Here is a 49,344-nt window from a genome sequence, read left to right on the forward strand (position 1 = left end):
TGGTAGACTGCATAGTATCAGCTCTCCTTTGCTATGTAGCTCTGAAATGGTTTGGTTTATACTACACTATCCATTTTAACCTACGAGATGTAGCAATTTGGAGGGCTGTCTTTTGTTTACGTTCATCTTAGCTAGCCTGGGCCGCCAAGAACGCAGCGGGGATTACGGCCCGGACCTTATCAGATCTTATGCGTTTTGCGATATTCCCCGGGCGTCATCCCGGTGGCCTGTTTGAATTGCCGGTTGAAATAAATGATATTTTTATAGCCCATCCGCTCGGCGATTTCATAAATCTTCAATGTGGGATCGGTCAGCAGCTCGCAGATACGCTTCGTCTTAAGCTCGTTCAGGTAGTCGCTGAAATGCCGGCCCGTTTCTTCCTTAAACAAAAAGCCGAGGTAGTTTGGCGTAAAATCGAAGCGGGCGGCGACGTCTTTCAGCGTCATTTTTTGCTCAAGATTGCTCTCGACATAGGCCATAATATCTTGAATCAGCTTGCGTTTCTGCTTCTGCTTCTTGACGTACAACAGCTCGGACAACTCAAAGAACCGTTTTCGCAGCCAAGACGTGATATCGTGGATCGTTTCGAACTGGAACAGCAGCACCGGCTGGTGCGTATCCCACTTCAACAGCTCATACAGATTTTCGTTAATTTCGCGCAGATCGGCATGCAGCTGGGTGGTGATACGGATGATGAGATCGTACACATCGTTCTTCTGGGCCAGCGGGGAACCTTGATAAAACAGCTCCAGCAAGCAGTCGTCAATCGTTACGAGATCATAGCTTAGAATCGCCTTTAACATCCGCCGGAGAATCTCGTCCGTTCGTGCACTGGCAAATCGGCTTTCGCCCGGATACACCCGAGCTTCGTGGATCAACCGGTCCTTGCCGACCAGCCACTTGGCGCTAAGCGCCGCTTGCGCCTGGCGGTAAGACGCCCGCAACGCTTCTTCATCCCGTGCGAAGCTGCCTACCCCAACGGTCACGGAGAAGGGGGAAATTCCTCGGACCGCCCGGATCAGCTCCTCCAGCAGCTCCAGGAACGCCGTTTCCGGTACAGAAGCCAGCAGGAGAAACCGCGTCGGTTGGCTGACGATGAACGTGCCCAGCTTCATCTCCGTCGTAAAATGCTGGATAAACGCCATCACCTTCTGAATTTGCTTGCGTCGCTCCTCCTCCGGCAAATCCCCGGTCTTCCATTCCAGGTCGTCGATTTCAACAAGGGCTGCTGCAGTTCCTGTTCTAAACAGGGTTTGCAAATACCCGCGAATATGCCCCTCAACCTGCTCCGGAGAGATCTCGTTCAACCAACGCAACAGCAGCTCTTCATTAACGATCGTCAACGCTTCCGTAAACGTGCGATCCTGATCCCGTTCCCGTTCGATCGCGGCGCAGAGCTCGCTCAGCATCTTATAGAGTTCCTGATCTTCCACGGGCTTCAGCAAATAACCCGAGGCGCTGATCTTGATTGCCTCTTTGGCGTATTCAAAGTCTTCGTGCCCGCTGATGAACACGATTTTGACGCCGGGATGAATCTCTTTGGCTTTGCGAGCGAATTCGATTCCCGACATGATCGGCATGCGGATATCGGAGAGAATCAGGTCGATCCGCTCCTGCTCCATCGCCTTAAGCGCATTAAAGCCGTTATTGGCGGTTGCCGCCACCTGCAGGTTCATTCCGCTGCCCTGCACTCTGCGGCGCAGCCACTCGAGGTCTACTGCCTCGTCGTCGACAAGTAATACGTTAATCTCCATGGCCGTCATTCCTTCTCGTAAGTTTACTTCTTATCTCGAGCATACTTATCGCTCGTTCCGCTGAACATATCGGTTTGCAATGATAATCTATACAAATTCACCGATTTTACAGACTTTCCTCTGAGAGATCACCAAAAAATTATTCCAATGCCGGGAGCTCCCCAGGGTTCATCGGAAGCAGGATCTGAACCGTTGTCCCTCCGCCATAGATGCTAGCGATGCGAATACCGTATTTGCCTCCGTAGCGGAGCTTGATCCGCTCGTCGACGTTCTTCACCCCGTAGCCGCCGGATTGGCTTGGACCAATCAGCAAACGCTGCACCGTCTCCGGCCTCATCCCAATCCCGTTATCGATCACTTTCAACTCCAGGTCATCGCCCCGCCGCTTCCCTTTAATGACGATCGCAATCGATTCGCCAAACCAGGCATGCTTAAACGTATTCTCCACGAACGGCTGCAGGATCAGCTTCATCACTTGCACCTGCAGCAGTTCGGGATCCACGTCGACGTGGACAGAGAAAGCCCCGGCGTATTTGACCCTCTGAATACCCAGATATGTCTCCACCTGCTTCAACTCATGTTCCAGAGGTGTAAAGACGTTCCCTTGATTCAAGGTCAGCCGATAAAATCGCGACAGGCCCTGCACCATCTCGGTGACCTTGGCGGTCTCACCGAGATTGGCCAAACTGCTGATTGTCGACAGCGTGTTGTATAGAAAATGCGGGTTCATCTGCGCCTGCAACGCCTCCAGCTCCGCTTGCTTCTTCTGGATGCCCTGCACGTACACGCTGTTGATCAGCCCCTGAATATTGGCGGCCATCACGTTAAATGCATCGGCAATATGTACAAACTCATCGTTACCGGAGAAACGAATCCGCTTCTGGAAGTTCCCCTCCTGAAAGGAACGGACGAGCCAAACGATGCGTTTCATCTTTCGTCCGGACAGCCGAGCCACGATAAACCCAATGAAAGCCATGACGATAAAGCTGATGCCGCACACGGTAAAAATCACCCGCTGCAGCCTGCCTGCATCCTTCGTTAAGTACGCCTTCGGAACCAGCGCCTCAATCACAAAGTCGGTGCCGGGAATCGGTTCATGCAGACTCAGATATTTCCCCCGCTGGGCGTCCATTTCCGCATTCCCCCGCTGATAGAGCAAGACCCCGTCTGACGCAGAATCAATCAGGCGTACCGTAATCCCCTGCTCGACAGGAAACGTGGAGAAGTCGCCAAACAAATCGTCGAGGGAAGCGGTGATGCGGACATATCCGATCACGGTCATGTTCCCGCTATATGAGACCAGGCGGCGGATATGAGAGATGTTCCCCAACCGCTGATCGGTGTCGATCTGCAGCCAGATATTATCCCGTTCGGAATCTTTAAACTGTTGATACCAGGCGCTGTCCTGAATGTCCTCAAACGGCAGAATGTAATAGTCACTGCGGTGAATCGGCTCCTCCAAATTATCGCCCGAAACGATATACAGATCGCTGTTCAGCGTATACAGCATCAGCCGAATATGGTTGCCAAACAGCTTGAGCGGCGCCGTAATTTCCGGAACGATCTCATCCAGCATAACCAGATAAATGTCGTACGGCTCCCCTTTGGTTTGCATCGCTCGTTGAAAGGCGAGATTGCCAAACAGGGTATCCGACATCCGCTGGATCTCGTCCATTTGGTAACGAATGTTATTCCGGGCCTGCTCCATTCCGGTGCGGATATTCGTCTCGGCCATCTCCGTCCGGGATTCCGTCAGCATCGTGTACGACACGTAGCCGATGATCACGTCCGTTAACAGCACGAGCAGCAGGTAAGGAATCAGCATTTTGTAGGTGAAGGGGATATATTTTTTCATGGGATCGCCAAGCTTTCTCATCAATTTAATCGCTTACATTATCCTCCTATTCATCATATCGACCCTTGTCCAGAAAATAAATAATAAAAAACCGACCCAGGTCCATGGCTTTTACTTCGCCAACCCGAATCGGTTTAATAAGGTGCGGTATTATAAGGTTTCTGCGTTCTTTACGGCATGTTCCCAGCTAGGAAAATAAAACAAAGCGTTGCGCATCAACTCCGGATCGTTCTGCTTGACCTGCTTCTTGCTCAGCGAAACGCCTTCACTCTGCAATTGTTTAATACGGCGGACAACTTCATCCGCTCCAAGAGTGGCATCCATACAGCTTTGCTCCTTCCATCTCAGGTTGCCTATAGCTTTTCTGTTTCCAGCCCAATATATACCTTGGTTCCTATCTTTATCCATATCCCTGATTCGGAGCGATTACAGTGTGACGCCATCCCCGGAGCGAGGCAGCTTGCCGCCCTTCCCGGTCAGGAAGCTCCGAATCGCCTGCCGGTTGGTGAAACCCAGCACGATGAGGTTTACCAGCCAGACCCCCCAATAAGGCCGAGCATAGCCGGCAACCAGCAGAAAAATGGACAGCATCGCCATGCCCACAACAACTTGGAAGCCGTCGGCTTCCCTAGATGCATATTTTCCCTTCTTATAGAAAGAAAATACCGCAAGCAGCACCGCGAGAATCACCGCATAGGCCAAGGCCGCCTCAAATCGGGTTAAGGCGCTCCACACGCCAAAGGTGACAGCAATCGCCTTCCCCCCCTTAAATTTAAGGAAGGGCGAAAAGGCATGCCCCAGGATCGGGGCGACCGCAACCAGCGTCATCCCGTAATCGCGTCCCAGCATCCCCGATTCGACCAGGAAGACCAGCGGCACATATCCCTTCATAAAATCGAGCAGAATACCCGCCAATCCCCAATGGTAACCGGCAGACTGCCACAGATTAAACGCGCCGGGGTTGCCGTCGCCAACCTGCCGTAAATCTTTCCGGGCCGCCTTGCCCAGCCAATAGGAAAACATTAAAGCCCCGCACAGGAACTCCACCGCTGCCAGCCAGAGAATCATCGATCTCCCCTGCTTCCTACCTGCACGTTCCGGCCTTTCCAGGTGACCGATCCGCGAAACACCACTTGATAGGCCGAATAGATCAGGATCACGAGGAAAAAGAGGGTCGACAACACATGAAGCAAAGGCATCCCTATGCCAAACTTCCCTACATAGCGCACCAAGAAATATAGCTGCACCGCATACAGCACATATCCGATCAGCAGCGGGTAAGCCCAGGCTGTGTTCCAAAGGAACAAGGCGCCTTCAGAAGCGATAAGCCCCAGGAGCCACACCGCAACCAACAGCGTCGTCGCCGGACGAAGCTTGGCTGTGCTCAGCACCGCCCCTTTCCCGAACCCCTCGAGCTCGCTGCGAATCCCGTTCGGGTACATCCGGAAAGAGACGAGGCCGCTGCCGAGAAAATTGGTCACGCGAATGCCCGCCTCGCGGAACTTCGCGCCAAGGTTCAAATCGTCGAGCAGCTCCGCACGAATGCTGTCATGCCCCTGAATCGCCTCGTAATCGCGGCGTGTCGTCACGATGCAGGAGCCGTAGAGCCCTTTTTGCCGGCTGCGCAGTTCAAACGGCGAGGTGAACGCAAATACGCCCAGGACATTCGTAATGAGCGCCAGACGTTCATAAAACTTCTCCGTGACATGAAACGGTACGACGGAAATCACACCGCCCGCCTCGGCCCGCGCCTGCAGCAGTGACTCCAGCGCCCGGGGGGCCAATCGAATGTCGGCATCCAGGAAGACGATCACGTTGCCGGTGGATTGCCGGTAGCCGTTCCAGACCGCCCAGGTTTTCCCTGTCCATCCGGGAGGCAGCGCGTCGTTCCGAATTACGTTTACCCCATATTTAACGGCGACCTCATAGGTGCCATCGTCCGAAAAATCATCCACCACAATGATCTCATCGGGAGGATAGGTTTGATTTTGCAACGAACCCAGCAGATGCGGTAAATTCCCGGCTTCATTCCGCGCCGGAATGATCACCGACACCTTCTCTCCTCTGCGATAAGGTTCTTCCCGTTCGGGAACAACAACCGCTCGAAACAGGATCCATCCTGCAATCCATCCGATGGCTAATACGATCCAAATTCCCATCGCTGCCCCACCTCTTTCGCTGCCGAAATAAAGTGAAATCACGTATATGAGTATTCTATGTTCGTAATAGCAGAGATGTACAAAAAAGTAGAAGAGACTACCGCTAGTGTAGTCGACAATTCCTATTTTTTCAACGAAAAAACAAAACCCCTCTCGACAACCGAGAGAGGCTTAGATCCTATCTTATTGCTCCAATTTAATAAACGGATCGTCGATCACCAAGCTCTGCGCTTCCGCATCGCTGATTCCCGCATACAATGTCGCTTTGCCGTCGCCTTGACGGACAAGTCCGCCGCTGAATACGACGTCAGCCAAATCCGGCCGCTTCGCCGGGCCCGGCAGGAAATCGGCGCGTTCGGCGATGATCTCCATATCGGTGTATTGGCCGGTTGCCGGGTCAAACCCGAAGGCCATCGGATAATAATGGCGGTCGCCTTGCTCATCGAAGCGGGCAATATGGCCCAGCACCCCCAGCTTGCCGTTAGCCAGCAGATGGATTTCGTTGCTGCCGCCCCATTCCTCATCAAGGAATTGCTTAAGCAGCGGCGCTTCCTGCACCACCTCAAGCGAGAGATCCGTAAGCCGGTTCACTTTCGCGAAGCCGATTTTCCCTCTGCCGCCTTTCTCCCCCTGTGGACGGGTAAATACGCCAATGGTTCCGTCGGACAGCTCCACCAGGCGCAAATCCTTCATTTGGTCCGGGCCTTGGAAGAACAGCTCTAACTGATGAAGACAAGGTCCCTTGTAAAATACCGTCCGCCAACTGAGCGCTCCTTCCAGCTCCGGGTGCGGGAACGTCTGCACCCCGCCGAATATCAGCTCCCCGCCGATGCGAGTGAAGAACGGATCCTGCAGCCCAAACACCGGCGCCCCTTCACGGGGAACCCAATGCTCGCCGCGGCGAACAAAAAACCAAATCTCCGACTCCTCGCTGTCCCGGCGCTCCACGCGTCCGGCAATGACCAGCTCCCCTTCGTCCTCGAAGGGAGCCGAAATATTGTAAACGTCCCGTTCGCCTACCCCTTCAAATATCAGTTTGACGGCCTCTCCGGGCTTGTTCACCTTTGCCTTATGCCGGTAGGCCTCAACCAACTTCTCGCACGACAACACACCGCTGTTTTGAAAATTTGCCATCATCTGATTCCCTTTCCGTTAGCTTAGTGGTTGCAAAGCTTCCAGCAGCTGCGGGAGGCGGAAGCTCGCGCAGGCCATCGAATCGTCCGATGCCCCATAATACATAATCACTTGTTCTCCCTTGACGATTGCTCCGCAAGCAAAAATCACACTGTGGAAAAATCCGCTCGTCTCATATTCCGCTTCCGGCACCATCAGCGGTTCCTCCATGCGGGCGATTACCCGGCCTGGATCGTTGAGGTCCAGCAAGGCTGCGCCCATGCAGTAGCGATGCGTCTGATCCGCGCCATGGTACAGAATCAGCCAGCCTGCCTCGGTTTGGATCGGCACACAACCCGCGCCGATGCGGGCTCCGTCCCATTTTCCTTCGCGCAGTCCCATCAGGAAGCGATGATTTCCCCAGTGCTCCAGGTCCGGCGACTCGGCCACCCAGATTTCCGGCAATCCGAGGCCTTCCGGCACCGGGCGGTGAAGCATATAATATTTGCCATCGATTGCTGCGGGGAACAAGGTTACATCTTTATTGGTCGGGGCCAGGATTAATCCTTCCCGGCGGAACGAAACGAAGTCGGTGGTCGTCAACCGGCCAACGGCTACGCCTCGTTCAGAAACGGCACTGTAGGTGATATGATACTGATCTCCTAACTGGGTAATCCGCGGATCTTCAATCCCCCAGCGTTCCAGCGGGTCTTCCGGCCAGACGCTAGGCGTCTCGTCGATGGTAAAGTTCAAGCCGTCCCGGCTGCGGGCCACGCGAAAATGGGAGATGGACGTCAAGTACACCGTGGTCCCCTGCTGATCGCGAATCACCCGAGGGTCGGAGAAGTCGAAGTTCGGATCTTCCCGGTCGACTTTTACAATCTCCACCGCTGGCTCTGCCCCGCGGGGCTGGCGGTTTACGTCCACCACCGGTACAAGCACATACCGCGGGTCGGTCTGCCGAGGGCATTCCGCCACCCGCAGCAGCAGAATCACTTCTCCTTCATATTCAGCTACGCCAGCGTTAAATACGCCGAGTACTTCCCAATCCGGGAAGGTAGGCTTGACATCCTTCGGCGTAATCAGCGGATTGTTCACGGAGCGATTGATCTCTATCTTTTGCAACATCGTCATCTAGCAGTTCCTCCTATCCGAAATTCAGACTGATTAGTCTTTCATGCCCGTAAACGTAATGCCCTCGATAAAGTAACGCTGGGCCATAAAGAACAACAGGATGACCGGCAGCGCCACCAGCGTGGACATGGCCATCAGGTAATTCCATTGCGGGGCTTCGTTCACGCCGCCCATAAAGAAATACATCCCGACATTCAGCGTATACATCTTCATATCCGACAGGTAGATGAGCGGACCCAGAAAGTCGTTCCAATACCCCCGGAACGCAAAGATCGCGACAGCCAGCAACGCCGGCTTCACCTGCGGCAGCATGATATAAACGAAAGTCTGGAAGAAATTCGACCCGTCCATCTCAGCCGCATCGTCCAGCTCCCGCGGCAAGGTCATGAAAAACTGACGCAGCAGGAATATATAAAACGGTCCCCACGCCGTCCACGCCCGCAGGACAAGCGGGTCAAATTGGCCGACCAGGCCAAACTTCTGCCAGATCAGGAACGTCGGAATCAACGTGACGTGAAACGGCAGCATCATCGTAGCCAGCAGCACGAGGAAGATCAAGCCGCTTCCAGGAAAACGAAACCGCGCAAATCCATAAGCGACAATCGTGGCGCTGATCAACTCCGCGATGATCCCCAACACCACGATAAAGATCGTGTTAAACAAGTAGCGGTTAAACGGCATCGCCGTCCACGCTTCCACGAAGTTATGCCATTGCGGCGGATCTGGAATCCATTGCGGCGGCCAGGCGAAGATATCCCCGTCCGCTTGCAGGGCGGTCGACACCATCCAGAAGAACGGCACCAGGATAACGGCAGCTAAGAACGTGACGATGACGTATATGATCGTCTTGTTCACCCATTTCCACGTTCTGCCGGAGACGGCTTGAGTACGGGCTGTCGAAGTATTTTCCATGTGTTACACCTCCTATTAGCGCCGTTCCGATTCGTAGTGAACCCACGCCGGGCTGGAACGGAACACGAGCAGCGTCAACACCAGGATGATGATAAACAACACCCAAGCGATGGCCGATGCCTCGCCCATATGCAGCTGCGTGAATCCGCGTTCGTACACCAGCTGGTTCATAAATTTGCCGGCGGCCGAAGTTGGACGGACGAACATCGCAATCGTAAAGATCTGCAGCGCTCCGATCATCCCCATGATGACCTGCAGCAGGATCACCGGCGAAATTTGCGGAATCGTGATGTGCACAAACTTGGCAAATCGTCCGGCTCCATCAATTTCAGCCGCTTCGTACAGGTTTTTGGGAACACCTTGTAAGCCGGCTAGGAATACGACCGTATTGGTCCCAAAGATCCCCCATAAGCTCATGATGACAAACGCGCCAATCACGTAATGAGGATCGCCAAACCAATTGGGCTTATCGATGCCAAATAGAGATAACAGCGGCGATAGAACGTAGTTGATAATGCCGGATTCACTGTTAAACATCCATCTCCACAGCAGCGCCACGGCCACCTCGGGCATGACCGCCGGAAGGAAGTAGATGGTCCGGTACGTACCGATCCCCTTGATTTTATTGTTCAGCAGCATAGCGACCAGCAGCGCGCCAATCACGCCGATGGGCAGCGACAAGGCGGCGTACAATAGCGTAATCCGAATGGACGGCCAGAACTCGATATCATTCGTAAACAGCTTGATATAATTGCCGAATCCAACCCATTCTGTCTTGCCGAAGATCGAGGACTCGGTAAAGCTCAAATATAAGGAATCTATCAAAGGATATACGGTAAAAATCAGGAAACCTACAATCCACGGAGAAACGAGTGCTAAACCGATCGCCTGCTTCTTTTTCCAACCCAGCTTGGAAACAACGAAGTAGAGCACGCTCGCAATGACTAACAGGACAACAGGGACTAGCAACCATCGGATGAATGTTGCCAGATGGTTTTCCATGCGGTTTCCTCCTTTCTGCACAGGTTGACCCGTTCACTTGATGAAGAAAAGGGAGGAGGCTGATGCCTCCCCGTCCTTCTCGCTCGAACCTTCAATTATTTCATCACATTCTCCAATAGCGGCTTCACTTCCGGAATCAGCTTCTCCGGATCGGTCCCGGCATTGATGATCGGGTCCATCAGCTGCGTCCAGTAAATGTTCTCCCATTCCGGATATTTCTCAGAATAGCGATACGGTCTTGCGTATTCCATCGAGCTGATGATCGCTTCGAGGGAATGCGATTTCTTCGGATGAAGCTCCTGCAGCGTTGCCAGGTCCGCCAGAGATTTACGCGGCGGCATGATCTTCCAGTGGTGGATCGCATCGCTCAGGTCCACCAAAGCTTCGAAGGCTGCATCGGCGTTTTTCGTCTTGACGTTGATGCCCATGCCAAGAATATCGCCAAAGGTCGCGTGGATGCCGGTTGGTCCGGCTGGAACCATAAAGGCCTGCACGTTATCGACCGTGGAATCCAGATCATCGGCTGCCCCGCCCATGAACATTGCCACTTGACCGTCGCGGAACATTTTGTCGAAGCCGCGATCACGCACAATTTGCTGCGAAGGTGTCAATGGCCCCTTCACCAGTTCGGAGTAGAAGTTCAGCGCTTCCTTCGCTTCCGGCGAGTCGATTGGCGATTGACCGTCTTCGGTTAAGACGTCTCCGCCGTTTTGCCAGATGAACATTTGAGACGGCGGCCAGCCGTTTAACGTAAAGCCCCACTGTACAACCGACTTCTCATCAAACCCATCCTCACCGGGATGTTTGCCGTTCTTGTCTTTCGTCAGCTTCGTGGCTGCATCGGTAAATTGCTCCCAGGTCCAGGTTTCATCCGGATAAGCCACACCGGCTTCATCGAACAGACCCTTATTCACGTACAGCATCACCGGTTGCTGCAACCATGGCAGACCGTAAACCTTCCCATCGTGCGTAAATGGTTGAAGGGAAGACTCATAATAGTCATCTACGTTCGCTGCCGGTTTGTCAGAGGACTTCAAGCGATCTGTAATGTCCAGCATCGCGCCTTCCGACGAGAACTGGGCCGCACGCTGTGCACTGATCCAGAACAAATCCGGTCCCGAATCACCGGTTAATTGGGTGATTAATCGAGTATCGTACTCCGCTGGATTCGAATCTTGCACAATCGTATACGTTGTAGATTTCTCATTTAATTCGTCAAGAAGCTGCTGCAGCTCTTTCGCTTCGTCTGCCCCGGCCCAGGTCGTCAACTTCAGTTCGACCTTCTTGCCCGGCTCGGCGTTTTGTCCTCCCTTCCCCTTCTGTTCGCCTTGGCTGGTGCCTCCGTTATTGCCGGAGCAGGCCGACAACAGCAGGGAAACCGCAAGAACCGAGATGATGCCCAAGGAAAACTTCTTCTTCACACCAATGACCCCCTACTAGATAAATAATAGAATTACTAATTTCATGACTAACCCTCTTTTGTAACGTTACATTAAGATTACGCTTTTATTATCTATCCAAATGATAACGCTGTCAAGAGAGGATTTCGGAATCGAAAAATGCTAAAAAATAGGCTTTTCTCCGCCAATCGTTTACATTACAACATTTTTCGTGTATATTTATTTTTGTAACGTTACAAAAACGATAAGCTGTAGCATAGAGGGGATTCTAACATGCGAAAAAAAGTCGCCATGCAGGATATCGCGGATCGCTTAAATATATCTAAAAACTCTGTCTCCCAGGCGTTATCCGGCAAAGACGGAGTAAGCGAAGAAACGCGGCGCAAAATTATCGAAACAGCGGAAGCCATGGGCTACCGTTACAATAAGAAGACTGCGGCCGGCAATCCAAATCATGTGAAGACGATCGGACTTATTGCCTCAGATTTTGCTTTTTCCATGCAGTTTTTCGGGGAAATCTATCTTGCGGTCGAACGGGAAGCCAAGAACCATGGCATCAATCTCCTGATTCAATCGATTACTCCCGAGATGCGAGATCGGTTGCAACTGCCTTCTTTCATCGAAGAGAAGCAAGTAGACGGCCTCCTCATTCTGTCGCATATCAGTACAGCTTATATCCGCAACGTACTGGAGCAAGGCATCCCCACTGTGCTGATTGACCACCATCACCCGTTGCTCTCTACCGATGCAGTGCTGACCAATAACCGTTTCAGCGCTTATATCGCGGTCAAGCATCTGCTCGATTATGGCCATCAGGATATCGGCATCCTGGGCAATGTTGCAGTGTCGCCTAGTTATCAAGAGCGTTGGGAAGGTTATCTGCTTGCCCTGCGAGAGCACGGCCTGGAGCCGCGTAAAGAGCTGATGCTTGTGCATACGCAGGAAGAGGAGGAGACAATCACAGAAGCCATACGCCGTTTGGATAACCAGCCTAGCGCATGGTTCTGCTTAAATGATGGATTTGCGTTTTACGTCAGCTTGGCGTTGCGTCAACTGGGGTACCAAATCCCTGACGAGATCTCGATCTGCGGCTTCGACAACAGCCATTATTCCCAAATGGCCTCACCCAAAATCACAACGATGGAGGTCGACCTGTCCTTGTTCGCACACAAAGCGTTTGAACAGCTCATGTGGCGGATCAAGCATCCGGACGAAGCGTACCAGGAAATTCTGCTGCCTACCCGCTTAATCGTGCGCGAATCGACGACAGCGGTGAAAGCTTAAATTAAAAAGGTAGATCAGGGAGATAACCCTGATCTACCTTTTTGTGTATCCGTGGACGATGGGATCGCTACGACTCTCCGTCGGTGAAATCAAAACTAACTGGAATTTCTACCGTTAATCTTGACGAGAACGCAAGGTTTGGGCGATATAACAGCAAAATGTATAGTTAATTTGAGTGCTTTTCCACGAAATCAGCGATTTTGATGAAATTAACGGCAGGTTTTACTGTTCGTTGCGCGAAAGGACCATCTACGTCGAATTTAACGGTACTTTTTCCAGCTAATTATCATTGAGGATGTTTGTTGCTTCCGCCTCACCCGACTTGAGTCCTCAATAACCAAACCAGCCTTTAAGCAAAAACCAGATCACCGGCACCAATAAGGACGGCAGCATATTTAGCGTCTTCGCGTCGATGATCTTCAATATCGATAACCCTGAGCTGGCAATCAGCACGCCGCCGACAATGGAGATCTCCGTCAGCAATGGAGTCGTTAGAAATGTCGCTAAATAATCAGCGCTCATATAGATGGCCCCCTGCCATAAAAAGAGCACGACAGCAGTAAGGGCAATTCCGATGCCGTAACTGGAGGCCAGCACCATGGAGGTGACCAAATCCAGCGTGGCGTTCATGTACAGGTACGTATGATTCCCGTGCAGCGCGCTTTCGATCGGCCCAAGGATGGATAACGTGCCAATGCAGAAGAGCAGGATGGCCGTCGACAGTCCTTGTCCCAAATTCGAGGTGGAGAACCGCCCCACCAGCCGTTGGAATTTCCCGTCGATGTCCAGTGCAGTTCCGGCCAGACTCCCCGCCGCCAGGCTGATGATAAACAACACAGGGAATGTGCTGTCCTTCATATGGGTCACCGCAGCGTTAATGCCAAGCATGGTGGCAGCCAGACCGATGGCGGTAAATAGGGCGGTCTGATACGTCTCCTTCAGCCCTTTCTTAAAGATGCTGCCAAGCACACTCCCCGCCAATATGGCGACCGTGTTCACAATCGTTCCGATCATATTCCTGCTCCTATCCGTTCATAAGTTCTGTCCTCATTCATGATAACGTGTTGCCGAATAACCGTCTAGCGCCTCTCCTGGATGCCCCACCAGAATCTCCACATCGATGGTGATCTCAGTGGCCTCACGCTGTGTAAATGCCATAATCCGCTTCTGTTCCGCAGACCAGGCAAGCGGACTCATGCGCACAAGATCACGTAATTGTTCGGCCCTTAGTTGCTGGCGGTACTTCAACGGCGTAACTTCCATAACGGGAAAATGCCGGCGGAACAACGTGACCGTTTTCTCGTTGGAATAGATTCTTTTCTCATGGCCGTCATAGAGAGATGCCCGGAGTTCCCGCAAATAATCAGCGCCCGGGACGACCTTCACGACCACCCCTCCCGGTGCCACCATCCGCTGAAACTCGCCATAATTGGCTGGCGACATCAGGTTGAGCACCACTTGAACCGATTGATCCTGCAGCGGCGCATGGGCCAAATCCGAGACAATCCATAGGGCATTTGCCTCTTGCCGGGCAGCCAACCGGATAGCTTCTTTGGATAAATCGATGCCAACGCCTAACCCTTCCGGGCTATTCAACTGCCGTAATATCCCCTGCAAATGTGAGCCTTCTCCGCACCCCATGTCCGCCACGCGCGGAGCAGAAGCGGGGGCGCCTGCGTATGCGTGAATGACCCGAGCGATCGTTTCGTGCATGGGGGCATAGAGTTTGCTCTCCGCAATGATGCTCCTTCTAGCAGCAAACAGCTCTTTGTCATAATGGCTATGGACTGGATGAGACATCAGGTTGAGATAGCCTTGTTTTGCGAAATCAAAGGTATGTCTCTGAATGCATTCCAAGCTTCTTGGACCCGCTGCCTGAAAGCGTCCCCCGCATACCGGGCATTTTAAGATGGCGGCATATTGCATCGCACGTTCTGCGTCATTTCGTGATTGCGTCAATGTTTTCCCTTCCTTTTCCTCAATTGATCTCGGAAGCGGAGTAAACGGGAAAGACAAGCCCTGAACGTGAACCGAAGGCATAGTTATGCATGCTTATATACCCTGATGAACATAAAAAAAGAAAGGCAGAACTTTCCCGCCTTCCTTCATATCACGATTCGATCCCTAAATTTGAAGAGTTATGAAAAATGGGCAGACTGGTCCCGTTTACCCTGTTCCGGTGAACAGAGCCTTTGAACATATGAAATTACTTGTTCAAAGCGGTATGACGCAGTCTAATGAAATGCACCATTTAACCTAACCCACCTTTTTCATGAATTGCTGATCCATGTATATTATAAATGAATTCGATATGAATTCAACTTATCCCAAACGTTACTCCATCTATCTTCACTCTTTATAGGGCGGCGTAAATTTTGGTATACTGAGAACAAATCAACCAAGAACGGGGATCCAATGCGATGAAAGACCACGACATGCTGGCTGTACTGAAGGCCCTCTCAAACGAAACCCGGCTCAACATCCTTTGTTGGCTGCGGGAGCCGGAGAATTTAGAGCCCGATCTGCCGGAGGTCATTAAGCAGGAGTTTCCGGGCAGCGTATGTGTCGGCTCGATTCAAGAAAAATCGGGATTAGCGCAATCCGTCATTTCTTCGTATTTAGCAAGTTTGCTAAAGAGCGGCTTGTTAGAATCCCGCCGATATGGGCAATATACGTATTACCGGTTAAATGAAAAAGGAATTGATGCCTTCTTGGAACAATTCGCCGCTAAGTTGAAGGCCAAAAAATAATCCAGCAGAATCTTTTTCAGCTTGCATATTCATCCGTTGATCTATATATTTAGATATATCTATACACGAGAGGAGAGATCCCTATGTCCATTTCTCAAACCGCTGCCGCTCTGTTTAAACCTTTTGAAGGCGGTGGACTGAAGCTTGCCAATCGAATTGTCATGGCGCCAATGACTCGTTCCTTTTCTCCAGGAGGTATCCCGGGGGCTAATGTCGCCGGTTACTATCGGAGAAGAGCGGAGAACGGCGTTGGCTTGATTATTACGGAAGGTACGGTGATCAACCATCCGGCAGCTCCTGCCGATCGGGATGTACCTCATTTCTACGGAGAGGAAGCGTTGGCTGGTTGGCAGCGAGTCGTCAATGAAGTGCATGAAGCCGGCGGCAAAATTGCCCCCCAAATTTGGCATACCGGTACGGCCCGCAAGCGAGAGACGTTCCCTGAGTCGGATGCCGATCCGATCGGACCATCCGGTCTCAGCCTGACCGGTGAGCAAGTCTCGGAACCGCTGACGAAGGAGGAAATTCGCGAGCTGATTCAGGCTTATGCTCAAGCTGCTGCAGATGCGAAGCGCCTTGGCTTTGACGCCGTCGAAATCCACGGGGCGCATGGGTATCTGATTGACCAGTTCTTCTGGGAAGTCACCAATAAACGGACGGACGAATACGGCGGCGACCTCATTGAGCGTACTCGATTTGCCGTTGAGGTAATCGAAGCTGTCCGTGCTGCGGTTGGGCCGGATTTCCCGATTATTTTCCGTTTCTCGCAATGGAAGCCTGTTGATTATAGTGCCAAGTTGGCCAAGACCCCAGAAGAGCTGGAACGCTTCCTAGCTCCGCTGAGTGCGGCTGGTGTTGATATTTTCCATGCCTCCACTCGCCGTTTCTGGGAACCGGAGTTCGCGGGCTCAGAGCTGAACTTGGCCGGTTGGACGCGCAAGCTGACCGGCAAACCGACGATCACTGTAGGTTCCGTCGGGCTGAACTCCGAGTTCACCAGCTTGTTCGAGTCAGGCAAAGGCGGAGAAATAACCGGTATTGAGCAGCTGATCGAGCGCCTCGAACGCGGCGAGTTCGACCTCGTTGCCGTTGGCCGCGCATTGCTCACCGACCCGGCTTGGGCGGCGAAAATCCGCGACGGCCGCGTGGATGAGCTGAAGCCATTTACCAAGGAAGCCCTCTCCACATTGAGCTGATCCCTTGCTTACCAAATGGAATCAAGACCTCTTCGAGATCTTCGAAGAGGTCTTTTTTAGGTTATCGCAAAATCGCTTCGATTTCGCTCATTTGGGATGGAGTCAACGGGCCAAATGAGATGGCCTTTGCCGCCTCCTCCACCTGTTTGACGTTTTTGAGCCCCGGAATCGGGATGGTACACTCGCTCTTCCCCCAGATCCAGGCCAGCGCTCCCTGCACCAGGCTGCGTCCGCCGGAGGTTAAAATTTCACGAACCGCATCCAGCTTCGCCAAATACTCCGGAAGCGGCTTGCCGTCTTTGAAATACTGTACCCACTCATGCCCGCTCCCGCGAACGTCATCTGCCGGAAGGCTCGATGCAGCCGTAAACTTGCCGCTCAGCAGCCCCATCGCCAGCGGGGAGTTGTTAATGCTGCTCAACCCGTGCCGCTCGCACAATTCGACCATGCTGCTATCATCGGAAAGCACATTCAAAGTATGCTGGATCGCAGCACCGGAGGACTTGCGGGCGAATTGCTCGGCATTCGCTGTGCTCCAGGTGCTCCATCCGTAAGCGCGGATGAGCCCCTCCTGTTTTAACCGTTCCAGCCCATCGATCGCCTCATCGAGTTGTTCTGACGAGAAATCCCCCGGGTGGATTTGATACAAATCGATGTAATCCGTACCGAGCCGTCTTAAGGAGGCCAGGCAAGCCCAACGGATATAATTGCGGGACATATCCAGCTTCGTAAATACGTTCCGGGTTGCGGCATCATACGTAAAGCCAAACTTCGTAGCGATCACAGCGTCCTGCCGCCGCCCTTGCAGCGCCTGTCCCAGGATTTCCTCGCTGTGACCGGTGCCGTACACATCCGCTGTATCAAAGAAATTAATCCCCTGATCCAGCGCCGTTTGAACAGCCCGGATCGACTCCTTATCGTCGACCTCTCCCCAACCATCCGGTAAGCCGTCCAGCAGGAAAGGTCCCCCGATGGCCCATCCGCCGAATCCGAGCGGGCTCACCTGAAGCCCGGAGGAGCCGATCGTTTTCTTATTCATTGCTTGATCCCTCCATCTTCCATTTGATTTCCATCACAGTATAATAGAGATAATCGGTTCTTTTTAGAGCCACTTTTTGATTATTTTTAGGAACCAATTTCCCGAAGGGAGGGGGAGTAATCATGTACGGAATTCAACTGGATCCGGCTTCAGAACTAACGATGACGGCCCAGCTTTGCCGGCAAATCCGGCAAAATATTGAACGAGGTGAATGGGGGGAAGGAATGCGGCTCCCTCCCACCCGCAAGCTGGCCGCAGAATTTGGGATTGCCCGGAACGTGGTGATCGACGCGTATGAGCAGCTCATTGCCGAAGGCTATTTGATCGGCCAAACCGGTTCCGGCACCTATGTGGCAAGTGGAATTCGGACGAGCCTTGCCAGCGCTGGCGAAAGTGAGGGAGAGGAACTGGAGATGGAGCGGTTGGGATGGGAGGGAGAGGCATCTTCCGATTCCGAGGGTTTGATCGATTTCGAGATCGGCACGCCGGATTTGCGCCATTTTCCTCGGAAGCTATGGGCTAAATATTTAAAAGAAGCGGCGGAGGTAATCCCCTCCACCTCCCTCGATTACGGCGACATCCGCGGGGAAGAAGCGCTGCGAAAGGAGATTGCCGCCTACCTCTACCGAACGAGAGGCATGCGTTGCCAACCGGGGCAAATCATGATTGTATCCGGCTCCTCGGAAGGCTTTGCCCTCATTGCCCAGACGCTGCGGGACCGTTTTGACGCCGTGTACTTGGAGGATCCGACGATTGAGTTCACGCAGCATATTTTTCGCAAAGTTGGCTATCGGATCTCGCCGGTCGCTATCGACAGCGCCGGAATGAAGGTGCATGAGCTGCGCGAATGGGAGCCGGGACATCTCATGCTGCTCACGCCCTCGCACCAGTTTCCGGGCGGCGGTATTCTGCCGATTCAGCGGCGACAACATGCCGTCCGCCTCGCAGAGGAAGCGGCCTCCTATCTCATCGAGGACGATTATGATGGTGATTTTCGATTAAAGGGAGTTCCGATCCCGCCGCTTTATACCTTAAACCCGGGTCGCGTGATATACGTTGGAACGTTCAGCAAGACGCTGGCGCCCGGATTGCGTCTCGGCTTCCTGGTTCTCCCGGTTCATCTCGTTCGGCCCATGGCTGACCTGCGCGAAGCTCAGAATCTCCGTCCCCCGTCGATGCTGCAAATTGCGCTGGCGATGTTTATGCGGGATGGCTGCTTGGACCGGCATATTCACAAAATGAAAAAAAACTACCGACAGCGGCGCCAGCTATTGATCGAAGCAATACAACACCATTTCGGCGCGCGTGCGGTTATTCAAGGGGATGAAGCCGGCATGCACCTGATGGTTGAGTTTCGCGGGATTCCTGCAGGTCTCGATTGGTCCAAGTCCCAGGCCTACGGCGTACGCGTATATGGGGTCGAGGACTACTGCCTCATCCAAGGCAACTATACGCGGCATATTTTGCTTGGCTATGGCAATCTCCCTGAGGTGAAGATCGAACTGGGAATTGAACGGTTGCGAAGCTTTCTAGAGGAGTATGCTTATCGAGATTGACACCGGCCTGCGAAGTGAATTCATAAAGGATCGAAGGGACGCTCGCTATCCTTTCTTTTACCGTTCATTCTCAATATGTTAAGATAAGGGATAAAGGAGGATTTACTATGGCACGAAGCAAGGAATTTGATGAGAACGAGGTGCTCCTTAAAGCAATGCGTCTATTCTGGGAGCAAGGTTATGAGAAGACTTCGCTGCAAGACCTCGTCGAGCATATGGGGGTTCATCGCCGCAGCTTATACGACACGTTTGGCGACAAGCACACGCTGTACCTCAAAACGATGGAGAAGTATGCACGGATTACGAATGCTGCCATTAAGACGGAAGTCCAACGCGGCCGGACGGCGTTAGAATCCATCCGTTTGATTTTTGATTATTTGATTGAGACCAATGGCGATCAACCGATCGGCTGCTTCTTTGTCAACTCAGCGACGGAGCTGGCCTACCGAGACCCTGAGGTCAGCAAATTAACGAGCGAGCTGTTCGGCAATGAAGAGCAGTTGTTGACTGAGCTTATCCAACAGGGACAACAGGCGGGAGATATCTCACCCGGATTAGACCCTCGCCTGCTGGCGTCCAGTTTGCATGCGACGATGCTCGGAATCCGCGTTATGCGTCGCACTTCCACGGATAAACAGAAGCTCCATCAAATTGCCGAGGTTTCGATGGAGATGCTGAAGCCGTCGTGAGGATTCTTTGCCGTCTCCCCACGGATGAACTCTGCTGAAGCATGGAACATCCAGGTCTTCTGCTGGATCCGGGCTGGAACGCCCCCTCCGTTCCACCCTATCAGCTAGCAAGGTTCCACGCTTCTATTTCCCCTCTATCTTGGGCTTTCCCCTCCTTTGATGTTCAAGGTCATCACCTCATCTCCTTATTCTATCCGCAGATATACACAGAACCTGCGCAATTGTATCCGAGGATGGTCGCTGATCCAAACGAACTGAAGTAACATAGAGATCAGACCAAAGAACAATCGAAGGAGGCCACACCCCGCGATGAATACACAAATCATTATTTTCGCACTTCTCGCTTTTTTTATATTGCACCGCGTCTATCGCCGCCTACGGCGAAATTTTGGATGGCAACCGCTGAATTCGCGCAGGTTACAAGTGTCTACCGTGATCATGACGATCTTTGGATTCATCCTGTTCATCTCAGGCTCGTCGCATATAAGCAGTCTAATCTCTGACCTAGCAGGAACCGCCCTCGGCATCATTCTAGCAACCTGCAGTGCGGCGATGACCCGATTCGAACAACGCGAAGGACGATTGCATTACATGCCAAATTTGTGGATCGGAATGATTGTCACCCTATTGTTTTTGGTAAGATTCTTGTTCCGATTTTACGTTGCATTCACCCAAACCGGCGTTTCCTCTGCAGAGCAATGGCAAGGAATCACCGGCGGTTGGACCGCCGGGTTGATGTTCGTGATGATCTCTTACTACGCAACCTACAACCTCTTCCTGCTGCGCAAACAAAAGGCAAAGATGGCAGAACCCAGCGTGTAGGCGCCAATCATCCAGCCGGCAATGCCCGTATCCACACCAAATTGATCCTGCAGCGTAGGCAGCAGCGGCGAGATGAGAAAGGTGTCGGTCCCAATCATAAACATGATACTAAAGAATAGTATCGTAAATCTGAACATGACATTCGATCACTCCTTGTAGCGTCTGGTGAGATTCCTTGTTTATGATAAGGGATAATAGTGACAGATCCTGTCATAAATCAATGAACTCTCTTCGCAAGTTACAAGAAGTGGGATCGAACATCACAGAGCTCAACGAATGAAGTTATTTCTTATAATCAATTATCTGAATCAAATTGCCGCAAGTATCGTCGAAAATCGCGATGGTGTTCTCGCCCATTTGCGTCGGCTCCATCGTGAACTTCACCCCCAGCTTCAATAAGCGTTCGTACTCTTGGTGAGTGTCTGCAACTCCAAACATCGTGGCCGGGATGCCATCGGCGAACAATTTCTGTTGATATTCTCTCGCAGCAGGATGGTCATTGGGTTCGAGCAAAAGCTCGGTCCCGTCTTGCTCCTCGGGCGATACCAACGCGATCCATCTAAATTTTCCGGCAGGAACGTCGTGCTTTTTTACAAACCCTAGGGTTTGGGTATAAAACTCTAACGCCTTGTCCTGATCTTGAACGAATAGGCTTGTCACCACGATTTTCATTGGAATTCTGCCTCCTTATTTTTCCCTTAAGTAGTTAATGCACCACCTGTCTCAATCAAAGTCTTCATCCCGGACAATACGATCGGCAATCCCTCTTCCAATATACGCGAAGTCACGGGAGCTTCCTCGAACTCGTCGTGTACCACAGTCACTAACGTTACCCCGGCGAACTCGGCATGCGGCTCGATTTCCCAAGTTAATCGTGAAGGCTTCTCCTCCGTGGTCTCGGGTTGGATCAGCAGCTGCCAGGACATCACCAGCCGACGAGGCGGCTCTACGGCAAGAAATTCCCCTTTGGCCTGCACCTGCCCTTGAGGATTCCATATCTCATACGGGCAACCCGCTTTGAGTTCGCCGCGAAGTGACCCGTTATACCAATATTTTGAGGTTAGCGAAGGATTGGTCAGCGCGTTCCAGACCTGTTCCAGACTGGTCTTGATCGCAATGCGGCTGACATGTCTTGGCTTTGGCTCCATGGCTGGTTCACTCTCCAACTCTTTTTTTAGCAAACTTAATCCCGATACCCATGGCTCGGCGTACTTGCTTACCCACCTATCGTAGATTTGGCGTATGGATGCAGGGTTCAAGTAGTGATATTTCTCCCGGCCCACCTTCCGGGTCGTCAGCAAACCCGCTTCTTCCAGGATTCGTAGATGCTTCATGACACCGAAACGGGACATCTGCAGATGCGCACAGAGATCGTTTAACGTTCGGCCATCCTTCTCATATAGCAGATCGAGCAACGTGCGTCGGCTCGGATCCGCCAGCGCTTTAAATATATCGTCCATCAGGACATGCCTCCATGACGTCCACAAAATAGTGGGCAAAAAATGTCTTTATAACCATTGACATGTTACCATATAGTAACATATATTAAAAGTGACCATTGGGTCACATGTTTGTATTGCAGCGCATGATGTCCGCCGGCGGACATCCTAGAGATGGCATGACAACCTGGAGGTGATTTCTCAACTGAAGCTCGCTTATTTCGTTGCCATCCTGAATGCGACAGTGATTGGCATCACTTTTCTATTGGTCAAACTGACTTTGGCTTTCGCCAATCCCGTGGATACGTTGACTTATCGCTTTGCTGTAGCATTTATCGTTTTCCTTGTTCCTGCGTTGTTTGGATTCGTCAAATTGGGCTTTCGTGGAAAACCGATATTTTCCCTACTGTTGCTCGCTGCGTTGTACCCGATCGCTTACTTTATCTTGCTAACCTTTGGGCTTCAGCATGCGAGTTCCGCAGAAGGGGGCATCATCAGCGCCATGACGCCTGCGGTCACGATGCTATTTTCGCCTCCCTTTTCTTGAAAGAAAAAAACTCCTGGATGCAGAAGCTCTCTCTTCTTCTGTCTGCAGGCGGCATTGTGTTCATATATATGATGAATGGCAGCAGCAACTGGTCGCACACAGCCGGAATCGTCCTGCTCCTTCTCGCCTGCATTACGTTAGCCGGGTATAATGTGCTGGCCCGAGTGGTCACCCAGCATTTTAGCGCCATGGAGATCAGCTTCTTTATGATGGGGGGCACCTTCATTTCCTACTTAGCAGTATCGCTTGGCAATCACCAGCTTAACGAATAAAGTGAGGTCGTAACGATGCATATTACCCTGATCGCCGGAAGCAACCGGCACCATGCGATTAGCACAAGTATTCTTCGCTATATCGAAAACCTGCTGAAATCGAACAATATTCCCGTCTCATTTATTGATTTGGCGGCTGTGCAGCTACCGCTCTTTTCCCCTGATTCCGAGGTTGTTCCTAAGGAAGCGGAGCTTCTGATCACTTCGGTTGAACATGCCGACGGCATTATCCTGGGCACTCCTGAGTATCATGGTTCCATTTCCGGCACCTTAAAAAATGCACTGGATTACCTGGACAACCGCCACGTGGCAGGGAAGCCGTTCTTAACGGTGAGCTCGGCAGGTGGTCCTCTGGGGGTTAGTTCACTTCTCCATTTGCAGAGCATCATTCGGAATCTGCATGGCATCCATTGTCCGGAATGGATCTCCGTAGGGGAAGGCCAATCGATCTTTGATCCAAATGGGGTTCCGCAAGATAAGGAGATTCTCGGGCGCATTGATCAAGCTGTTGAGCAGTTTATCGCATTTGTAAAGAAACTGGGACATGACAGCAAGCATTCTGAGAAAGTGATGATGGAAACATGAGGATGACCCCCGCCGAAATCAAAGCTTACTTAAAAAGAATCGGGATCGCAGACGTCCAACCGCCAACCCTTGACTATCTCACCCAGCTTCACAGAGCCCATGTGTCGACCATTTCCTGGCAGACTATCGATATCGTTGCTGGCAGACCCACTCCAATCGATCTTCATGAGTGCGTCCGTCTGATGTTGAGCAACCGAAGCGGGTATTGTTTTCACTTAAACGGTGCGTTTGGCGTTCTGCTTCATTCCCTCGGTTACCGTGTGTTTTGGCATCGAGCCGGTGTCCAGCCGCCAGGGCAGGAACCGCGCATTAACTCCTTTCACCTCGGGCTCACTGTCAGCTTGACCAATGAACAGCAGCAAGAACAACGATACATCATCGACGTGGGGTTGGGTGATATGCCCTATGAACCGATTCCGCTGCAGATGGGCACTTACGAGCAAGGTCCGTTGGTGTATCAAGTCGAGAAGTCCGGCGTGGTGGAAGGCGGTTGGCGGCTTGTTCACGCCCCAAACACATCGTTTGCGGGTGTTGATTATGCCCCGGATGAATTAGAGAACCTGGAAGAGTTTAAACCCAAGCATGAATTTTACAGCCGATCGCCGGAGTCGCCCTGGATTCAGCTATTTCTTGTTCGGCATAGACACGCCACCGGCAGTAATGAACTGAGAGGATGTATATGGACCAAGCGAGACAGCAAGGGCATCGAAAAAACAGAACTTCGCACCAAATCCCAATGGCTGGAAATGCTGGGAGACGTGTTTCAGGAGCATCTGGTCAGCTATAGCCAGCTAGAGCGCGATGAACTATGGAAGCAAGTGTGGAAATATCATGAGGAGTGGAAGATGGTAAATATGAAATAAAGAGGGGCAACCCCCAAAAATGAAACAGCGGTGGACCAGGACTTGCAAAATAAAGTCTTAGCCTGCCGCTGTTCCTTTTGTGTCTAACCTGTCCAAAAGTTATGTTCGGTTAGATAGCTTTTTATGAAACATTTCATCTAATAACATGATTTCTGCTTTTTGGCTGACGGCATGGTTCCCAAGCTTTACATCAATGATAAAGTCATTGGTCAGCATCTGGCGGTAACGGGAGATCATCTCGTCGTCGGGCATTTCACCCATTGCCTTCGTTTCGGCTGGGATTACCGGAATTCCGGCTTGCTCTACCAGGCGAAGATTTTGCTTCATCTCTGCAGCGATCTTGCTTAGCGTACTCACACTTCTTGCCGACTCTACATCCATCATGCCGTCATTGGTATAGAAATGCTTGTTGACGATTGCTAATGCAGCATGGGAAATATGGAAGGCTTGAATGTCTGGTTGGATTTCATAGTGTAAATTTACCGATTCAAGGATTTGGGTAAGCTCTTTCACTCTTTCGGTAATCTGTCCATTGATTTCGCCAAAAATGGTGCCTTGATGTTTTTCAGAACCAAATTGGGCGTATAGAACATCTTCTTTAATGTCTCCGCCTGCACCCGGGAATCCGGGGAGCAACCGATCTCCCACGATATCAAGCCAGCGGTCATATCCAACGGTGTTCGTCAAGGTGACAATGGCTTTGCTCTGATTATGCTTGAGCGCAGTAAGGGCCGATTCGGCTTGGTCGAATCGTACGGGAACGAAAATAAAATCATAGATGTCGTCGTTTTCTAGCTTCTCAATCGTCTTGATAGGCAGTTGCTTAACGACCCCAGCTTCATTGTATAGCAATCCCTTTTGTTGCAGTAGTTCCAGTCTCTTTCCTCTCGCCAAGACGGTGACGTCTAATCCATATTGTGCAAAACGGAGGGCGTACACACTGCCAATCACACCAGCACCAAATATCAAAAGTCGAGGTTGTTTCGAGTTCATGATGTTCCTACCTTTCTGGAAGATACTCGACATAAATTGCTTAAGCAACATCTGTCTGATAAAATCGTAGTACACCAAGATCATGAGTTCAACAGACAGATTCACGAGGACGTTGCCTAAGCAACACATTTGGATATTTGATGTTTTAGAGGGGGACAGGTTTATGGTTAATCCGCAAGATCCAAGGGTCATGCGCACACGACAATTCATCCGAGAAGCATTCAGAGAATTATTGCGGAGTAAAGACTTTGATGCGATATCCATCAAAGATATCACCCAGCAAGCTGCTATTAACCGCGCCACCTTTTACGCCCATTATGAAGATAAATATGCGTTGCTTGAAGAATACACCGAACAGTTTTTCCATGACATGGTTCCCGAGGAAGTGATGAACGCGCAGGAGTTCACAGCTGAAATCTGTGATCAGTTGATCTTGCTGACATACCGCTACATTGTGGATTTTTATCAGATCTGCAGAATGGATTCTAAATCGATTGCGAAGCTTGTGGATGAAATGATAAAGAAAATGTTGCAGCAAACGATCGAAAGCATTCTTTCCAAAGGGCACTCTACAGACCACCGCCATACCAAGATCGTTTCGGCTATGACAGCCTCAGCAATCTATGGCGCAGCCCACCGTTGGTTAACGGTTGGGGAAAAGAATCGAACCGATTTATTAGTAGACATGGTTCGACCTTATATCATGGAAGGCTTGGGAGTTCTCACCAACGGCAGGCAAAAATAAAGCGGGGTTGCTATGGCAACCCCGCTTTATTTATATTTATTGTTGGGTGAAAATAAAGTATTAGACTGAGAAGCTCTTCACTAACTTCTCAATTTCTCCGTTCTCAAACATATCTTCTATATACTTCTTAGGCTTACCATGTTTAAAGAACGACATTAAACTTGCAGCACTTTTTACCTTTTTTTCTTTTTTTATTATTTTTTCAATGATTTCTAAAGTTAGTTCGTAGTAAGCCCAAATATTATCAATCTTATCCTCTGAAAACTCGAATTCAAGAATTTCATGTATTTTCTTAAACACATATAATATATAGTATGTGGCATATAATAAATATACTCTTGTGGGTTGGTAATTTGAATCAGCTGCGTTCTTTTCTCTCCAAATGTCTTTTTGCTCTTCTATTCTACCATAAAGTAAATATGGTAACAGAAGTTTGCTTGCGTTTATTTCATCATTAAATACTTCATCATATTTATCTGAAAATATTCTGCTCTTGTTATTTTTCGCCTCACTCGGCAACTCATTATAAAAAGCCATCAAGACCTGACCTGCTTTTTCCGCATCTATCCTCAAATTTTTGGCCTTATAGCTAAATTGGTTCTTCTTCCTTTCATAGAAGTATCCTTTTGAGTTAAGTTCTACTTCAAGTTTAATTTGCATATAATCAATAGCTCTAATATCCCTACTACTGACAGGGTTTTGACTATTGGTATATTCGGCTATTCGTGTTGTTAATTGGTCATTTTCAGTCTCATAAATTCGTACCAACAAATCGATGTCATCCAAACAAGACGTATCTTCTTTAAATGCCTCAAACAAAGCATGTAAGGTTTGACTACCATTAACAACCTGTATATTTTCTAATTCGACTATCGGAGCTCTCCTCTGATCGTATTTAAATTTATCGCAAGTAATCGTTATACCGTTGTTATAGTAAAAAAAGCGATGCCGCTCATCGGAAAGGGCTGTATCCTTAATATTTCTGTTAATCTTCGTTCTTTGCTTTAAATACACTCTAACATTGTCTTCAAAGGCATCCTCAAGAATATCAAATTGAGACATCGATGCATAATCCTCAAGATCTGCCCGATCTCTTAAAGCATCATTTTCAAGAATAATTCTAACTAAGTCTTTAGCATCAAAATTTGCTATGAGAGCTCGAATATCACCGTACGACTTTTCAAAATAATTCTTATCTATGGCTCGTATTTTAGCATTTACTTTTCTTTTTCCACGTCGAGTGATTAAATTTACCCATTCAGTAATTAGATGCTCTTTTATGTTGCAACTAGAAAATAAACGTAGTTCGTCTTCAAATCTCCGCTTTTCTTGAGATTCCAGCCCATGATAGAGATTAGAACATAGGTGAATTGTAAACTCTGGATTCTGGGTCCTGAAAATTTCCCATATCTCTTCAGTTTTTAATCTTAAAGAAGGATTAATATGATCAAGCATAGACGTATTTTGCTGCATCACTCCACTTAAATAACCAAGAATTTTGTCTACTTCCCCAGACGGGAAGTTACTTTTAGTTTTCTCAAATTTCTCTGTGAATTTGAAGTTGAACAGATGGATATGGGCCCTTGAACCCGAATCATCAATATAAACCACATCTATACCACGATCATGTCCCCCTTCTTTCTGATTTATTTTCAGAAAATGATTATCAGTAAGCGCATCCTTAATTTCATCATCTTGCAAATTGTAAAGTGTGTTCATGACAAAAAAATAAAAAGCCTGCGTTCTATCCGGAAGAGAGAAATCTTCTTTTATCTTGTCAACATAAGTATTTATCAGCGAGAAATCTTGTAGGGAATATCTTTCTGACACAGAACAAGCCTCCTCAAATAATCATTTATCTCAACCTACATCATAAATTCAATTCTGAGGTAAAATCGGGTACAGCATGTTTAGAAAGGGACGCAACAATCAATATATACGCTGCGTCCTGTTGACATTTAATATTTAAACTCTTCCGTTTCCGCCTGCGCCATCAATTCAGCTTGCTGAAGCACTAAATCAATTGCCATCTTTTCCAGATCCGGCGGGTATCCGTACTTCTTCAACAGCCGCTTGACCGTAATTCGCATCTGAGCCCGTACATTCTCACGAAGCGTCCAGTCGACTTTGATGTTGCTTTTGATCGCTTGGGTCAGTTCATGTGCGATCTGCTTCAGCATCAGATCGCCCATCAGTTCTTTGGCCGATTCGTTCGAAGCTAAAGCTTCGTAAAAAGCCAGTTCTTCCTTGACCAGACCGAGATCTTCGCCGCGCTTGACAGCTTCGTTCATTTCTTTGGCCATTTGAATCAGTTCTTCGATGACCTGAGTCGTCTCAATGGTACGGTTGTTGTATTTCCGGATCGCTTCCTCCAGCATCTCAGAAAATTTCTTCGATTGCACAATACTGGTCCGGGAAACGGCCTTCACTTTCCCCTGAAGCAGCCTGCGGAGAAGTTCCACAGCCAGATTTTTCTGCTTCAACCCGCGCACATGTTCGAGAAACTCATCCGAAAGTATCGCAATGTTCGGTTTCTGCAAACCTACAGCTTCCAGAATATCGACAACTTCATCGGATACGACCGATTTCGAAATGAGCTGATTCAACTCGGCGTCGAGCTCTTTCGTCGTTTTCTTCCTATTCTCATCAGTTATCAACTTAATAATACCAGATTTTACCGCCTTGAAGAAGCTAATTTCGAGATTAACTTCCTCAGCTGCGGGAGTCGTCGCGCAAAGCGAGAAGGCTCTTGCTAATTCCGTCGTCCAATTTAGGAAGTTCCGCTTGCTCTCTTCACCCAATCCAAGTACGTAATCGACCGTCTCAACAATGGCCTTCATCCGTTCGGATGCTTTCTCCGAAGCAAATTTGCTGTAGTCATACCCATGAAGCAATTCACGGATAAGTTGCAGTTTTTCCAGCATAAAGTCAGCGGCTTGGTCCGTGTCGATGCCGGCAGTTTTGCGGTCGTTTTCCGTATATTGTTGCAGCGCCGATTTCAGCAAATCCGCTATTCCGATGTAATCGACAATCAAACCACCCGGCTTGTCGCGGAATACCCGATTCACACGGGCGATCGCCTGCATCAGGTTATGGCCTTTCATCGGCTTGTCGATATACATCGTATTCATGCTCGGCACGTCAAACCCGGTCAGCCACATGTCACGGACAATGACGATCTGAAGCGGATCGTTCACATCTTTCATACGTTTCGCAAGATGTTCACGGCGCCGCTTGTTGCCGATAAACGGTTGCCACTCCTCCGGATCGCTGGAACTACCGGTCATGACGATCTTGATCTTGCCTTCATTGTCGTCATCACTATGCCAATCCGGTCGGAGAGCAACAATCGCTTTGTACATATCGATGGCAATCCGCCTCGACATCACAACGATCATCGCTTTGCCGAAGCCGGCTTTCTGCCGCTGCTCGAAATGTTCGACAACATCCTGAGCGACTTTCTTAACCCGCTTCTCCGTACCGGCCAACGCTTCTAGCCGAGCCCAACGCGACTTCAAACGCTCCCGCTGCGTATATTCCTGATACTCCGTAATTTCCTCATACTCGCTGTCGATGACTGGGCGCTCCGCCTCCGACAACTCCAGGCGGGCAATTCGACTTTCGTAATAGATTTTGACCGTCGTTCCGTCTTCTACAGCTCGGGTCATATCGTAAATATCGATGTAGTCACCAAAAACGGCAGGCGTATTTTTGTCTGTCAACTCTACCGGTGTTCCGGTGAAACCGATAAAGGAAGCGTTCGGCAACGCATCGCGCATATACTTGGCATAGCCATACTTGATTGTCGCCCCGTCTTCCCCGGCAACCATTTCCGCCTGAAACCCGTACTGGCTGCGATGGGCTTCATCTGCGATCACAATCACATTGCGTCGTTCCGTAAGCACAGGATACTTATCTTCATTTTCATCAGGGGTGAACTTGTGGACCGTTGTGAAAATGATCCCGCCCGACTCCACCGACAACAGTTCGCGCAGATGGGCCCGATTCTCCGCTTGCTGAGGCGTTTGCCTGAGCAAGTCCTTCGACTTGCTGAACGTGCTGAACAACTGATCGTCCAGGTCGTTCCGGTCCGTCACCACGACGATCGTCGGGTTGTTGAGCGTCAGCACGAGTTTGCCAGCGTAGAATACCATGGACAAGCTTTTACCGGAGCCTTGCGTATGCCAGATTACGCCGATTTTGCGATCCCCTTCGTCCATCGTCGCACGTTCCGTACTTGCAATTGCCTTGTTGGTGGCATGGTATTGGTGGTATCCCGCCAATATTTTGAACAGATGCTCCCCATCGGTCTGAAACAGCACGAAATGCTTGATAATGTCGAGCAACCGACTTTTCTCGAACATCCCTTTCACAAGCACTTCAAGCTGGGGCAGGGAGGAGGGCGCCACGTCATCGCCGTCGATCGTGCGCCACATCATAAACCGGTCTTCATTGGCGGTCAGCGTGCCGACCCGCGCATTCACACCGTCACTGATGACCAGAAACGAATTGTAGGTGAACAGGGACGGTATCGCGCCTTTATAGGTCTGCACCTGATTGTAGGCGTCGCTGATCCCGACTTCTTCGTTGGAGGCGCTTTTCAATTCAAATACGGCGATCGGCAATCCGTTCACGAACACGACGATATCCGGGCGCTTCTCTCCCTGATTTTCGACGACGGTAAACTGGTTGACAACCAGAAAGTCGTTGTTGTCGATCCGGTCCGGGTCGGTGTCGAACAGCCAAACTTTTTCTGTCGGATATTCGCCGTTGGCGGCTTGATACTGCACGTCGATCCCATCGGTAATCATCTTCTGGAACGCCTTGTTATTGATCAGCAGGCTGGGACTGCGCGGCACTTCAACGACCTTGATCGCTTCCTCTATCGCTTCCCGCGGCACATGTTTGTTGATACGAATGAGCGAATCGCGCAACCTGTCTTTCAGGATGACGTCATGGTAAAACTGTCGTTCGGGATACTCGCCTTCGGGGGAGATATCCGGGCCGTAAGCTTTCTCGTAGTTCAGTTCCTCGAACCATTCCAGCGCGGCCTGCTCCAGATCGCTTTCGGTGTAAGATGTGGTATAGTAGGCCATGTTGCACCTCCTTTGGATTAGGGTTGATAGATTGCGCTACTCTCCGCAACCATTGGCAGATCGGGAGCGTTATGATCCTGCTCGACAGGGACACGGATCTCGCCAGACATCAGTTTGGGGAGAAGGGTGTCGCGGATTTGGGTTAAATCTTCATTTTCTTCTTCACGCTTTTGTGTTAATCTCCCTATCGGTTCAACGATCTCATTAAACTTCGCAAGGACATTTTCTGTAGGGATAAGAACAGGCACTCGCTTCATTTCTGTCCCGGATATCTCCTTAAAGGTTGAGCCCGATGCACGACTTTCAATCGTCTCAACATTACTCTTCAAGAGATAATAGACGAATTCTGAACCAACATGTTTGAATGGAATAACGGACTTAAATCCCTGATTTGTTGTAACTTCATTTTTAGCTATTGCAATATAACCAATAGGAGCTCGCGAACTAAATAAAACTGTCCCTTTCGGTAAAAGCTTTACACTGGAGTTGCAAAACCCTTTCTGTGTAATATCTATTTCGCCGCGCGAGATATATTTGTTGTTAGTTTTCGATAGATCTTTAGGAGTGATCCAAGGAATGCCTCTAACGGTATAAAAGTCTTCGTTTTTCTTAGAAGGCGTTGCTCCTCCGGCAACCTCACCAAGTTCACTAATTGTCCCCTGCTTCCACCCCTTCGGAATGAGCCCCAATTCACTTTCCTCAAACTCGCCGCCGCTGGACTTATACGGTTCGCCGTTTTCATTCGGAAACTCAAAGTCCACAAACCATCGTTTAAAAAGGGCTTGGGCCATCTCTTCAAGGTTTTTGTTGATGGCGTTGTTAAGTTCGATTTTTAAATCAATAACAAATAGTAAATCTGCGATCCCAATCTGATCCTCATAGTCAGGAAGTTCTATCTCAATTTTTTCAATCATTGAAGCATTTAAACTAGACCTTGTTGTTAGTGTCGAGAAACTTGTAATTTGATTTCTAACTTTAGGTGAACGCAGATAATATCCAATGAATTTTTCATATATTTTAACGGCTACACTAGGTTTTAATCTTAATCTTTTTGTAAATCCATTGAATGTCGCCTCGGGGTAATCTTTTAAGGCGACAGAACTCATGCCAAGTTCATGTTGGGTTTCACTGGTTCTAGTTAAAAAAATATCTCCCTTTTTTATAGAATACTTATCCCTTTCCTTATCTGTTGTGTTTGCCAAGTTATCCAACTTGTTAGGGAGGAAATAGTTATTAAACACCTCTTTGAACGTAAGAAAAGGATAACCAAACCCAAACTCACTGCGACTTTTTGATAATCCCGACGAAATATTATAGATTTCTCCAAGTTTATACTTTCTAAATAAACAACAATCCTGCTCTGCATTAAAACTCAAACCCGATCCCCCCAAGCCGCTTGCGAATTTCGTCCTCCAACTGCCTAGACTTGGCAAACTGCTCCGCCAGTTCCGATGTCAATCGCGCCATTTTATCATCGAACGGTTCTCCGTCTTCTTCCACATCTTCAATGCCTACATAACGCCCCGGTGTCAGGATATACTCGTGCTCTTGTACCTCTGCAAGTTTCGCCGCTTTGCAGAAGCCTTTCACATCCTCATACGTCCCGGCTTCCGGTTGTCCCCACCATGCGTGGTACGTATCGGCGATCTTCCGGATATCCTCCGTACTCAACTCGCGATGTGTCCGATCCACCATATGTCCCATCTTGCGGGCATCGATGAACAGGATTTCACCGCGGCGGTCCCGAAGGCCCTTTGACGCTTTATTTTTGGCAATGAACCAAAGACAAACCGGAATTTGCGTGGAATAGAACAATTGACCCGGCAAGGTGACGATACAATCGACCAGATCGGCATTAACCAGCTTGCTGCGAATCTCAAACTCCGCCGTCGTACTTGTCGACATGGAGCCGTTCGCAAGTACAAAGCCTGCAACACCGCTGGGCGCAAGCTTGTTCACGATATGCTGAATCCACGCATAGTTTGCGTTACCAGCGGGAGGTACCCCATACGTCCAGCGAGTGTCATCTGTCAGCCGTTCACCGCCCCAATCGCTGATATTGAATGGCGGATTCGCCAGGATGTAATCGGCCTTCAGGTTTTTATGTAAATCATTGTGAAACGTGTCCGCATGATGCTCTCCAAGATTGCCGTCGATGCCGCGAATAGCGAGGTTCATTTTGCACAACTTCCACGTTGTTGGATTCGACTCTTGCCCATACACCGCGATATCGCCGATGCGTCCCTGATGTTCCTCTACAAACTTCTCACTCTGCACGAACATGCCGCCGGACCCGCAGCAGGGGTCGTATACGCGGCCCTTGAACGGCTGAATCATCTCAACGAGCAGGCGCACAACGCTGTTCGGGGTGTAGAATTCGCCACCATTCTTGCCTTCCGCGCTAGCAAATTTGCTAAGGAAGTACTCATATACCCGACCCAAAACATCCTTCGAGCGGCTCTCTTCATCGCCGACCTTGAACGAGAACAGGTCGATTACTTCGCCAAGGCGGGTTTTATCCAGCGCTGGCCTAGCATAATCTTTCGGCAGTACGCCTTTCAGCGACGGATTTTCCTTCTCGATGGCAATCATGGCATTGTCGATGATCTGCCCGATATCCGGCTTCTTCGCGTTATCCTTGATATGGCTCCAGCGCGCTTCCTTCGGTACCCAGAATATATTTTCTGCCACGTATTCGTCCCGGTCCTCCGGATCAGCATACGGTTCATTTTTCAATGCTTCATATTTTTCTTCAAACGCATCCGACACATATTTCAGAAATAGAAGGCCAAGCACTACATGCTTATACTCCGCTGCATCCATACTGCCGCGCAGTTTATCGGCCATGCTCCATAATTTTTCCTCGAATCCAATGTTCGCTGTTGCCATGATCCTAATTCCTCCTCAGTAGAGTTCCTCGTATAACTGGCTCTTCACTTGTTCCCAGCGATTCATCGCTTCCCGAACAACTTCTTTATATCGTTCTTTTTCCCGTATATATTGCTCTATTAACTCGTGCTGCTTATCTTCCGGTACCAGAGGCAATTCCAATTCTGCCACATCCGCCGGGTTCAGATTCATTACAGTCGTCCCCCGCTGGAAGCTTTGAATAAGGGCCGTCCCGACCGGACTTTCCAGAAACATTTTGGCAAAATGGCTCTTGATTGCCGACTTGAATCGAATCACGATCATATTCGAGGAGGCGATGACTACCCCTTGGGTCTCCGGAAACACAGCCAGCTTGTTCACGGTGCCGCGGCACGTCATAACCAAGTCGCCTGGGAGAATCTCGTAACGCTTCACTTTCCGCTCTTCCTCGTCAATCGTTTCAAGCTGATCCAAAAGCACTTCGCCGTCATCCAGATTGGATATATTCAGCACCTTAATGTTCCCGGGCTTTAGATCCTGCTTAAGAATCGATTTTCCCCGAAAAATTTCTGCCACATCGCGCAACTTCACTTTCGGGGTTGCCGCCTGCTGAAACGAACGAAGTATATCCTGATCTTCATCCAGCAGCAGTTCGATTCGCCAATGATCCAGCTCTCGGAACCGATCCGGATGGATGGTAATCTCCCGTTCCCCCACAAGCTTTGACTTCTCCATATGGAGTCGCCCGAGGATCACCTCTTCCACAGGCACTTTGCCGAAGTCAACCTGATAGGTCTTGATAGAAGTGTAGGGACGAAACAAGCCGTCCGGAAGCGAATAGATCGTTTGCACCGGCGCCTGATCATTCATTTTCTTCCGCCAGCTGGCGATCGCGCCGGATTGAAACAGCATCCGTGCAGGAAAGGTCACGCTCAATCTCCCGCCGTCTTGCAAGAGTGGAAGGAGGTAGCTGGCCGCTGCGCCTTCGGATTCCCGAACCGCGACATCGTCATCGTTCATCTTCATACCAAAATTCGGCATCGCCAGGATCGCGTCGAATTGATGTTCTGCGGGCAGCGGCTGATAAATGGACCCTTGAACGATGCGGATATTGGAATAGGGCTCGAAATACGTTTTGAACAATCTGCCTACGATGTAGTTTTCCGTTAACAATGTGATTGTCCATGGTCGATGGTAACATTTCGTTTCGATGAGTCCTTTGATATACTTTTCAGCTTCTGCAAACAGAATGTTCTTGCAACCATGTCGCTCACACTGATCGACAAACCGCTCGACGATTCCTGGATGGACGACAATGCTCCCTGTAACACGATCTTGTTGGATGGTGAGCATGGCGTATTCCAACAAGTCCATATCCTTGCCTGCATGGTATAATTTATAAAATAAATCCCGATCGCCGGGAAAATGGCCTAATTCTTTGTCTAAGGCTCGTTCCTTCATCCACTGAAACAGCTTCTCAGGTTCTGTCATTAGCTCCGTTTCGGCCAACTGTTGCTGTTCCAGAAGTTGTTGCGTCCGTTTCACTCGAATGGCTTCGCGAAGCAACTGATCACGTGTTGATATATCATGGAGCAGACAGATATTCCAGAACGATTCAATCAATCTATCACCTTCTTTCAAGATAAAAATTAGGGTCACTTCGTTTATTTTACAACCGAGAGATTTATAACAAAAAGATTCGGGATTAGTCCCTTTTGATCAACATAACTCCTACCCAAATACTACCACGAATAAATCAAGTATTTCAATACTAAATTCCGAATTGTAAATTATCGAGAATGCGATTGAATTTAATTTACTGTATCTGGACATTTTCATTTACCCATTAGGGGATTTCTTTTTTGTAAAGTTGCATCGTCAAAAACGACGAAAATCCGAGAGACCCTTTGCTCAATTTAGCTTTGCAGCTCCTCATCTTAAATTCCAGTTTCTACACGAGGTATATAAGAATTCTAGTGGAGTAACAATGCGAAAACCCGTGAAATGATGAATTCGGATAATGATGTTGATGTAAGACTGGAGAAAAATTAAAAAACAAAGGATTAGCTGGGGATCACACGCTCCAAAAATGAAAAAAGCCGAGGAAAACTCAGGAGTGACTCTGAGTTTTCTCGACTTTTTGATACGGCTTTACCTGCATTAGGTCGCTTTAGAAGAACTTTATTTCATGGTTACAGCAAACCAATCTTAAATCCCTCTTACTCCACTGTCACGCTCTTCGCCAAGTTCCGTGGCTTGTCGACGTCATTGCCGCGAGCCAGGGAAGCGTAGTAAGCGAGCAATTGGAGCGGTACAACGGACAGCGCTGGTGTCAGCAGCGGCAGCGTCTTCGGAATGGACAGCGCTTGGTCCACCGACTTCAACAGGTCAGGCACATGCTCCTCGTGGGTGATGGCCATAACTTCTGCGCCGCGCGCTTTGACTTCCTTGATATTGCTGACGGTTTTCTCCAGCACCGATTCCTGAGTTGCCAGCGCGATTACTGGAACGCCTTCTTCAATCAGTGCCAGGGTACCGTGCTTCAACTCGCCGGCAGCATACGCTTCAGAGTGAATATAGGAAATTTCCTTCAACTTCAGCGAACCTTCCTGCACGACGGAATAGTCGAGACCGCGACCGATGAAGAACAGATGCTCATTGCTCGCGATCTGCTCTGCATAAGCCTTCACCACATCGGCTTGAGCCAGCATGCTTTCCACTTGCTCTGGCAGCGACTGCATGGCCGCAATTACATGAGCTACTTGATCTTCGCTTTGCGTACCACGAACCTGAGCCATGTACAGAGCAAGCAGGTAGAAAGCAATCAACTGGGACGTATACGCCTTCGTCGAAGCGACGGCGATTTCTGGACCAGCCAGCGTAGCGATGACGTCGTCCGCATCGCGGGCAATCGAGCTGCCAACCACGTTGGTGATCGCCAGCACATGGGCACCATTCGCTTGTGCTTCACGCAGTGCAGCCAGCGTATCGGCCGTTTCGCCCGATTGGCTGACAACGATCACGAGCGTATCCGGTGTAATCAACGGCGAGCGATAACGATATTCCGAAGCGACATCGGTCATCACCGGAATGCGTACAAGTTGCTCAATCGCTGACCCGCCGACCAGACCGGCGTTATATGCCGTACCGCAAGCAACGATATGAATCGCTCTCAGGCTGCGGATCTTCTCGTCCGTCAGTTTCAAGCCAGGCAACACGACTTTGCGTCCACTTTCGTCGATCCGACCCAGCATCGTGTCCCGGTAAGCCTTCGGCTGCTCGTGGATCTCCTTCAGCATGAAATGATCGAACCCGCCTTTTTCTGCGGTGACAGCGTCCCAATCGACACGAATCATTTCCCGAGAAATAAAATTCCCTTCAATGGTCATCAGTTCGACAGAATCCTTGGTCAGTACCGCCATCTCGCCATCGTTCAAAATATAAACGTTCCGCGTATAATTCAACAACGCCGGGATGTCGGAGCCGATAAAGTTCTCGCCTTCGCCAAGACCAATGATCAACGGGCTAGCTTGACGCACAGCCACCAGTTTGTCAGGTTCGTACTCTGTCAGCACCCCAAGGGCAAAAGCGCCGCGCATGTAACTAATTGCCTTCTGAACCGCCTTCACGATATCGCCTTGATACTCGCGAGCGACCAGATGGGAAATGACCTCCGTATCCGTTTCAGACACAAAGACATACCCTTGGCTGATCAGTTCTTCCTTCAATTCCAGATAGTTTTCGACGATCCCGTTATGCACGACCGAAAATTTCTGGGTATGGTCGGTATGCGGATGAGAATTCACGTCAGACGGTTTGCCGTGCGTTGCCCAGCGGGTATGACCAATCCCGGCCGAACCCTTAAGTGGTGCATCCTCCAGCTTGGATTCCAGGTTCGCCAGACGGCCGAGTGATTTTGCAATCTTCAGACCATCCGACGTAAATACAGCAATACCTGCAGAGTCGTACCCGCGATACTCCAGCTTCTTTAAGCCTTCAAGCAACACCGACTGCGTATCCCGATTCCCAATATATCCAACAATACCACACATAATCATTTATCCTCCGTTTCATTCTTACAAGATGGTTTTTTGGCCGTAAGAAATGAAGCACGGAAGAAGCCTTTCGCGGTACACCGAGACAGAACTATTCAATTGTAAAAAAATATATCCAATCAATCCTCACCAGATTGATCATCCCTCTAACGTTACACAATTTTCATCCATTTTTTCACGAATGTCCAGATTGCTCCGTCTACCGCGGCTCTTTCCGCGTCACTTGCTTACGTACATTCATGAACGATCTATGAATGTGATTATCCATCTGCCCGCACGGTTTGTGGGAAAGGTCGCCCCTTCCTTTTGCCGATACGGTTACGGTGCGATGCAGCACCGGGAGGCCCCCGCCGAACATTCCGAACACCTCCACCTCGTCAACTTCGCTTTGCCGTTCGCTTGAACCGATATCACGCCTCAAGGCTTACCGTTGTCGCTGCAGGCCAGCCTTCCGCCCCTGCCTCTCAAACAACGTTCCCTTGATCACGCCGCTTTCCTCATCCGTCCAAACGAAACGCGCACAATGAAGTTCTGGCGCTTAAAAACCGGTAAACCTTACTACCCTCACTTTCTTTGCTCGAATATGCTTAATTATATGCACCTTCACACGATTTGGCAATGATCAACTTGTCCTGATTCGTCGAACCGTGCTTTTTACCCTTATGGCCTAGAAAAAAACGACACGTTCCTTTTTCCATCGGGTTATTCCCCATGTGACCTTCATCCCCCCCCTCCGCACACTTCTTTGCACCATTATCCCTCTCAGTCAGGTCAGGGCGATTTGATCTGGAAGAGTACGCACCCGAAGGAGGCAATGAATGCCCTTAATTTGCAGCTGCCTGTCACCTTCCCAATCTGATGCAAAGGGATAGTCATCAAAAAGAGAGCCCAACAGACACCCTCTCCCTAGCAAAAAACCGCCAGACAGGCATCCTCACCCGTCCGGCGGTTCTCAACGTCCTAGAGATCCATGAGTTAAATAATCCGATCGTTACACTAACTGTTTCTCTACAACCTCTACAATTTGCGCAACCAGCTTCTCCAGCTCCGCTTTCTCCGGCCCTTCCGCCATAACACGGATCAGAGATTCCGTTCCCGACGGCCGAACCAGTACACGACCATTATCGCCCAATTCTTGCTCTACTTCCGCAATCGCTTCAGCAATCACCGCGTTCCCTGCGAACTTGCTCTTGTCTTGTACGCGAACGTTCACCAACACCTGCGGATATTGCTTCATGACCTTCTTCAGCTCGCTAAGCGGCTTGCCGGAAGCCAGCATCGTATCGACCAGTTGAATCGCCGTCAGAATACCGTCCCCCGTTGTATTGTAGTCAAGGAAAATCACGTGACCGGACTGCTCCCCGCCTAGATTATAGCCGCCGCGCAACATTTCCGCCATAACATAGCGGTCGCCCACTGCGGTTTGCTGAGTAGCCAGTCCCAATTTCTTGGCGGCTTTGTAGAAGCCAAAGTTACTCATTACCGTCGAAACAACGGTGCTGTCCTTCAGCTTGCCCGCTCTGTTCATCGCATCGCCGCAGATGCACAGGATATAGTCGCCATCCACTTCTTGGCCTAACTCGTCAATCGCAATCAACCGGTCCGCGTCGCCGTCAAAAGCAAGCCCGACATGCGCGCCAAGTCGAACGACTTCTTCCTTCAGCCGCTCTGGATGCGTGGAACCGCAGTGATCGTTAATGTTCAGGCCGTTAGGCTCAGCGGCCAGCGTATGCACTTCAGCTCCCAGCTCGCGGAATAATCTTGGTGCCAGCTCATAAGCCGCCCCGTTTGCGCAGTCCAGCACCACCTTCAGCCCTTTAAACGAGGAGTTGATCGTCGTTTTCAAATGTTCGAGGTACTTCAGCTTCGAATCATTGTCCACCGTCACGGATCCCAAGTCGCCACCAATTGGCCGCGGCAACTCGTCGACCGCTTTGTCGAGCAGTTCTTCGATCTGCAGCTCCGTTTCGTCCGACAACTTAAAGCCGTCACTGCCAAAGAACTTGATCCCGTTATCCTCTACCGGATTGTGGGATGCGGAAATCATGACGCCTGCGTCCGCTTTAAGCAAGCGGGTGAGATAAGCAACCGCAGGTGTCGTCACGACGCCAAGCCGAATCACATCGGCGCCAATCGACAACAACCCCGCCACCAACGCAGATTCCAGCATCACGCCGGAAATACGCGTGTCCATACCAATGACAACCTTCGGCTTAGGTACCTGGCCTGCAAGCACATAACCGCCGCAGCGACCGATCTGGTACGCCAATTCTGCTGTCAATTCTTTATTCGCAATTCCTCTTACGCCATCCGTTCCAAAATACTTCCCCATGATTTCACTCCTTCAATATTTGCCAGTGCCGCACCGTTCTCTCATCTCCCAGAAGGCGTCTGACCGGTCTATCCTCGTCGTTGTCTGCTTATGTTTATGTCACGTGCCGTTCCCTGAGGTCTCGTCCTCTGTCACATTGCCCCCATCCTCCTGATGAGGTGGCGATCCATGCGAAGATCCATTACCGGACGGGCTTTGTGTACCGTCTGACTCCACAGGAACACCGGAGGTTGGGTTGCCTTTCTCCGTTAGCTCCACGTCCACGGACAAGGAAGTGTTCGGGTCGGCCAACGCCACGCCCTCAGGTAAATGAATCTCAATCGGGACCGTATGCGTCCCCGCCCCCAGATGTGCGAGATCAGCGGTCAACTGAACATTCTCCGGTTGGAGCGCGTCCAACACCGCGCTGACCCCAATCACGTTCAGACTCAAGCTTGGTTCCGTTGGCCGAATCCATTTGACATCGTACATGGATCCGACATTTTTCAACGTGATTGGAATGTCGTCCAGCTGCTTCTGCCCCCCGGGAATCACATGCAATGTGATCGTGGCAGAGCTCGGCTCGATTTTCTCAAAACCTTCCGGAGGAGTCAAGTCCACCACGTATTTAGTCTCATTCGAACCGTTATAACGGCTCAGATCGACCGTCAGCGGATAGGAGGATATACCCTCCAACGCTTCCTTTGAACCGTATAGAACGACGCCCTCTACATCAACCTCTATATCAGTTAAGATATATCCGGATGGTAATTGTCCGGTTTTACGTATTTCGATGGGTACATTTTTGTATAGCTTATTGATGGGGATATCTACATCCACGGAACTAGGCGATATCTTCGCATTCTCCATAGGTATCCCTTGCTTATCATATGCTGTCAGTTTGACGCTTTTGCCTTTAACGGATTCCTTCAATCCCGTCACATCCACCGTACCCTCGACTTTACTCAGCTCTTGCGCCTCACTCGCAGGCAGGGTCACATCAACGGTGCCGCTCCCGGCAACAATAGGCGTCCCAAGTACTAATCCGTCGGCCGGTTCCCCCTTCGTGACGATGGTCACAGGAATCGTCCGGGTTTCCTTCGCTTCAATCGTCACCTTCACGATAGAAGGTTCCATGGAGACCAGTTGGACTCCAGGAGGAAGCTCATGGGTTAGAGGTAGGGTAAATGTCCCTGGTCCCAGATTTTCCAAATTTAGCCTCGCCTTATAATCTGAGAAATTCGTCGTCAAATCGATCCGTTTCCCCTTCACTTCCATACGCACGGTGCTGGGATCCAGATCGTACAAAACGTATTTGTCCTCGTCAAATCCGGTCACTTCGATTTTGACATTGTCGATATAACGCGACTGCGCCAAGGTGGTGGAGTCTACGGGAGTTCCGCTGTCCAAATGAACCATCGCCCACAACATGATACTAAACACTAGCGCAAGGACCTTAGCAAAATTGTTGTGAGTCAGCCATTTATCCATTTTTGACGGCCTCCTTCCGTCTTCGGAACGGGCTGCGCTTGTCTTTGGTGCGCGAATTCGGACCTAATTCCGCATACAGCTTGGAAATCAACGACTCCTCGTTAATGTCTCGGACGACCTGTCCGTCGATCGCAAGTGAAATTTGCCCCGTCTCCTCGGACACAACGATCGAGACCGCATCGCCGACCTCACTAATTCCGATCGCTGCCCGGTGTCTTGTACCCAACTCCTTACTGATGAATGGATTCTCCGACAACGGCAAATAACAGGCAGCCGCAGAGATCCGTTGGCCTTGAATAATCACGGCTCCATCATGGAGCGGGGTATTGGGGATAAAGATATTGATCAACAGCTGTGAAGAAATGATCGACTGCATCGGAATTCCCGATTCGGTATATTCATTTAACCCCGTATCGCGTTCAAACACGATTAGAGCCCCAATCTTTCTGCGCGATAAATAATTGACGGCTTTAATAATCTCACCGATCTGCTTGCCAAACTCTTCCTCGTCCCCGCTGTTCCGCCCAAACAGCTTGCCTCGGCCAAGCTGCTCCAGTGCCCGTCGAAGCTCCGGTTGGAAAATAATGAAGATCGCCAGCACACCAAACGTAAACATTTGGTTCATCAGCCATTTCAGCGTATACAAGTCGAACCAGGTACTTACGGCCCAAATAAATACCAGAACCAAAATCCCCTTGAGCAGATGAACAGCCCGCGTTCCGCGGACAAGCAAAATCATGTGATATATTATATAGGTAACAATCAGGATATCGATGACATCCTTAATGGTATCCTGCCAAGTCAAATTCATAAAATAGTTCATGCTGCGACCCCCGGAAAGATCCTTGCGGACGTTTGGCCCGCCAACAAGGAATCAATATGTACAGCTTCATTCACGCCTGTCTCTTTAAGTTTCCCCTAAATACTAGGTTATAACGTTCACATGTCAGATGCAAGCGCCCAGCAAAAATAGGTTCATTTCGTAACGATTACTAAAATTTACCTATATATACAAAAATAAAAAGCGTCGTTTCCCAAAGGAAAGGCGCCCAAAACATTCCATATCGCCTTACAATCACCTATAGGCGACTTCCGTAAACGTATTGATGATCCGGTACCAGATCCAGTCCAGCGCTTGATCGATCTGTTTCACTTCGCCTGAAATATGCGCCGTGGAGGCTTGGTAATAGGAGCCATCAATCACGGTGAGGTTGCCTTGAACTTCACCATAGATTTCAGCTTTCCCGTTCTCAATGGTTAAGTTCCCGGCAATGACAGCGTCACTTGGAACCGTGACCGTATCGCCTTGAATGATGACTTGATCCAGGCCCGCTCCTTTTACGACCAGCTGATCGTCGCTATCCCAAATCGATACCGCGCTGAACAACATCACCAGCAAGAACATGGCCGCCGCGGTCAACGCCGGATGGCGTTTGATCCACTGGATCCATGCCTGCTGTTTGGGTTGACTTGGAATCTGACTGATGATTCGGTTCACCAGTTCATCAGGAGCCGAGACGTTACTATGCTGCTTGATGGTGGCAAACAACATCATTTCGGTCCGTTCCAATTCCCTGAATTCCTTGAGGCAATCCGGACACTCGTCGAGATGCTGCTTCAGCCGTTCGGCTTGGTCGCGGCTTAATTCGCCGTCCAGGTAATCATGCATCATAGATGAGGCATGTTTGCATTCCATATCAGCCAATCCTTTCAGTAGTATCAATCTATGCGAAATGCGGAAGGCACGGCTAAGATCATAGTCGTCCTACATCCTACCTTACAATACGTAATGGTACAGAATTCGTTTCAAAAAATAATTCCCCAGGCACAGCCCATATTTTAGAGCATTTTATGCTCCAGCTTTTTACGCAAAAATTCGCGTCCGCGGTGAACCCGCGTCTTCACCGTAGTCACCGGCATATCCAAAACCTCGCTGATTTCTTGCAGAGAAAGTTCCTGCAAATAACGGAGCACGATCACCGACTTATATTTAGCAGGCAAGCCTTCGATCGCTTGATGAATCGTTTGCTGCGTTTCGGACAGCAAGTATTCCGTTTCCGGTGTCCGTTCATCCCCAGGAATCAGAGTGTATCCATCCAAGCCATCCTGATCGTTCATCTCCGCGTCCAGGTAATAACTTGGTTTCCGCTTACGCAGTCGGTCAATACACAAGTTCGTCGCAATCCGGTAAATCCAGGTTGAGAACTTCTGTTTATCGTCGTAGCGGTTCCAGTTTTTATGTACCCTCAAGAACGTCTCCTGCACAACATCTTCCGCTTCGTGCCGGTTAGACAGCATCCGGTATCCAAGATGATATAGCTTATCCTTATATAAATCAACAAGTTCAGCGAAGGCTCCCTGGTCCCCTTTCCGGGCCAGCTTCACCAGTCTTGCATCGAAATGTTCCACCACCATATTTTCCCCCAAATCGGTTGGAAGGGCTCAGGTACTTGTACCCTGCCTGTCCGGCTATTCGTCCCTTTGGCTAAGGCAAATGCAAGAGGTCGTTCTCGATCCGAATCCTGACCATTGCATCCTTGAAAGGGTACTTCCAGTCGTCGGCACTTCATTCAAATGTTAAAGCAACTTATCTCAAAATGCAATACATCCAGCTAAGTCAACAGCAAAAAAGCCGGACCTTCTTTAAGAAGGTCCGGCTTAGCATGGTTATATGGACCAATAAAGGATCAGCCCGTATTCCGGAGTCCAGCAGCAATCCCGTTAATCGTAAGCAGCACTTCACGTAACAGTTCAGCATCATCCTGCCCTTGTTCACGCGCAGAGCGCAATTCCGTTAACAACTGCACCTGTAAATAGCTCAGGGGATCCACATAAGGATTACGTAAACGGATCGATTCTTGCAGGCCTGGGAGATTGTCGAAGATTTCTGAAATTCCGCAAATCTTCAGCACCATTTCCCGCGTCAAATGGAATTCCTCTTCAATTTTCCCCAGGATCCGCTCTCTCACAGTATCATCCTTGCACATTTGAGCGTATTCCTTCGCGATGACGAGGTCTGCTTTACTCAACGCAAATTGCAAGGTATCGATCACCGTACGGAAGAACGAGAAGTTCTGATACATATCCTGAAGAACCTTGAGGTTTTCTTCATTATTTTGATAGAAATGATATAGGCCGGTTCCAGCTGCATACCAAGCCGGGAACAAATACCGGCTTTGCGTCCAGGCAAATACCCAAGGGATCGCCCGCAAATCCTCAAACCGATCACTGTTCTTCCGCTTGGACGGACGGGAGCCGATATTCAGCTCACCCACCTCAACCAATGGCGTAGACTCACGGAAGAACTTCAAGAAATCCGGATCGCGGAAGACCAGGTCCTGATATTTATGAAGCGATGTCTCGGAAATCCCGCTCATGATCTCTTCCCAGCGTTGTTCTTCTGCGCTTGGTCCTTGGTCTTGATGCAGCTTCGCTTGAATCGCTGCGGTGATCAGCGCCGAAGTCGCTTGCTCCAAGCTGCGGTACGCAATACCACGCAAGGAGTAGCGTGACGAAATCACTTCGCCTTGCTCCGTGATCTTGATACCGCCGCCGATGGTCTCCGGCGGTTGCACGAGGATGCTGCGGTTAAGCGGCATACCGCCACGACCCAGCGCGCCCCCACGACCGTGGAAAAATTTCAGCTTCACGCCAAACTCATTGGCCGCCGCCGTAATTTGCTTCAAGGCAACGCGCAGCTCCCAGTTGGCTGTAACTACGCCGCCGTCTTTATTACTATCGGAGTAGCCGAGCATAATCTCCTGAAGATCGTTCATCGCCGCCACCGACTCGCGGTAAATCGGCATGCTGAACAGCTGCCGCATAATGCCTGGTGCGGCATGCAGATCGTCAATCGTTTCAAACAGCGGAACCGATTGAAGCGTACAGACGACGGTGCCGTCCGCTTCCTTACGGAACAAGCCTACTTCTTTCGCGAAGACCATGACCTCGAGGATATCGCTGGCCGCCTCTGTCATACTAATCAGGTAACTGGTGATACACTGTGTGCCGTATTCTTTTTGTGCCAGATACACCGTACGATATACATCCAGACATTCTTTGGTGCTTTCCGAATAATCCTGATATGGAGAAGTTAATGGACGCGGGTCGTTTAACAACCGTTCCAGCAGTTGAATCTTCTCTTGCTCCTCCAGTTCGGCATAATTCTCCACAATATTCATTTTCGCCAAAATTTCCGTCATGGCGTTCTCATGCTCTTTACTGTGCTGACGGATATCCAGCGTCGCGGTATGGAAGCCAAACAACTCCGCTTGACGAATCAGCTTCTTAATATGCGTATCTGCGACATAGTCTGCGTAGTGATGACGCAAGCTGCGGTCGATGATCTTCAAATCCTGGATAAAAGCCTCTACGTTTGGATAACGTTCTGGCGTATCCTTGGTGTTATCGTCCAGAACATTGTGCAGCTTCTCCGTCATATACGTCAGCTTAACGCGGTAAGGTTCTTTCTCGTTGTTCCATTGCGGCGTTTTGCGCAACGTCACCTGCAGGCGATCCCGCTGAATGGAAGCCATCAGCTCGTCCGTAACGTCCACGATCGAGGTGCTGAAGCTAAGATGCTTGAACAAATCGGACAAAATCCGCTGATATTCGCGCACCGCCAGTTTACGTTGCATCCGCAGAGTCTCCCAGGTCACGTCAGAGGTTACCGAAGGATTCCCGTCCCGGTCACCACCGATCCAAGAGCCGAAGCGCAAGTACGTTGGAACGTGCCAGTAATGCTCTGGATAGTATTTCGTCAGGCAGCGTTCCAGTTCTTGATAAACCTCAGGCAGCACGTGGAATAAGGTTTCGTGGAAATAGTACATCCCATTTCGAACCTCATCCAGTACCGTAGGTTTACGATCACGCAGTTCATCGGTCTGCCAAAGGGTAATGACCTCGTTAAGCAGCTTCTCCCGCAACTGCTCTCGTTCGCGGAAGGTCAGCGTAGGGTTATCCAACTGCATGACATCGTCAGCGATCCGTTTGTGGATGTCCAGAATCGCACGGCGCATCGCTTCCGTTGGATGGGCAGTCATGACCAGCTCCAGAGACATGCCGCTTAGGAGTTCCTGAGCTTCGCTATAACTAAAGCCCTGTTCCTTTAAATCGCGGACAGCAGCCTCGATCGTACCGCTCTGAACCTCTTCCCCTGCAGAACGCTCATAATCGCGTTTCCGGCGAATGCGGTGGTTCTGCTCCGCGATATTGACTAATTGAAAATAGATCGCAAATGCACGGATCACCTGATGACGGATGCCGGGTTCTAAAGAATTGATCATTCCCTTAAACTCTTCATGTAACTCCGGTAAAAATACAGCCCGCAGGGATTTACTGGCTTCACGTATCTTCTCGACAATATCCAAGAGCTCATTGCCGCCCTGATGCACCAGGACCTCTCCTAGAATATTGCCCAAAAAACGAATGTCGCGCCGAAGCAGGTTATTCGAGTTGCCTTTACCTGCGGTAACCGTTAACTCTGTCATGTTTCTCCCCCTTTTCATCCCAATGCTGCATACTCTATTCAGCATGGTCATGATCTTTGTCGGTTAGACCTAATGACGTGCGCCACGCGTTTCCTAACATCATACAACAAACTGCCCTGAAAATCTTCACTTAATTTGTAAGAAATTCTTGGACACCATGACTGTAGATTCGATTCCGTTTTGCAACTTTACTTACCTTAACACGGTAAAGCAGTAAAACGCAAGGGTATAACAGGTTGATAGAAAACTTTTATACCCAGAGGAAGGCCGCAATGGTAATAAGGATAAGATTATAACAAAAAACATCATCTTATCCGATGATGTTGCTGTTATGTATGGAGCGGGTGATGGGAATCGAACCCACGCTACCAGCTTGGAAGGCTGGAGTTCTACCATTGAACTACACCCGCACCTTAAAGAGATGGTCGGGATGACACGATTCGAACATGCGACCCCCTGGTCCCAAACCAGGTGCTCTACCAAGCTGAGCTACATCCCGTCATTAAGGTGAAATATGAAATTGAAAAAGTGGCGCGCCCTAAGAGATTCGAACTCCTGACCTTTTGATTCGTAGTCAAACGCTCTATCCAGCTGAGCTAAGGGCGCGTATTAAGATGGAGCGGACGACGGGAATCGAACCCGCGACCCTCGCCTTGGCAAGGCGATGCTCTACCGCTGAGCCACGTCCGCGCAAAGATGGTGCGCGTGGAGGGACTTGAACCCCCACGTCAAAGACGCTAGATCCTAAGTCTAGTGCGTCTGCCAATTCCGCCACACGCGCAAGGAAAACTGGTGAGCCATGAAGGACTCGAACCTTCGACACCCTGATTAAAAGTCAGGTGCTCTACCAACTGAGCTAATGGCTCTTACTAAGAAAGATGGCTGGGGATATAGGATTCGAACCTATGCATGACGGAGTCAAAGTCCGTTGCCTTACCGCTTGGCTAATCCCCAATATTTATGGTGGAGGCTGAGGGGATCGAACCCCCGACCCTCTGCTTGTAAGGCAGATGCTCTCCCAGCTGAGCTAAGCCTCCATATATCTGGGACTACTTAAGAAAGAAGATGGTGACCCGTAGGGGATTCGAACCCCTGTTACCTCCGTGAAAGGGAGGTGTCTTAACCCCTTGACCAACGGGCCATATGTAGAGAAGCTCTCAACCGGGATCGAACCGGTGACCTCATCCTTACCATGGATGCACTCTACCTACTGAGCTATGAGAGCTTATGGCTCCCCGAACAGGACTCGAACCTGTGACAACTCGATTAACAGTCGAGTGCTCTACCGACTGAGCTATCGGGGAACATTGCTTGGCAGCGTCCTACTCTCCCAGGACCCTTCGGTCCAAGTACCATCGGCGCTGGAGGGCTTAACGGTCGTGTTCGGGATGGGAACGAGTGGAACCCCTCCGCCATTACCACCAAACAATTCAAGGTTTAATCCTTGAAAACTGGATACGAAACAAATCTGCGTTTGCCTTTCCGGGCCCCGCCAAAGTATTCGGACTAAGCATCGAAGCTTCACGTCACTTTGGTGGGTAGAGTTTTTTTGGATAAGCCCTCGACCGATTAGTACCTGTCAGCTCCATGCATTGCTGCACTTCCACCTCAGGCCTATCAACCTTGTCGTCTTCAAGGGGTCTTACGAATTGGGAAATCTCATCTTGAGGGGGGCTTCACGCTTAGATGCTTTCAGCGCTTATCCCGTCCGCACTTAGCTACCCAGCTGTGCTCCTGGCGGAACAACTGGTGCACCAGCGGTGCGTCCATCCCGGTCCTCTCGTACTAAGGACAGCTCCTCTCAAATTTCCTACGCCCACGACAGATAGGGACCGAACTGTCTCACGACGTTCTGAACCCAGCTCGCGTACCGCTTTAATGGGCGAACAGCCCAACCCTTGGGACCTACTTCAGCCCCAGGATGC

Annotated in this window: 40 protein-coding genes, 11 tRNA genes, 2 rRNA genes and 1 pseudogene; 11 read left to right on the forward strand and 43 right to left on the reverse strand. The window is 50.1% G+C overall.

Annotated elements, in window-relative coordinates:
• Positions 1 to 179 precede the first annotated feature (179 nt).
• From RW092_RS12010 to RW092_RS12055, 10 genes are all read right to left on the reverse strand, one after another.
• Positions 180 to 1,754, reverse strand: coding sequence for a response regulator (locus tag RW092_RS12010; protein WP_316010307.1), 1,575 nt, complete (start codon positions 1,752 to 1,754; stop codon positions 180 to 182).
• A gap of 139 nt (positions 1,755 to 1,893) precedes the next feature.
• Positions 1,894 to 3,609, reverse strand: a complete 1,716-nt coding sequence (locus RW092_RS12015) for a sensor histidine kinase (protein WP_316010308.1) — start codon at positions 3,607 to 3,609, stop codon at positions 1,894 to 1,896.
• A 150-nt stretch (positions 3,610 to 3,759) separates the two neighbouring features.
• Positions 3,760 to 3,933: a hypothetical protein gene (locus tag RW092_RS12020; protein ID WP_164744226.1), complete on the reverse strand. Its 174-nt coding sequence runs from the start codon at positions 3,931 to 3,933 to the stop codon at positions 3,760 to 3,762.
• 102 nt (positions 3,934 to 4,035) lie between these two features.
• Positions 4,036 to 4,677, reverse strand: a complete 642-nt coding sequence (locus tag RW092_RS12025; protein WP_028540060.1) for a glycerol-3-phosphate acyltransferase — start codon at positions 4,675 to 4,677, stop codon at positions 4,036 to 4,038.
• Positions 4,674 to 5,768, reverse strand: a complete 1,095-nt coding sequence (locus RW092_RS12030; RefSeq protein ID WP_316010309.1) for a glycosyltransferase — start codon at positions 5,766 to 5,768, stop codon at positions 4,674 to 4,676. Before RW092_RS12030 ends, RW092_RS12025 begins: the two co-directional genes overlap by 4 nt.
• A gap of 183 nt (positions 5,769 to 5,951) precedes the next feature.
• Entirely contained in the window at positions 5,952 to 6,902 is a 951-nt protein-coding gene (locus RW092_RS12035) for an MTP-1 family protein (protein WP_316010310.1), read from the reverse strand.
• An 18-nt stretch (positions 6,903 to 6,920) separates the two neighbouring features.
• Entirely contained in the window at positions 6,921 to 8,015 is a 1,095-nt protein-coding gene (locus RW092_RS12040; RefSeq protein ID WP_316010311.1) for a glycoside hydrolase family 130 protein, read from the reverse strand.
• A 33-nt stretch (positions 8,016 to 8,048) separates the two neighbouring features.
• Positions 8,049 to 8,927, reverse strand: a complete 879-nt coding sequence (locus RW092_RS12045; RefSeq protein ID WP_016310767.1) for a carbohydrate ABC transporter permease — start codon at positions 8,925 to 8,927, stop codon at positions 8,049 to 8,051.
• Positions 8,928 to 8,942: 15 nt separating this feature from the next.
• Entirely contained in the window at positions 8,943 to 9,929 is a 987-nt protein-coding gene (locus RW092_RS12050) for a carbohydrate ABC transporter permease (protein ID WP_028540063.1), read from the reverse strand.
• 95 nt (positions 9,930 to 10,024) lie between these two features.
• Positions 10,025 to 11,350, reverse strand: a complete 1,326-nt coding sequence (locus RW092_RS12055) for an ABC transporter substrate-binding protein (RefSeq protein WP_316010312.1) — start codon at positions 11,348 to 11,350, stop codon at positions 10,025 to 10,027.
• Positions 11,351 to 11,602: 252 nt separating this feature from the next.
• On the opposite strand from RW092_RS12055, the gene RW092_RS12060 reads away from it, so the two are divergent.
• Positions 11,603 to 12,613 carry a LacI family DNA-binding transcriptional regulator gene (locus RW092_RS12060; protein ID WP_028540065.1) on the forward strand — a complete coding sequence of 337 codons (1,011 nt, stop codon included), beginning with the start codon at positions 11,603 to 11,605 and terminating at the stop codon, positions 12,611 to 12,613.
• A gap of 330 nt (positions 12,614 to 12,943) precedes the next feature.
• Here the strand turns inward: RW092_RS12060 and RW092_RS12065 are convergent, their stop codons facing one another.
• Both RW092_RS12065 and RW092_RS12070 read right to left on the reverse strand, forming a co-directional pair.
• The gene (locus RW092_RS12065) at positions 12,944 to 13,627 is read right to left on the reverse strand and encodes a DUF554 domain-containing protein (protein WP_016310763.1); all 684 of its coding nucleotides are present in this window, start codon (positions 13,625 to 13,627) and stop codon (positions 12,944 to 12,946) included.
• A gap of 33 nt (positions 13,628 to 13,660) precedes the next feature.
• Entirely contained in the window at positions 13,661 to 14,572 is a 912-nt protein-coding gene (locus RW092_RS12070) for a putative RNA methyltransferase (protein WP_316010313.1), read from the reverse strand.
• Positions 14,573 to 15,033: 461 nt separating this feature from the next.
• Here RW092_RS12070 and RW092_RS12075 point away from each other — a divergent pair, with 461 nt between their 5' ends.
• Complete coding sequence (locus RW092_RS12075; RefSeq protein WP_028540151.1) at positions 15,034 to 15,363, forward strand: ArsR/SmtB family transcription factor; 330 nt, start codon at positions 15,034 to 15,036, stop codon at positions 15,361 to 15,363.
• A gap of 83 nt (positions 15,364 to 15,446) precedes the next feature.
• Positions 15,447 to 16,559: an NADH:flavin oxidoreductase gene (locus tag RW092_RS12080; RefSeq protein WP_316010314.1), complete on the forward strand. Its 1,113-nt coding sequence runs from the start codon at positions 15,447 to 15,449 to the stop codon at positions 16,557 to 16,559.
• Between the two features lie 61 nt (positions 16,560 to 16,620).
• Here the strand turns inward: RW092_RS12080 and RW092_RS12085 are convergent, their stop codons facing one another.
• Complete coding sequence (locus tag RW092_RS12085; RefSeq protein ID WP_316010315.1) at positions 16,621 to 17,598, reverse strand: aldo/keto reductase; 978 nt, start codon at positions 17,596 to 17,598, stop codon at positions 16,621 to 16,623.
• Between the two features lie 122 nt (positions 17,599 to 17,720).
• Between RW092_RS12085 and pdxR the strand changes: the two genes are divergently transcribed.
• The 3 genes from pdxR (at position 17,721) to RW092_RS12100 (ending at position 20,665) form a co-directional block, all read left to right on the forward strand.
• Positions 17,721 to 19,154, forward strand: coding sequence for a MocR-like pyridoxine biosynthesis transcription factor PdxR (pdxR, locus tag RW092_RS12090; RefSeq protein ID WP_028540148.1), 1,434 nt, complete (start codon positions 17,721 to 17,723; stop codon positions 19,152 to 19,154).
• 107 nt (positions 19,155 to 19,261) lie between these two features.
• Positions 19,262 to 19,843 (forward strand): TetR/AcrR family transcriptional regulator, encoded by a 582-nt coding sequence (locus RW092_RS12095; protein ID WP_016310758.1) that lies wholly within the window; start codon positions 19,262 to 19,264, stop codon positions 19,841 to 19,843.
• A 309-nt stretch (positions 19,844 to 20,152) separates the two neighbouring features.
• On the forward strand, positions 20,153 to 20,665 hold the full coding sequence (locus RW092_RS12100) for a CcdC protein domain-containing protein (protein WP_085169744.1): 513 nt from the start codon (positions 20,153 to 20,155) through the stop codon (positions 20,663 to 20,665).
• On the opposite strand, the pseudogene RW092_RS12105 reads toward RW092_RS12100, so the two are convergent.
• The 3 genes and pseudogenes from RW092_RS12105 to RW092_RS12115 all read right to left on the reverse strand — a co-directional run.
• Positions 20,635 to 20,802, reverse strand: a pseudogene (locus RW092_RS12105) (MFS transporter); the annotation flags it as partial. The gene RW092_RS12100 and the pseudogene RW092_RS12105 sit on opposite strands and share 31 nt — an antisense overlap.
• A 145-nt stretch (positions 20,803 to 20,947) precedes the next feature.
• Positions 20,948 to 21,337 carry a VOC family protein gene (locus RW092_RS12110; protein WP_028540146.1) on the reverse strand — a complete coding sequence of 130 codons (390 nt, stop codon included), beginning with the start codon at positions 21,335 to 21,337 and terminating at the stop codon, positions 20,948 to 20,950.
• A 26-nt stretch (positions 21,338 to 21,363) separates the two neighbouring features.
• A complete protein-coding gene (locus RW092_RS12115) occupies positions 21,364 to 22,125 on the reverse strand; it encodes an ArsR/SmtB family transcription factor (protein ID WP_316010316.1) in 762 nt (253 codons plus the stop codon).
• A gap of 172 nt (positions 22,126 to 22,297) precedes the next feature.
• On the opposite strand from RW092_RS12115, the gene RW092_RS12120 reads away from it, so the two are divergent.
• The 4 genes from RW092_RS12120 to RW092_RS12135 are packed head-to-tail and all read left to right on the forward strand — an operon-like array spanning position 22,298 to position 24,371.
• Entirely contained in the window at positions 22,298 to 22,651 is a 354-nt protein-coding gene (locus RW092_RS12120; RefSeq protein ID WP_316010317.1) for a DMT family transporter, read from the forward strand.
• Between the two features lie 17 nt (positions 22,652 to 22,668).
• On the forward strand, positions 22,669 to 22,923 hold the full coding sequence (locus RW092_RS12125) for a hypothetical protein (protein ID WP_016310753.1): 255 nt from the start codon (positions 22,669 to 22,671) through the stop codon (positions 22,921 to 22,923).
• Positions 22,924 to 22,938: 15 nt separating this feature from the next.
• Positions 22,939 to 23,508 (forward strand): NADPH-dependent FMN reductase, encoded by a 570-nt coding sequence (locus tag RW092_RS12130; protein WP_316010318.1) that lies wholly within the window; start codon positions 22,939 to 22,941, stop codon positions 23,506 to 23,508.
• A 2-nt stretch (positions 23,509 to 23,510) separates the two neighbouring features.
• On the forward strand, positions 23,511 to 24,371 hold the full coding sequence (locus RW092_RS12135; protein ID WP_410055534.1) for an arylamine N-acetyltransferase family protein: 861 nt from the start codon (positions 23,511 to 23,513) through the stop codon (positions 24,369 to 24,371).
• 99 nt (positions 24,372 to 24,470) lie between these two features.
• On the opposite strand, the gene RW092_RS12140 is transcribed toward RW092_RS12135, so the two are convergent.
• Positions 24,471 to 25,364 (reverse strand): ketopantoate reductase family protein, encoded by an 894-nt coding sequence (locus RW092_RS12140; protein WP_316010320.1) that lies wholly within the window; start codon positions 25,362 to 25,364, stop codon positions 24,471 to 24,473.
• A gap of 163 nt (positions 25,365 to 25,527) precedes the next feature.
• On the opposite strand from RW092_RS12140, the gene RW092_RS12145 reads away from it, so the two are divergent.
• Entirely contained in the window at positions 25,528 to 26,109 is a 582-nt protein-coding gene (locus RW092_RS12145) for a TetR/AcrR family transcriptional regulator (RefSeq protein ID WP_316010321.1), read from the forward strand.
• A gap of 60 nt (positions 26,110 to 26,169) precedes the next feature.
• On the opposite strand, the gene RW092_RS12150 is transcribed toward RW092_RS12145, so the two are convergent.
• From RW092_RS12150 to RW092_RS12275, 26 genes are all read right to left on the reverse strand, one after another.
• Positions 26,170 to 27,939 carry an AIPR family protein gene (locus RW092_RS12150; RefSeq protein WP_316010322.1) on the reverse strand — a complete coding sequence of 590 codons (1,770 nt, stop codon included), beginning with the start codon at positions 27,937 to 27,939 and terminating at the stop codon, positions 26,170 to 26,172.
• A 128-nt stretch (positions 27,940 to 28,067) separates the two neighbouring features.
• On the reverse strand, positions 28,068 to 31,205 hold the full coding sequence (locus tag RW092_RS12155; protein WP_316010323.1) for a type I restriction endonuclease subunit R: 3,138 nt from the start codon (positions 31,203 to 31,205) through the stop codon (positions 28,068 to 28,070).
• Positions 31,206 to 31,222: 17 nt separating this feature from the next.
• Positions 31,223 to 32,581: a restriction endonuclease subunit S gene (locus RW092_RS12160; RefSeq protein ID WP_316010324.1), complete on the reverse strand. Its 1,359-nt coding sequence runs from the start codon at positions 32,579 to 32,581 to the stop codon at positions 31,223 to 31,225.
• The gene (locus tag RW092_RS12165; RefSeq protein ID WP_316010325.1) at positions 32,571 to 34,094 is read right to left on the reverse strand and encodes a class I SAM-dependent DNA methyltransferase; all 1,524 of its coding nucleotides are present in this window, start codon (positions 34,092 to 34,094) and stop codon (positions 32,571 to 32,573) included. Before RW092_RS12165 ends, RW092_RS12160 begins: the two co-directional genes overlap by 11 nt.
• A gap of 15 nt (positions 34,095 to 34,109) precedes the next feature.
• Entirely contained in the window at positions 34,110 to 35,618 is a 1,509-nt protein-coding gene (locus RW092_RS12170) for a restriction endonuclease subunit S (RefSeq protein ID WP_316010326.1), read from the reverse strand.
• Positions 35,619 to 36,292: 674 nt separating this feature from the next.
• On the reverse strand, positions 36,293 to 38,125 hold the full coding sequence (gene glmS, locus RW092_RS12175) for a glutamine--fructose-6-phosphate transaminase (isomerizing) (protein WP_028540187.1): 1,833 nt from the start codon (positions 38,123 to 38,125) through the stop codon (positions 36,293 to 36,295).
• A gap of 202 nt (positions 38,126 to 38,327) precedes the next feature.
• Complete coding sequence (locus RW092_RS12180; protein ID WP_167669284.1) at positions 38,328 to 38,549, reverse strand: hypothetical protein; 222 nt, start codon at positions 38,547 to 38,549, stop codon at positions 38,328 to 38,330.
• Between the two features lie 570 nt (positions 38,550 to 39,119).
• Complete coding sequence (glmM, locus tag RW092_RS12185) at positions 39,120 to 40,460, reverse strand: phosphoglucosamine mutase (protein WP_316010327.1); 1,341 nt, start codon at positions 40,458 to 40,460, stop codon at positions 39,120 to 39,122.
• A gap of 99 nt (positions 40,461 to 40,559) precedes the next feature.
• Entirely contained in the window at positions 40,560 to 41,930 is a 1,371-nt protein-coding gene (locus RW092_RS12190; RefSeq protein WP_316010328.1) for a CdaR family protein, read from the reverse strand.
• Positions 41,923 to 42,753 (reverse strand): diadenylate cyclase CdaA, encoded by an 831-nt coding sequence (gene cdaA / locus RW092_RS12195; protein WP_316010329.1) that lies wholly within the window; start codon positions 42,751 to 42,753, stop codon positions 41,923 to 41,925. Before cdaA ends, RW092_RS12190 begins: the two co-directional genes overlap by 8 nt.
• A 252-nt stretch (positions 42,754 to 43,005) precedes the next feature.
• Positions 43,006 to 43,626, reverse strand: a complete 621-nt coding sequence (locus RW092_RS12200; protein WP_316010330.1) for a zf-HC2 domain-containing protein — start codon at positions 43,624 to 43,626, stop codon at positions 43,006 to 43,008.
• Between the two features lie 143 nt (positions 43,627 to 43,769).
• Positions 43,770 to 44,345 carry an RNA polymerase sigma factor SigW gene (gene sigW / locus RW092_RS12205; RefSeq protein ID WP_016310735.1) on the reverse strand — a complete coding sequence of 192 codons (576 nt, stop codon included), beginning with the start codon at positions 44,343 to 44,345 and terminating at the stop codon, positions 43,770 to 43,772.
• A gap of 272 nt (positions 44,346 to 44,617) precedes the next feature.
• Positions 44,618 to 47,419, reverse strand: a complete 2,802-nt coding sequence (gene ppc / locus RW092_RS12210; protein WP_316010331.1) for a phosphoenolpyruvate carboxylase — start codon at positions 47,417 to 47,419, stop codon at positions 44,618 to 44,620.
• A gap of 336 nt (positions 47,420 to 47,755) precedes the next feature.
• A tRNA-Gly gene (locus tag RW092_RS12215) sits at positions 47,756 to 47,829 on the reverse strand.
• Positions 47,830 to 47,841: 12 nt separating this feature from the next.
• Positions 47,842 to 47,918, reverse strand: a tRNA-Pro gene (locus RW092_RS12220).
• 30 nt (positions 47,919 to 47,948) lie between these two features.
• Positions 47,949 to 48,025 (reverse strand) — tRNA-Arg (locus RW092_RS12225).
• A 9-nt stretch (positions 48,026 to 48,034) separates the two neighbouring features.
• Positions 48,035 to 48,109, reverse strand: a tRNA-Gly gene (locus RW092_RS12230).
• A gap of 7 nt (positions 48,110 to 48,116) precedes the next feature.
• Positions 48,117 to 48,200 (reverse strand) — tRNA-Leu (locus RW092_RS12235).
• Positions 48,201 to 48,209: 9 nt separating this feature from the next.
• Positions 48,210 to 48,285 (reverse strand) — tRNA-Lys (locus tag RW092_RS12240).
• 13 nt (positions 48,286 to 48,298) lie between these two features.
• Positions 48,299 to 48,373 (reverse strand) — tRNA-Gln (locus tag RW092_RS12245).
• Between the two features lie 7 nt (positions 48,374 to 48,380).
• A tRNA-Val gene (locus RW092_RS12250) sits at positions 48,381 to 48,456 on the reverse strand.
• Between the two features lie 29 nt (positions 48,457 to 48,485).
• A tRNA-Glu gene (locus tag RW092_RS12255) sits at positions 48,486 to 48,560 on the reverse strand.
• 11 nt (positions 48,561 to 48,571) lie between these two features.
• Positions 48,572 to 48,644: transfer RNA gene (locus RW092_RS12260), tRNA-Thr, on the reverse strand.
• 3 nt (positions 48,645 to 48,647) lie between these two features.
• A tRNA-Asn gene (locus RW092_RS12265) sits at positions 48,648 to 48,723 on the reverse strand.
• Positions 48,724 to 48,728: 5 nt separating this feature from the next.
• A 5S ribosomal RNA gene (rrf, locus tag RW092_RS12270) occupies positions 48,729 to 48,845 on the reverse strand.
• 123 nt (positions 48,846 to 48,968) lie between these two features.
• Positions 48,969 to 49,344 (reverse strand): 23S ribosomal RNA (locus RW092_RS12275); the annotation flags it as partial.

It is taken from the genome of Paenibacillus sp. 3LSP, assembly GCF_032465655.1.
GTDB classification, from domain to species: Bacteria; Bacillota; Bacilli; order Paenibacillales; family Paenibacillaceae; genus Fontibacillus; species Fontibacillus barengoltzii.

What these genes read in the sequence shown, in the direction of transcription:
- RW092_RS12060 (WP_028540065.1), top strand. Translation starts at nt 11,603, where the DNA reads ATGCGAAAAAAAGTCGCCATGCAGGATATCGCGGATCGCTTAAATATA.
- RW092_RS12145 (WP_316010321.1), top strand. Translation starts at nt 25,528, where the DNA reads ATGGTTAATCCGCAAGATCCAAGGGTCATGCGCACACGACAATTCATC.
- RW092_RS12080 (WP_316010314.1), top strand. Translation starts at nt 15,447, where the DNA reads ATGTCCATTTCTCAAACCGCTGCCGCTCTGTTTAAACCTTTTGAAGGC.
- RW092_RS12035 (WP_316010310.1), bottom strand. Translation starts at nt 6,902, where the DNA reads ATGGCAAATTTTCAAAACAGCGGTGTGTTGTCGTGCGAGAAGTTGGTT.
- RW092_RS12200 (WP_316010330.1), bottom strand. Translation starts at nt 43,626, where the DNA reads ATGGAATGCAAACATGCCTCATCTATGATGCATGATTACCTGGACGGC.
- RW092_RS12085 (WP_316010315.1), bottom strand. Translation starts at nt 17,598, where the DNA reads ATGAATAAGAAAACGATCGGCTCCTCCGGGCTTCAGGTGAGCCCGCTC.
- RW092_RS12155 (WP_316010323.1), bottom strand. Translation starts at nt 31,205, where the DNA reads ATGGCCTACTATACCACATCTTACACCGAAAGCGATCTGGAGCAGGCC.
- RW092_RS12075 (WP_028540151.1), top strand. Translation starts at nt 15,034, where the DNA reads ATGAAAGACCACGACATGCTGGCTGTACTGAAGGCCCTCTCAAACGAA.
- RW092_RS12010 (WP_316010307.1), bottom strand. Translation starts at nt 1,754, where the DNA reads ATGGAGATTAACGTATTACTTGTCGACGACGAGGCAGTAGACCTCGAG.
- sigW (WP_016310735.1), bottom strand. Translation starts at nt 44,345, where the DNA reads ATGGTGGTGGAACATTTCGATGCAAGACTGGTGAAGCTGGCCCGGAAA.
- RW092_RS12040 (WP_316010311.1), bottom strand. Translation starts at nt 8,015, where the DNA reads ATGACGATGTTGCAAAAGATAGAGATCAATCGCTCCGTGAACAATCCG.
- RW092_RS12125 (WP_016310753.1), top strand. Translation starts at nt 22,669, where the DNA reads ATGCAGAAGCTCTCTCTTCTTCTGTCTGCAGGCGGCATTGTGTTCATA.
- RW092_RS12140 (WP_316010320.1), bottom strand. Translation starts at nt 25,364, where the DNA reads ATGAACTCGAAACAACCTCGACTTTTGATATTTGGTGCTGGTGTGATT.
- RW092_RS12065 (WP_016310763.1), bottom strand. Translation starts at nt 13,627, where the DNA reads ATGATCGGAACGATTGTGAACACGGTCGCCATATTGGCGGGGAGTGTG.
- RW092_RS12025 (WP_028540060.1), bottom strand. Translation starts at nt 4,677, where the DNA reads ATGATTCTCTGGCTGGCAGCGGTGGAGTTCCTGTGCGGGGCTTTAATG.
- RW092_RS12135 (WP_410055534.1), top strand. Translation starts at nt 23,511, where the DNA reads ATGACCCCCGCCGAAATCAAAGCTTACTTAAAAAGAATCGGGATCGCA.
- RW092_RS12100 (WP_085169744.1), top strand. Translation starts at nt 20,153, where the DNA reads ATGAATACACAAATCATTATTTTCGCACTTCTCGCTTTTTTTATATTG.
- pdxR (WP_028540148.1), top strand. Translation starts at nt 17,721, where the DNA reads ATGTACGGAATTCAACTGGATCCGGCTTCAGAACTAACGATGACGGCC.
- ppc (WP_316010331.1), bottom strand. Translation starts at nt 47,419, where the DNA reads ATGACAGAGTTAACGGTTACCGCAGGTAAAGGCAACTCGAATAACCTG.
- RW092_RS12190 (WP_316010328.1), bottom strand. Translation starts at nt 41,930, where the DNA reads ATGGATAAATGGCTGACTCACAACAATTTTGCTAAGGTCCTTGCGCTA.
- RW092_RS12095 (WP_016310758.1), top strand. Translation starts at nt 19,262, where the DNA reads ATGGCACGAAGCAAGGAATTTGATGAGAACGAGGTGCTCCTTAAAGCA.
- RW092_RS12020 (WP_164744226.1), bottom strand. Translation starts at nt 3,933, where the DNA reads ATGGATGCCACTCTTGGAGCGGATGAAGTTGTCCGCCGTATTAAACAA.
- RW092_RS12165 (WP_316010325.1), bottom strand. Translation starts at nt 34,094, where the DNA reads ATGGCAACAGCGAACATTGGATTCGAGGAAAAATTATGGAGCATGGCC.
- RW092_RS12050 (WP_028540063.1), bottom strand. Translation starts at nt 9,929, where the DNA reads ATGGAAAACCATCTGGCAACATTCATCCGATGGTTGCTAGTCCCTGTT.
- RW092_RS12130 (WP_316010318.1), top strand. Translation starts at nt 22,939, where the DNA reads ATGCATATTACCCTGATCGCCGGAAGCAACCGGCACCATGCGATTAGC.
- RW092_RS12045 (WP_016310767.1), bottom strand. Translation starts at nt 8,927, where the DNA reads ATGGAAAATACTTCGACAGCCCGTACTCAAGCCGTCTCCGGCAGAACG.
- glmS (WP_028540187.1), bottom strand. Translation starts at nt 38,125, where the DNA reads ATGTGTGGTATTGTTGGATATATTGGGAATCGGGATACGCAGTCGGTG.
- RW092_RS12115 (WP_316010316.1), bottom strand. Translation starts at nt 22,125, where the DNA reads ATGGACGATATATTTAAAGCGCTGGCGGATCCGAGCCGACGCACGTTG.
- RW092_RS12110 (WP_028540146.1), bottom strand. Translation starts at nt 21,337, where the DNA reads ATGAAAATCGTGGTGACAAGCCTATTCGTTCAAGATCAGGACAAGGCG.
- RW092_RS12030 (WP_316010309.1), bottom strand. Translation starts at nt 5,768, where the DNA reads ATGGGAATTTGGATCGTATTAGCCATCGGATGGATTGCAGGATGGATC.
- cdaA (WP_316010329.1), bottom strand. Translation starts at nt 42,753, where the DNA reads ATGAACTATTTTATGAATTTGACTTGGCAGGATACCATTAAGGATGTC.
- RW092_RS12015 (WP_316010308.1), bottom strand. Translation starts at nt 3,609, where the DNA reads ATGAAAAAATATATCCCCTTCACCTACAAAATGCTGATTCCTTACCTG.
- glmM (WP_316010327.1), bottom strand. Translation starts at nt 40,460, where the DNA reads ATGGGGAAGTATTTTGGAACGGATGGCGTAAGAGGAATTGCGAATAAA.